Source organism: Mesorhizobium sp. ZC-5 (assembly GCF_025753855.1).
Classification (GTDB): domain Bacteria; phylum Pseudomonadota; class Alphaproteobacteria; order Rhizobiales; family Rhizobiaceae; genus Neomesorhizobium.
The window spans coordinates 1-54965 of the sequence record NZ_JAOWPT010000018.1 but is presented as its reverse complement, the minus strand read 5'-3'; the positions used below and the strand labels follow the sequence as shown (position 1 = coordinate 54965).

58 protein-coding genes and 1 riboswitch are annotated in these 54965 nt (G+C 62.1%); of the genes, 34 read left to right on the top strand and 24 right to left on the bottom strand.

Translation table 11 applies throughout. The features are described 5' to 3' along the window. Positions 1-2 precede the first annotated feature (2 nt). Positions 3-190: riboswitch (cobalamin riboswitch) on the bottom strand. A gap of 118 nt (positions 191-308) precedes the next feature. From OHD58_RS28245 to OHD58_RS28205, 9 genes are all read left to right on the top strand, one after another. Next, positions 309-1235, top strand: coding sequence for a histone deacetylase family protein (locus OHD58_RS28245; protein ID WP_263806943.1), 927 nt, complete (start codon positions 309-311; stop codon positions 1233-1235). A gap of 3 nt (positions 1236-1238) precedes the next feature. After that, a complete protein-coding gene (locus OHD58_RS28240; RefSeq protein ID WP_263806942.1) occupies positions 1239-1490 on the top strand; it encodes an exodeoxyribonuclease VII small subunit in 252 nt (83 codons plus the stop codon). Between the two features lie 69 nt (positions 1491-1559). Next, a complete protein-coding gene (locus OHD58_RS28235) occupies positions 1560-1832 on the top strand; it encodes a DUF2277 domain-containing protein (protein WP_263806941.1) in 273 nt (90 codons plus the stop codon). Positions 1833-1875: 43 nt separating this feature from the next. Continuing rightward, on the top strand, positions 1876-2796 hold the full coding sequence (locus OHD58_RS28230) for a pirin family protein (RefSeq protein ID WP_263806940.1): 921 nt from the start codon (positions 1876-1878) through the stop codon (positions 2794-2796). A 103-nt stretch (positions 2797-2899) separates the two neighbouring features. Then, on the top strand, positions 2900-4813 hold the full coding sequence (dxs, locus tag OHD58_RS28225) for a 1-deoxy-D-xylulose-5-phosphate synthase (protein WP_263806988.1): 1914 nt from the start codon (positions 2900-2902) through the stop codon (positions 4811-4813). 18 nt (positions 4814-4831) lie between these two features. After that, entirely contained in the window at positions 4832-5326 is a 495-nt protein-coding gene (locus OHD58_RS28220; protein ID WP_263806939.1) for a GNAT family N-acetyltransferase, read from the top strand. A 135-nt stretch (positions 5327-5461) separates the two neighbouring features. Then, on the top strand, positions 5462-5755 hold the full coding sequence (locus OHD58_RS28215; RefSeq protein ID WP_263806938.1) for a hypothetical protein: 294 nt from the start codon (positions 5462-5464) through the stop codon (positions 5753-5755). 42 nt (positions 5756-5797) lie between these two features. Further along, the gene (locus OHD58_RS28210; RefSeq protein WP_263806937.1) at positions 5798-6562 is read left to right on the top strand and encodes a TlyA family RNA methyltransferase; all 765 of its coding nucleotides are present in this window, start codon (positions 5798-5800) and stop codon (positions 6560-6562) included. Continuing rightward, complete coding sequence (locus tag OHD58_RS28205) at positions 6559-7800, top strand: class I SAM-dependent RNA methyltransferase (protein ID WP_263806936.1); 1242 nt, start codon at positions 6559-6561, stop codon at positions 7798-7800. The genes OHD58_RS28210 and OHD58_RS28205 overlap by 4 nt, the downstream gene beginning before the upstream one ends. Positions 7801-7806: 6 nt before the next feature. Here OHD58_RS28205 and OHD58_RS28200 read toward each other — a convergent pair whose 3' ends face one another. The 4 genes from OHD58_RS28200 to OHD58_RS28185 all read right to left on the bottom strand — a co-directional run bounded on the left by OHD58_RS28200 (position 7807) and on the right by OHD58_RS28185 (position 11021). Continuing rightward, positions 7807-8514: an NAD-dependent deacylase gene (locus tag OHD58_RS28200; protein WP_263806935.1), complete on the bottom strand. Its 708-nt coding sequence runs from the start codon at positions 8512-8514 to the stop codon at positions 7807-7809. Next, complete coding sequence (locus OHD58_RS28195; RefSeq protein WP_263806934.1) at positions 8511-8900, bottom strand: hypothetical protein; 390 nt, start codon at positions 8898-8900, stop codon at positions 8511-8513. The genes OHD58_RS28200 and OHD58_RS28195 overlap by 4 nt, the downstream gene beginning before the upstream one ends. A gap of 33 nt (positions 8901-8933) precedes the next feature. Next, complete coding sequence (gene tldD, locus OHD58_RS28190) at positions 8934-10349, bottom strand: metalloprotease TldD (RefSeq protein WP_263806933.1); 1416 nt, start codon at positions 10347-10349, stop codon at positions 8934-8936. 195 nt (positions 10350-10544) lie between these two features. Beyond that, positions 10545-11021 (bottom strand): hypothetical protein, encoded by a 477-nt coding sequence (locus OHD58_RS28185; RefSeq protein WP_263806932.1) that lies wholly within the window; start codon positions 11019-11021, stop codon positions 10545-10547. 141 nt (positions 11022-11162) lie between these two features. Here OHD58_RS28185 and OHD58_RS28180 point away from each other — a divergent pair, with 141 nt between their 5' ends. From OHD58_RS28180 to OHD58_RS28170, 3 genes are all read left to right on the top strand, one after another. Continuing rightward, a complete protein-coding gene (locus OHD58_RS28180) occupies positions 11163-12119 on the top strand; it encodes an IS1595 family transposase (protein ID WP_263806931.1) in 957 nt (318 codons plus the stop codon). Positions 12120-12194: 75 nt separating this feature from the next. Continuing rightward, positions 12195-12455 carry a hypothetical protein gene (locus OHD58_RS28175; protein WP_263806930.1) on the top strand — a complete coding sequence of 87 codons (261 nt, stop codon included), beginning with the start codon at positions 12195-12197 and terminating at the stop codon, positions 12453-12455. 334 nt (positions 12456-12789) lie between these two features. Beyond that, complete coding sequence (locus OHD58_RS28170) at positions 12790-13290, top strand: hypothetical protein (protein WP_263806929.1); 501 nt, start codon at positions 12790-12792, stop codon at positions 13288-13290. On the opposite strand, the gene OHD58_RS28165 is transcribed toward OHD58_RS28170, so the two are convergent. The 4 genes from OHD58_RS28165 to OHD58_RS28150 form a co-directional block, all read right to left on the bottom strand. Beyond that, positions 13287-13436 (bottom strand): hypothetical protein, encoded by a 150-nt coding sequence (locus OHD58_RS28165; protein WP_263806928.1) that lies wholly within the window; start codon positions 13434-13436, stop codon positions 13287-13289. The two genes, OHD58_RS28170 and OHD58_RS28165, sit on opposite strands and share 4 nt — an antisense overlap. A gap of 904 nt (positions 13437-14340) precedes the next feature. After that, positions 14341-14871, bottom strand: coding sequence for a hypothetical protein (locus OHD58_RS28160; RefSeq protein WP_263806987.1), 531 nt, complete (start codon positions 14869-14871; stop codon positions 14341-14343). Between the two features lie 526 nt (positions 14872-15397). Then, positions 15398-15937, bottom strand: a complete 540-nt coding sequence (gene fae / locus OHD58_RS28155; RefSeq protein WP_263806927.1) for a formaldehyde-activating enzyme — start codon at positions 15935-15937, stop codon at positions 15398-15400. Positions 15938-16014: 77 nt separating this feature from the next. After that, entirely contained in the window at positions 16015-16533 is a 519-nt protein-coding gene (locus OHD58_RS28150; RefSeq protein ID WP_263806926.1) for an invasion associated locus B family protein, read from the bottom strand. Positions 16534-16910: 377 nt separating this feature from the next. Between OHD58_RS28150 and coxB the strand changes: the two genes are divergently transcribed. The 9 genes from coxB (at position 16911) to OHD58_RS28105 (ending at position 23905) form a co-directional block, all read left to right on the top strand. Then, on the top strand, positions 16911-17777 hold the full coding sequence (coxB, locus tag OHD58_RS28145) for a cytochrome c oxidase subunit II (protein WP_263806925.1): 867 nt from the start codon (positions 16911-16913) through the stop codon (positions 17775-17777). Positions 17778-17815: 38 nt separating this feature from the next. Then, positions 17816-19468 carry a cytochrome c oxidase subunit I gene (gene ctaD, locus OHD58_RS28140; protein ID WP_263806924.1) on the top strand — a complete coding sequence of 551 codons (1653 nt, stop codon included), beginning with the start codon at positions 17816-17818 and terminating at the stop codon, positions 19466-19468. A gap of 77 nt (positions 19469-19545) precedes the next feature. Beyond that, complete coding sequence (locus tag OHD58_RS28135) at positions 19546-20490, top strand: heme o synthase (protein ID WP_263806923.1); 945 nt, start codon at positions 19546-19548, stop codon at positions 20488-20490. Between the two features lie 18 nt (positions 20491-20508). Next, positions 20509-20652 carry a hypothetical protein gene (locus OHD58_RS28130; protein ID WP_263806922.1) on the top strand — a complete coding sequence of 48 codons (144 nt, stop codon included), beginning with the start codon at positions 20509-20511 and terminating at the stop codon, positions 20650-20652. An 8-nt stretch (positions 20653-20660) separates the two neighbouring features. After that, the gene (locus tag OHD58_RS28125; protein WP_263806921.1) at positions 20661-21284 is read left to right on the top strand and encodes a cytochrome c oxidase assembly protein; all 624 of its coding nucleotides are present in this window, start codon (positions 20661-20663) and stop codon (positions 21282-21284) included. Between the two features lies 1 nt (position 21285). Then, on the top strand, positions 21286-22170 hold the full coding sequence (locus tag OHD58_RS28120; RefSeq protein ID WP_263806920.1) for a cytochrome c oxidase subunit 3: 885 nt from the start codon (positions 21286-21288) through the stop codon (positions 22168-22170). 67 nt (positions 22171-22237) lie between these two features. After that, positions 22238-22753: a L,D-transpeptidase family protein gene (locus tag OHD58_RS28115; RefSeq protein WP_263806919.1), complete on the top strand. Its 516-nt coding sequence runs from the start codon at positions 22238-22240 to the stop codon at positions 22751-22753. Between the two features lie 16 nt (positions 22754-22769). After that, positions 22770-23156: a DUF983 domain-containing protein gene (locus OHD58_RS28110; RefSeq protein ID WP_263806918.1), complete on the top strand. Its 387-nt coding sequence runs from the start codon at positions 22770-22772 to the stop codon at positions 23154-23156. A 5-nt stretch (positions 23157-23161) separates the two neighbouring features. Then, entirely contained in the window at positions 23162-23905 is a 744-nt protein-coding gene (locus OHD58_RS28105; protein WP_263806986.1) for an SURF1 family protein, read from the top strand. A 35-nt stretch (positions 23906-23940) separates the two neighbouring features. On the opposite strand, the gene OHD58_RS28100 is transcribed toward OHD58_RS28105, so the two are convergent. Continuing rightward, on the bottom strand, positions 23941-25905 hold the full coding sequence (locus OHD58_RS28100) for an oleate hydratase (protein WP_263806917.1): 1965 nt from the start codon (positions 25903-25905) through the stop codon (positions 23941-23943). A gap of 293 nt (positions 25906-26198) precedes the next feature. On the opposite strand from OHD58_RS28100, the gene ispH reads away from it, so the two are divergent. From ispH to rnhA, 3 genes are read left to right on the top strand one after another with little or no spacing between them, the layout of a single operon-like run. Then, positions 26199-27209, top strand: a complete 1011-nt coding sequence (ispH, locus tag OHD58_RS28095) for a 4-hydroxy-3-methylbut-2-enyl diphosphate reductase (protein ID WP_263806916.1) — start codon at positions 26199-26201, stop codon at positions 27207-27209. A gap of 2 nt (positions 27210-27211) precedes the next feature. Then, positions 27212-28192 carry a homoserine kinase gene (locus OHD58_RS28090; RefSeq protein WP_263806915.1) on the top strand — a complete coding sequence of 327 codons (981 nt, stop codon included), beginning with the start codon at positions 27212-27214 and terminating at the stop codon, positions 28190-28192. Continuing rightward, positions 28189-28722 carry a ribonuclease HI gene (rnhA, locus tag OHD58_RS28085; protein WP_263806914.1) on the top strand — a complete coding sequence of 178 codons (534 nt, stop codon included), beginning with the start codon at positions 28189-28191 and terminating at the stop codon, positions 28720-28722. The genes OHD58_RS28090 and rnhA overlap by 4 nt, the downstream gene beginning before the upstream one ends. Positions 28723-28738: 16 nt before the next feature. Here the strand turns inward: rnhA and OHD58_RS28080 are convergent, their stop codons facing one another. From OHD58_RS28080 to OHD58_RS28070, 3 genes are all read right to left on the bottom strand, one after another. Then, positions 28739-29218 carry a DUF2938 domain-containing protein gene (locus tag OHD58_RS28080; protein ID WP_263806913.1) on the bottom strand — a complete coding sequence of 160 codons (480 nt, stop codon included), beginning with the start codon at positions 29216-29218 and terminating at the stop codon, positions 28739-28741. Between the two features lie 87 nt (positions 29219-29305). After that, on the bottom strand, positions 29306-29791 hold the full coding sequence (locus OHD58_RS28075; RefSeq protein WP_263806912.1) for a peroxiredoxin: 486 nt from the start codon (positions 29789-29791) through the stop codon (positions 29306-29308). 85 nt (positions 29792-29876) lie between these two features. Then, a complete protein-coding gene (locus OHD58_RS28070; protein WP_263806985.1) occupies positions 29877-30683 on the bottom strand; it encodes a protein-disulfide reductase DsbD domain-containing protein in 807 nt (268 codons plus the stop codon). A gap of 145 nt (positions 30684-30828) precedes the next feature. On the opposite strand from OHD58_RS28070, the gene OHD58_RS28065 reads away from it, so the two are divergent. Next, positions 30829-31434 carry a YqgE/AlgH family protein gene (locus OHD58_RS28065; protein WP_263806911.1) on the top strand — a complete coding sequence of 202 codons (606 nt, stop codon included), beginning with the start codon at positions 30829-30831 and terminating at the stop codon, positions 31432-31434. Here OHD58_RS28065 and OHD58_RS28060 read toward each other — a convergent pair. Genes OHD58_RS28060 through thrC form a run of 4 tightly spaced genes read right to left on the bottom strand, consistent with a single transcriptional unit; the run spans position 31425 to position 37631 of the window. Beyond that, positions 31425-34286: an EAL domain-containing protein gene (locus OHD58_RS28060; RefSeq protein WP_263806910.1), complete on the bottom strand. Its 2862-nt coding sequence runs from the start codon at positions 34284-34286 to the stop codon at positions 31425-31427. The genes OHD58_RS28065 and OHD58_RS28060 overlap by 10 nt on opposite strands. A 30-nt stretch (positions 34287-34316) precedes the next feature. Beyond that, complete coding sequence (locus OHD58_RS28055) at positions 34317-34910, bottom strand: GNAT family N-acetyltransferase (protein ID WP_263806909.1); 594 nt, start codon at positions 34908-34910, stop codon at positions 34317-34319. Between the two features lie 16 nt (positions 34911-34926). Then, the gene (locus OHD58_RS28050) at positions 34927-36219 is read right to left on the bottom strand and encodes a M16 family metallopeptidase (protein WP_263806908.1); all 1293 of its coding nucleotides are present in this window, start codon (positions 36217-36219) and stop codon (positions 34927-34929) included. 14 nt (positions 36220-36233) lie between these two features. After that, the gene (gene thrC / locus OHD58_RS28045) at positions 36234-37631 is read right to left on the bottom strand and encodes a threonine synthase (protein ID WP_263806907.1); all 1398 of its coding nucleotides are present in this window, start codon (positions 37629-37631) and stop codon (positions 36234-36236) included. A gap of 121 nt (positions 37632-37752) precedes the next feature. On the opposite strand from thrC, the gene OHD58_RS28040 reads away from it, so the two are divergent. Continuing rightward, on the top strand, positions 37753-38316 hold the full coding sequence (locus tag OHD58_RS28040) for a hypothetical protein (RefSeq protein ID WP_263806906.1): 564 nt from the start codon (positions 37753-37755) through the stop codon (positions 38314-38316). 12 nt (positions 38317-38328) lie between these two features. Here the strand turns inward: OHD58_RS28040 and OHD58_RS28035 are convergent, their stop codons facing one another. After that, positions 38329-39024 carry an FMN-dependent NADH-azoreductase gene (locus tag OHD58_RS28035; RefSeq protein ID WP_263806905.1) on the bottom strand — a complete coding sequence of 232 codons (696 nt, stop codon included), beginning with the start codon at positions 39022-39024 and terminating at the stop codon, positions 38329-38331. Positions 39025-39164: 140 nt separating this feature from the next. Here OHD58_RS28035 and gcvA point away from each other — a divergent pair, with 140 nt between their 5' ends. Next, positions 39165-40040 carry a transcriptional regulator GcvA gene (gcvA, locus tag OHD58_RS28030; protein WP_263806904.1) on the top strand — a complete coding sequence of 292 codons (876 nt, stop codon included), beginning with the start codon at positions 39165-39167 and terminating at the stop codon, positions 40038-40040. 72 nt (positions 40041-40112) lie between these two features. Here the strand turns inward: gcvA and OHD58_RS28025 are convergent, their stop codons facing one another. Both OHD58_RS28025 and OHD58_RS28020 read right to left on the bottom strand, forming a co-directional pair. Continuing rightward, positions 40113-40802, bottom strand: coding sequence for an HAD-IA family hydrolase (locus OHD58_RS28025; protein WP_263806903.1), 690 nt, complete (start codon positions 40800-40802; stop codon positions 40113-40115). 107 nt (positions 40803-40909) lie between these two features. Continuing rightward, positions 40910-41419, bottom strand: coding sequence for a methyltransferase family protein (locus OHD58_RS28020; protein WP_263806902.1), 510 nt, complete (start codon positions 41417-41419; stop codon positions 40910-40912). Between the two features lie 107 nt (positions 41420-41526). Here OHD58_RS28020 and OHD58_RS28015 point away from each other — a divergent pair, with 107 nt between their 5' ends. Continuing rightward, positions 41527-42660: a site-specific DNA-methyltransferase gene (locus OHD58_RS28015; RefSeq protein WP_318528301.1), complete on the top strand. Its 1134-nt coding sequence runs from the start codon at positions 41527-41529 to the stop codon at positions 42658-42660. A 53-nt stretch (positions 42661-42713) separates the two neighbouring features. On the opposite strand, the gene OHD58_RS28010 is transcribed toward OHD58_RS28015, so the two are convergent. Both OHD58_RS28010 and mutY read right to left on the bottom strand, forming a co-directional pair. Then, positions 42714-43325 (bottom strand): HAD family hydrolase, encoded by a 612-nt coding sequence (locus OHD58_RS28010; protein WP_263806901.1) that lies wholly within the window; start codon positions 43323-43325, stop codon positions 42714-42716. Beyond that, positions 43322-44425, bottom strand: coding sequence for an A/G-specific adenine glycosylase (gene mutY / locus OHD58_RS28005; protein WP_263806900.1), 1104 nt, complete (start codon positions 44423-44425; stop codon positions 43322-43324). The genes OHD58_RS28010 and mutY overlap by 4 nt, the downstream gene beginning before the upstream one ends. A gap of 85 nt (positions 44426-44510) precedes the next feature. On the opposite strand from mutY, the gene OHD58_RS28000 reads away from it, so the two are divergent. The 3 genes from OHD58_RS28000 to OHD58_RS27990 all read left to right on the top strand — a co-directional run bounded on the left by OHD58_RS28000 (position 44511) and on the right by OHD58_RS27990 (position 49384). Next, positions 44511-45014 carry a DUF721 domain-containing protein gene (locus OHD58_RS28000; protein ID WP_263806899.1) on the top strand — a complete coding sequence of 168 codons (504 nt, stop codon included), beginning with the start codon at positions 44511-44513 and terminating at the stop codon, positions 45012-45014. A gap of 137 nt (positions 45015-45151) precedes the next feature. After that, positions 45152-45865 carry a DsbA family protein gene (locus OHD58_RS27995; RefSeq protein WP_263806898.1) on the top strand — a complete coding sequence of 238 codons (714 nt, stop codon included), beginning with the start codon at positions 45152-45154 and terminating at the stop codon, positions 45863-45865. Positions 45866-45925: 60 nt separating this feature from the next. Then, entirely contained in the window at positions 45926-49384 is a 3459-nt protein-coding gene (locus tag OHD58_RS27990; RefSeq protein ID WP_263806897.1) for a chromosome segregation SMC family protein, read from the top strand. 46 nt (positions 49385-49430) lie between these two features. Here the strand turns inward: OHD58_RS27990 and OHD58_RS27985 are convergent, their stop codons facing one another. The 3 genes from OHD58_RS27985 to OHD58_RS27975 all read right to left on the bottom strand — a co-directional run bounded on the left by OHD58_RS27985 (position 49431) and on the right by OHD58_RS27975 (position 51984). Then, on the bottom strand, positions 49431-49826 hold the full coding sequence (locus OHD58_RS27985; protein ID WP_263806896.1) for a pyrimidine dimer DNA glycosylase/endonuclease V: 396 nt from the start codon (positions 49824-49826) through the stop codon (positions 49431-49433). Then, a complete protein-coding gene (locus OHD58_RS27980) occupies positions 49823-50776 on the bottom strand; it encodes a glycosyltransferase (protein WP_263806895.1) in 954 nt (317 codons plus the stop codon). Before OHD58_RS27980 ends, OHD58_RS27985 begins: the two co-directional genes overlap by 4 nt. A gap of 140 nt (positions 50777-50916) precedes the next feature. Continuing rightward, entirely contained in the window at positions 50917-51984 is a 1068-nt protein-coding gene (locus tag OHD58_RS27975) for an AraC family transcriptional regulator (protein WP_263806894.1), read from the bottom strand. Between the two features lie 124 nt (positions 51985-52108). On the opposite strand from OHD58_RS27975, the gene OHD58_RS27970 reads away from it, so the two are divergent. The 3 genes from OHD58_RS27970 to OHD58_RS27960 form a co-directional block, all read left to right on the top strand. Next, the gene (locus OHD58_RS27970; protein WP_263806893.1) at positions 52109-53533 is read left to right on the top strand and encodes a DUF3300 domain-containing protein; all 1425 of its coding nucleotides are present in this window, start codon (positions 52109-52111) and stop codon (positions 53531-53533) included. A gap of 46 nt (positions 53534-53579) precedes the next feature. After that, positions 53580-54530, top strand: coding sequence for a DUF2950 domain-containing protein (locus OHD58_RS27965; protein WP_263806892.1), 951 nt, complete (start codon positions 53580-53582; stop codon positions 54528-54530). Position 54531: 1 nt separating this feature from the next. Continuing rightward, positions 54532-54965 (top strand): formylglycine-generating enzyme family protein (locus OHD58_RS27960; protein WP_263806891.1); only part of this gene is annotated, 434 nt, incomplete at its 3' end.

Below are 54965 nucleotides of genomic sequence, written 5' to 3'. Positions count from 1 at the left end.
GCGGATGACAAGGCTTGCCGGGCCGGTCTTCTGGCTCGAGATCGTCCTGCGGCCGGCGTCTTCCCGCTTCTCCAGGAAGCAGTGACGTATGCCGGCGCAGTCCCTCCTACAGCGTTGGGCACGCCACGGATTTTCACCGTGTTCCCGATTCTCCCGCGTTGCCGCGGGCACCTAGCAACGCCACCCTACGGCCTGCGGCGGCGAAAGCCACTCCATATGCGACCGCTCAGGCTTCCCGGACGACGATTTCCCCAGCCATCGGGCCGGCTGGCGTGGCTTAAGCCGCCATAGCTGTTTAGACTGGTGGAATGACGACACGGCTCTATTCGCATCCGATCTATCTCGAACATTTGACGCCGCCCGGCCATCCCGAGCGGCCGGACCGCTTGCGGGCCGTTGCCCGTGTACTCGAGGACGAGGCTTTCGCGAAGCTCGACCGCATCGAGGCGCCGCTGGGCGACGAGGCGACGATCCTCTACGCGCATCCCGAGGAATTCGTCGAAAAGGTGCGCAGGTCGATCCCCGAGGAAGGCATTGTCAGCGTCGACGCGGATACGTCGGTCAGTCCGAAAAGCTGGGAAGCCGCGCTCACGGCGATCGGTGCCGCCAACGCTGCCGTCGACGACGTTTTTTCGGGGGCAGCGGACAACGTTTTCGTCGCCTCGCGTCCGCCGGGACATCACGCGGAAAAGACAACCGCGATGGGCTTCTGCCTGTTCAACAACGCGGCCATCGCGGCGCGTTATGCGCAACGGCGTCATGGCGCGGAGCGGGTGGCGGTCGTCGACTGGGACGTGCATCACGGCAACGGCACGCAGGACATTTTCTGGGACGATCCGTCGGTGCTCTACTGCTCGACGCACCAGATGCCGCTTTATCCCGGAACCGGTGCGAAGAACGAGACCGGCGCCGGCAACATCGTCAACGCGCCGCTGGCACCGCGGACCGGCAGCGACACTTTCCGCGACGCGTTTCTGTCGCGCGTGCTGCCGGCGATCGACAATTTCCGGCCCGACCTGGTCATCATTTCGGCCGGCTTCGACGCGCATCACCGCGACCCGCTCGCCGAGATCAATCTGACCGAAGAGGATTTCGACTGGGCGACGGGGCAATTGATGGGCCGCGCGACGCAGTTTTCGAACAACCGGGTGGTCAGCCTGCTGGAAGGCGGCTACGACCTGCAGGGCCTGGCTTTCTCGGTCGGTGCCCACGTCAAAAGACTGATGAAAGGATAGGCGATGGCCGATGAATTGAACGAGGACATCAAGGCCATGAGCTTCGAGCAGGCGCTTGCCGCGCTGGAAGCGATCGTCGATGATCTCGAGCGCGGCGACGTGCCGCTCGACCAGTCGATACGTATCTACGAGCGCGGCGAGGCGCTGAAGGCGCATTGCGACCGCCTGCTGAAGGCGGCGGAGGACAAGGTGGAGAAGATCAGGCTGTCGCGCGACGGCAAGCCTGTCGCGACGGAGCCGCTGGACGGCGAATAACTTGACCTTGCGACACTTTCTGCCCAGTTAAGAGGCCAGCAAACGGTAACGGAAACCCGGGAGCAGCCAATGTGCCGTAACATCAAGACACTGTTCAATTTCGATCCGCCGGCAACGCATGACGAAATCCGCGACGCCGCGCTGCAGTTTGTCCGCAAGCTGAGCGGCACGACCAGGCCGTCGAAAAAGAACGAGGAAGCCTTCTACCGCGCCGTCGACCAGATCGCCGAAACGGCGCACGAACTGCTGCATTCGATGGAAACGCACCAGCACCCGCGCAACCGCGAGGAAGAAGCCGCCAAGGCCAAGGCGCGTTCGGCGCTGCGGTTCGCCAGCGCCTAACGCAATTGATGACAGAGGCGCTCATATCGCTTTAGGATGCGACATGAGCTTCTTTCCCGCACGTGATCCCGAACCCGGCGACGCCTTTTCTTGCGATGCCATCGAGCTGATGGTGATCGCCAACGCGAAGGACATCGGCGGCTTCGAGGTACGGCGCGCGTTGCCGACCGCGAAGCGGCGCCTTGTCGGCCCGTTCATCTTCTTCGATCGCATGGGACCGGCGATCCTGCGGGCTGGCCAGGCGCTGGATGTCCGTCCGCACCCGCATATCGGGCTGGCGACGGTGACATATCTGTTCGACGGCAAGATCAGGCACCGCGATTCGCTTGGTACCGAGATGGTGATCGAGCCCGGCGACGTGAACCTGATGACAGCGGGCCGCGGCATCGTGCATTCCGAGCGCTCGCCGGAGGAGTTGCGCGGCAACCCTCTGTCGATTTCCGGGCTGCAGACCTGGCTGGCTCTGCCCGACGACAAGGAAGAGGTCGCGCCGGTGTTCGAGAACACCGGTCACTCGGCGCTACCCAAGCTCGATGCGGATGGGGTCTCGGGCCGCGTCGTGATCGGACAGTTCGATGGGGTGCGTTCGCCGGTCACCACCGCCAGCGACACGCTTTACGCCGATATCGCGTTGGCGCCGGGCTCGCGTGTCCGGATTCCAGCCGATGCCGAGGAGCGCGCGATCTATATCCTCGAGGGCGCGGTGACGATTTCAGGCGACCGCTTCCATCCAGACCGGCTGCTGGTGTTCCGCCCCGGTGACGAAATCGTCGTCTCGTCTGAAAACGGTGCCCATTTCATGCTCTTCGGAGGTGCTTCGCTTGGTTCCAAACGGTATATCTGGTGGAATTTCGTGTCTTCGTCGAAGGAACGCATCGAACAGGCCAAGGAGGAATGGAAGACCGGCCGCTTCGACATCGTTCCGGGCGACGAGGAGGAATTCATTCCACTGCCCGAATATTGACGCCTTTGGCGCCGATTGGGGCGCGTCACCAGTGCACATTTACTTTCCGGAGGGGAGGTTCTATCCCGGAAAGGATTTGGCCGAGCAAGCAGGCTTCTTTATTGTGAATCAGCCTTCGAAAACACCGCTTCTGGACAAGATCCACATTCCGGCGGACCTGCGCAAACTGCCAGAGAGCGATCTGCCGCAGCTCGCCAGTGAACTGCGGGCCGATCTGATCGATATCGTTTCGAATACCGGCGGCCATCTCGGCGCCGGGCTGGGCGTCATCGAACTGACGGTCGCGCTACACCACGTGTTCAACACGCCGGACGACCGGCTGATCTGGGATGTCGGCCACCAGGCCTATCCGCACAAGATTTTGACCGGGCGCCGCGACCGCATGCGCACGCTGCGCCAGGAAGACGGCCTTTCCGGCTTCACCAAGCGGGCCGAGAGCGAATACGACCCATTCGGTGCGGCGCATTCCTCGACATCGATTTCGGCCGGCCTCGGCATGGCGGTCGCCCGCGACCTTTCCGGCGGCAAGAACAATGTGATCGCGGTGATCGGCGACGGTGCCATGTCTGCCGGCATGGCCTACGAGGCGATGAACAATGCCGGCGCGCTCGATGCGCGGCTGATCGTCATCCTCAACGACAACGACATGTCGATCGCACCGCCTGCCGGCGCCATGAGCGCCTATCTGGCTCGGCTGGTTTCCGGCAAGACCTACCGTTCGCTGCGCGAAACGGCCAAGCAACTGGCCAAGCGGCTGCCGAAATTCTTGGAGGAAAAGGCCCGCCGTTCGGAAGAGTTCGCGCGCGGTTTCTGGACCGGCGGCACGCTGTTCGAGGAACTCGGCTTTTATTATGTCGGCCCGATCGACGGCCACAATCTGGAGCACCTGCTGCCGGTGCTGAAGAATGTGCGCGACACGATCGACGGACCGGTGCTGATCCATGTCGTGACGCAGAAAGGCAAGGGTTACGGCCCGGCCGAGGCTTCGGCCGACAAGTACCACGGCGTCAACAAGTTCGACGTTATCACCGGTGCGCAGGCCAAGGCGCCGGCGAATGCACCGAGCTACACCAAGGTTTTCGCCGACAGCCTGATCCAGGAAGCACGCGAGGACGACAGGATCGTGGCAATCACCGCCGCGATGCCCTCGGGTACCGGGCTCGATTTCTTCGGCGAGGCGTTTCCGGAACGCACCTTCGATGTCGGTATTGCCGAACAACACGCGGTGACTTTCGCCGCGGGACTGGCGACCGAAGGCTACAAGCCGTTCGCCGCGATCTATTCGACCTTCCTGCAGCGCGCCTACGACCAGGTCGTCCACGACGTGGCGATCCAGAAGCTGCCGGTGCGTTTCCCGATCGACCGCGCCGGTTTCGTCGGGGCAGACGGGCCGACCCATTGCGGGGCCTTCGACACCACCTACCTCGCCTCGCTGCCCGGTTTCGTAGTGATGGCGGCGGCCGACGAGGCCGAACTCCGCCATATGGTTCGTACCGCTAGCGCCTATGACGACGGCCCGATCGCCTTCCGCTACCCGCGCGGCAACGGCGTCGGCGTCGAGATGCCGGAACGCGGCTCGGTGCTCGAGATCGGCAAGGGCCGCATCGTCAAGGAAGGCACCAAGGTCGCGCTCCTGTCCTTCGGCACGCGACTGCAGGATTGCTTGATCGCGGCCGAGGAACTCGATGCTGCCGGGCTTTCCGCGACAGTTGCCGATGCCCGCTTCGCCAAGCCGCTGGACGAGGACCTGATCCGCCGGCTGGCGCGGTCGCATGAGGTGCTGGTCACCGTCGAGGAAGGCTCCGTCGGCGGTTTTGCCAGCCATGTGCTGCAATTCCTGGCGACGGAGGGCCTGCTCGACAGTGGCCTGAAGGTGCGGCCGCTGGTATTGCCGGACGCCTTCACCGACCATGCCAAGCCCGAAAAGATGTATGCCGATGCCGGGCTCGACGCCGCCGGCATCGTGCGCTCGGTATTTGCCGCGCTCGGCAGTTCGGCACAGGCCGTCAGGGCGTAATTTCGCGAGACCCCCACCATGGCAGCCGATTCCAGCCTCGAGCTCTTCAGGGCGACTGAGGTCGAACTGCCGTTCGTCATGGCGACGGAGCGGCTGGAGGGCTATGAGGAACTGGTGGGACGCTGGGATGAAGCGCGTCACCGGGCGGCCTTGTCGGATGGACGTCACGCCTATTTCATCGCGAGGATTGCGGATCAGCCCGTAGGATTCGCCATTGTTCGTGATTGGGCGTCACCGGAGAAAATGACGCTCATCAAACGCGTTGCCGTGTGCGATCCGAACCGTGGTCATGGTCGGGCGCTGCTTGGCGCACTGGTAGAAGCCGTCTTCAACGGAACGGATGCCTATCGCCTGTGGCTTGGCGTGTTTCCAGAAAACGTTCGCGGTCGCCGCGCCTATGAAGCCGCTGGCTTCGGGGCTGAAGGCGTGGCTCGCGGCAGCGCCTATTTTGGCGGCCGCCACCGCGACGAACTGATCATGTCCATCCTCCGTTCGGAGTGGGCTGCAGGTTAAGCCTATGGATTGCTCCAAGTTGTCGGTTCTAAAACTTTGTTTACGCTGAATTTTGGCGGTTTGCTTACCGTTTCTCTTGGTCGTTCCTTAGCTGGCGGTACGTAATAGTGCTTCCGGGCAAGGGAGCACTGCGGCATGAGAAAACCGGCGATGTTCGCGCTGATCGCGTCTTGCGCGGCCACGCCGGTGTTGGCTGGTGAAATGCCGCGCAGGAAGATCGATATTTTCGAGCGTCCATCCTACGACCGCAAGCTGGAGCAGGCGGTTATGCGCATCGTTGCGGGCAGGATCGGCGATATCAGGGGGCCGTTGAAGGCGGATGTCGGCCCGCTGCTGGTTGCCCTGGATAATGAACGTGCCTGGAATGCCGCGGCAAGCAGCCTGATGACGGCACCCCTGCCGCTGCGGCTGGCCGCAAGCACTTACTGAGGGCTTCTTGCATTCGCCGCCGGCTTTCTTCAATGAAGGCCGATGAAAGCCGGCCAATCCACTAACCAGCGCCTGAGACTTGACGAATTGCTCGTAAGCCGTGGCCTCTTCGCCAGCCGGTCTCGCGCCCGCGACGCGGTTGAGCGCGGCACCGTCACGGTCGACGGCCGTGCCGCCGCCAAGCCGGGACAGGCGGTCGCGGCGACGGCTGCGATTGCCGTTGATGACCCGGCGCAAGGCTATGTGTCGCGCGCCGCGCTGAAGCTGATCGCCGGGCTCGATCATTTCGGTTTCGATCCTGCCGGCTGCCGTGCGCTTGACATCGGCGCCTCCACTGGAGGGTTCACGCAGGTTTTGCTGGAGCGCGACGCCGCGTATGTCGTAGCGCTCGACGTCGGCCACGGTCAGTTGGATGCGGCGTTGAAGGCAGATCCCCGCGTCACCTGTATCGAAGGCCTGAACGCCCGCGACTTGAGCTTGGATCATCTTGTTGGCCGACGGCCGGACTTGCTGGTTTCCGATGTCAGCTTCATCTCGCTGACGCTGGCATTGCCGCCAGCGCTCGACCTCGCCGCACAAGGTGCGCGCGGGATCTTCCTGGTCAAGCCGCAGTTCGAGGCCGGGCGTGACGCCATCGGCAAGGGAGGGCTGCTGCGCGATCCCGCCGAGGGCCCAAGAATCGCGGAGGAACGGCGACAGTGGCTCGATGCGTTTCCGGGCTGGCGTGCGCTTGGCATTAGTTCGTCGCCGATCGAAGGCGGCGACGGCAACCGCGAATTCCTCCTTGCCGGGATCAAGGACCGATGAGCAGCCGTTTCACCATCGACCGCTTCGGCGCGCAGGGTGACGGTATCGCCAACACCGAAACCGGTCCGGTCTTCGTGCCGTTCACGCTGCCGGGCGAAGTGGTGACCGCGGCGCGCGAGAAGGATCGCGCCACGCTGATGGCCGTGCTGGAGCCGTCGCCGCTGCGGGTCGAGCCGGCCTGCCGTCATTTCGGCGAATGCGGTGGCTGTGCGGTTCAGCACCTGGAAGCGGGCGCGTACAATGACTGGAAACGCGACAAGGTCGTCGAAGCGCTCAAGCGCGAGCGGATCGAGGCGGATGTCGCCGCGACGATCCCATGCCCGCCGGCGTCGCGGCGGCGTGTCACTCTTTCGGCGCGCCGCACCGAGACCGGCATGCAACTCGGTTACAACCGTGCCCATTCTCATACGATCACCGACATCGAGGAGTGCCCGATCGCCGTGCCGGAGATCGTCGCCGCACTCGGGACGCTGAAGGCGCTGGGCGGGCTGATCTGCAAGACGGCGAAGCCGTTCCATCTGTCGGTGACGCAGACAGCGTCCGGCCTCGATATCGCCGCAACGGATTCGGGCGAGCTTGTCGGCGCTGCCCGCATAATGGCGTCGGATTTCGTCGCGCGCGAAGGTCTGGCCAGGCTCTCGGTCGATGGCGAGATCATCGTCGAACCGAGGAAGCCGGCGGTCTTTTTCGGGGACGTATCGGTTTCGCCGCCGCCGGGCGGGTTCCTGCAGGCGGTCGCGGCTGCGGAAAACGCGATGGTGGAACTTGTCGCCGGCCATCTCGCCAAAGCCAAAAAGATCGCCGACCTGTTTGCCGGTTCCGGCGCCTTTGCGCTGCGGCTGGCGAAAAAGGCGGAGGTGCACGCGGTGGAGGGCGATGGCGCCGCCCTTGCCGCGCTCGATCGCGGTTTCCGCTTTGGAACGGGTCTGAAACGCGTGATCGCCGAGCGGCGTGATCTGTTCCGCCGGCCGCTGACCTTCAAGGAACTGAACGCCTTCGACGGGCTGGTGTTCGATCCGCCGCGTGCCGGCGCCGAAGACCAGTCGAAACAGATCGCCCGCTCGGATATTCCCCTGGTGGCGGCGGTTTCGTGCAACCCGGCAACGCTGGCCCGGGACCTCGCTATCCTGATCGGCGGCGGTTACCGGCTCAAAAGCGTGACGCCGGTCGACCAGTTCTTGTGGTCGCCGCATGTCGAGGCCGTGGCGCTGCTGGAGAAACCGCGGAAAAGACGCTGAGCGTTTCTATCCCGATCCGAGCAGTTGTTTTGCGAAAGCCGGGACGATCTCGGTTGCGCGGCCATGGATCGCCTCGGCGAACAGGTTGCGCCCTCCGGAAGGTTCGAGGTTGAGTTCGACGGTGTAGGCGCCGGCGCTGCGTGCCTCCTCGACGAAGCCCGCAGCCGGATAGACGTTGCCGCTGGTGCCGATCGAGACGAACAGGTCGCAAGTACCGAGAGCAGCCTCGATCTCGTCCATTTGATAGGGGAACTCGCCGAACCAGACGACATCGGGGCGCATCAGGCCGGTGTGGTGGCAGGCCGGGCAGGGCACCGAAGTCGAAAGGTCGTCGCGCCATTCATGGCGGCTGCCGCAATTCATGCACAGCGCCTTGGCCAGTTCGCCGTGCATGTGGATGAGTTGGCGCGAGCCGGCGCGTTCGTGCAGATCGTCGATGTTCTGCGTGACCAGCAGGAAATGCGCATGAAACTCTCGCTCCAGCTCTGCCAGGGCGAAGTGGGCGGCGTTCGGCTCGACGCCGGCCATGCCGCGTCTTCGCTGATTGTAGAAATCGTGCACCAGGCCGGGGTTTCGCTCGAAACCTTGTGGTGTCGCCACGTCGCGATAGTCGATCTTCGACCAGATGCCGTCTTTGTCGCGGAACGTATCGACGCCCGATTCGGCCGAAATGCCGGCACCGGTGAGCACGACAATCCGTTCGAACCGCCTCAAACCCGCTTGCCCGCGATCAACCGGATGGAGCAGGCGATGAACAGGAAAGGCATGACCCCGAAAAGCATCAGCGCGTTCAAGTTGGAAGACGTCGCCGGCAGGTGGAAGACGATCAGATAGAAGATGAAGCCGGCGACCAGCCCCACCGCGGCGCAGGTCAGCCAGTTGTCGAGCCGGAACTGCCTGAGCAGCAGGAAAGCCGGCAAAAGCATGAGCAGGCTGGCGGCGTAGCCATAGGCGAGCGACGTCGCCAGGTAGAACCAGAACCCCTCCGAACCGCTACCCGCGAAGACGCCGACGATCGCCGCATAGAGAAAGGCGCCGAGCAGCGGGCCAAGTAAAAAACCGGCGACAAAACGCTGGTCGATCAAGGGCGAAGCGGTCATCTCTAAGCTCCCGGTGAATCACCGAAAGGGTATCTAGGCCCGCGTGCCGCCGACTGTCATCTGATTCATGCGCAGATGCGGCTGGCCGACTCCAACCGGCACGCCCTGTCCGGCCTTGCCGCACATGCCGATGCCGGTGTCGAGCTTCATGTCGTTGCCGATCATCGAGACACGGTGCATGGCATCAGGTCCGTTGCCGATCAGCATGGCCCCCTTGATCGGCTGCGTGACCTTGCCGTTCTCGATCATGTAGGCCTCGGTGCAGCCGAAGACGAATTTGCCCGAAGTGATGTCGACCTGACCACCGCCGAAGGAAACCGCGTAGATGCCTTTCTGCACCGACGCGATGATTTCTTCGGGCGTCTTGTCGCCGGAGGTCATGTAGGTGTTGGTCATCCGCGGCATCGGCTGGTGCGCATAGGATTCGCGGCGGCCGTTGCCGGTCGGGTCCATGCCCATCAGCCGGGCGTTCTGGCGGTCCTGCATGTAACCGACGAGCTTGCCGTCGTCGATCAGCACGGTGCGATTGGTCGGCGTGCCCTCGTCGTCGATGGTGAGCGAGCCGCGCCGCTCGTTGATGGTCCCGTCGTCGACGACCGTCACGCCCTTCGATGCGACCTGTTGGCCGAGCAGTCCGGCGAAGGCGGAGGTCTTTTTGCGGTTGAAGTCGCCCTCCAGCCCGTGTCCGACCGCCTCGTGCAGCATGACGCCGGGCCAGCCTGCCGACAGAACGATGTCGAACGTGCCGGCGGGGGCGGGGATGGCCTCGAGATTGACCAGCGCCTGACGCAACGCCTCGTCGGCGGCGAATTTCCAGGAATCCTCGGCGACGAACTCGCCGAAACCCTTGCGTCCGCCCATGCCGTGGGAGCCGGTCTCCTGGCGGTCGCCGTCGCCGACGACCACTGCGACATTCATGCGCACCAACGGACGCACGTCGCGCACCACCTGTCCGTCGGCGCGCAGGATCTCGATGTGCTGCCATGATGAAGCGAGCGAGGCGGTAACCTGGCGGACGCGCGGATCCTTGCCGCGCAGGAAGGCGTCGATTTCCTGCAAAAGCCTGGCTTTTTCCTCGAAGGACGGTGAACCGATCGGGTTTTCCTCGCCATAGAGATGGCGGTTGGTGCGTGCGGGGGCCGCGGCAAGCGTTCCCGAATAGCCGCCCTTGACGGCGGAAACCGCGTCCGAAGCGCGCAACAATGCGGCTTCCGACAATTCGCTCGAATGCGCATAACCGGTGGCCTCGCCGGCCACCGCCCGCAGTCCAAACCCCTGGTCCGTATTGAAGTTCGCGGTTTTCAGGCGACCGTTGTCGAACATCAGCGACTCGCTCTGGCTGGATTCCAGATAGAGTTCGCCATCGTCGGCACCGTTGATCGTGTCGGCAACGATACGGCGGATGCGGTCGTCGGAAATATCGAATTGGGCGGTGAGGGAAGGGGTCATCCGGCTCTCATGTTTGTGGAAGCCAGTAATCTATGTCCCATTCTCTTCCGCTTCCAGATCGGCGGCGCAAAATCTCGAAATTAAGCCGTATTGCATTGGACAGGATGTGGGTGAGTCGGCCGCCCATGCGCCAACGCGCGCCGACACGGCTGTGCGGAGCGGATTTGGAGGCGACCTTTCGGAATCCGGCCTCGATCAGGACGTGTCGAGGCGTTCCGGCATCGGCGGCCCAGGTGCGGAAGGGTAGCGCGACAGCCCGGCTGTTGCCGGGGCGAGGTTGCGGAGCGGACGATCGCGGCCGGCGAAGCGGCGGCCGAACGAAGCTCCGAATAAAGCCGCGCAGCCGCGGCGCATGGCGCCGGCCCCGCACCTGTCCAGTGCCTCGATTTCGCGCTTCACCGCACGCGCCGCCGCCCGGAAGCAGCGGGAAAGCCGCCTGGCCTCGGCGAGACTGTCGCCGCGCTGCCACAGCAGGGCCAAAGGCGCCGGCCCGGCCTCGGCGATGCGCTCCAGCGCGGCGGCTTCGGCCGGTCGCAAAATCCACAGGACAAGGCGCCGCGCCGGACGCGACCGGGTGCAGATGCGGTCGCACAGGGCGGCGAGGGCGCAGAACAGTGCGACGATGCGCTTCAGCACCTGCCTTTCCCTCTCGATCGCCGCGCTCCAGTCCATCTCCGCCTCGCTCCGGTTACATGGCGTTTATTATGAGGGAGGCCGAGAGGGGGTGGATTGATTTGAGGAAATTATTCCCAATTATATACTTGACAAAGTACGCCCGAATGTCCGATAAAAAGGACAACGGAGCGAACTTCAATGAACCTCGACCACGCAATCTTTCAGGACGCAGACGCAGCCCGCATTCATCTTGAAGCGCAGCGTTGGCCGCATGGCCCTAACTGCCCGCATTGCGGCAACGCCGACGCAACCCGCATCACTAAGATGGAAGGCAAGGCTCATCGCCCCGGCCTGTACAACTGCATGGAGTGCCGTGAACAGTTCACCGTTACCGTTGGCACCGTGTTCGAGCGTTCCAAGATTGCCTTGAACAAGTGGTTGCTGGCGACATTCCTGCTTTCCTCGTCAAAGAAAGGCATGTCCTCGCACCAGCTCCACCGCATGTTGGGCGTCACCTACAAAACCGCTTGGTTCATGGCTCATCGCATCCGCGAAGCCATGAAGGAGGACGTGAAGTCAGCCGGTCCTTTGGGTGGCGAAGGCAAAACCGTCGAAGCCGACGAAACCTATTTCGGACCCAAGGATACGGTTAAGAAACGAACCATTCGCGGCAAGCCTTCCAACTCTTCCAAGCGCTCAATCGTGGCTCTGGTTGAGCGTGGCGGCAAAGCCCGTATGTTCCATGTCGACCGCGCTACCACGGCGTCTGTTCGCGATGTTCTGGTGCGCAACGCCGACCGCAAATCCACGCTCTTCACCGATGAGTCCAATTTCTACACCTTCACCGGCAAAGAGTTCGCGGACCACGCCACCGTCAAGCACACTGGCGGCGAATACGTTCGCTACGAGGCAGACCGCGTTGTCCATACCAATACGATTGAAGGCGTGTTTTCAGTTTTCAAGCGTGGCATGATCGGCGTTTATCAGCATTGCGGCGAAGCACATTTGCATCGCTACCTTGCCGAGTTCGATTTCCGCTACAATCGCCGCACGGCTCTCAAAGTGTCAGACAACGAGCGCCACGACCAGTTGCTTGCCATGATCGAAGGAAAGCGTTTGACCTATCGGCGGATTGGTGAAGCCGATCACGCCTAAACAAAAAGCACGCCGACTCCTAAGGCTGCGAAAAAAGAGCTAGTGTCCCTTCGAAAAACTGGAGGGGACTGTTTTATGACCGGCCAAACAACTGATCTACATCGTGCAAAGAGGGGGGTGGCAATCCTCGCTGCTTGCGTCGTTCAAACTCTAAATGAATCAGATCCATCCTTTGAAGAGCGTTTTTTAGAACGGCTACGCCGGGCATATTCTGAGCTTCGCGACAACACCGAGGGGGACGTGATTCAAGAATTGGAGTTGCTATCTTGGACAAGGGAATACCTCACCGGATTCAGTAAATTTACGGGTCAAGGAAAGCCATTTTTGTCTGACTGACCCAAAGACAATTCACGCTAAATTCACGAATCGGAACCTATAGTGTTGACATCCGTTAACAGTCGTACCATTTTGGTGACGGTCGAATGAGTGCCCGCCCCAAGCATCCTAATAAGGAAATTGAGGCCGCTGTATCTCATCTTGAAAGCCTTGGATGGTCATGGAAAAAGCCCGGCAAAAGTGCCCATGCGTGGGGTCGAATGCTGTGTGCACAACACGATCGATCCGGTTGCCAGGTATCGGTTTGGTCTACACCCAAAATGCCGGAAGACCATGCAAAGCAATTGATTGGCCACGGGAAACGATGCGCTCACGTTAAGGAAGGAGGCGAAGAATGAAGACGTTTGAATTTTCGATTGTAGCCTCGGGACTAGACCATGAGGCGGACGATTTCGAAGACCGGTTTTTCGAAGCCGGTTGTGATGATGCGACCATCGCTTTTGCGCGAGGCGCCATCATTCTCCAGTTTGCGCGCCAAGCGGAAACGCTAGTGGATGCTGTAAACTCGGCTGTGGAGAACGTTAAGGCTGCCGGAGCATCTGTGGAACGTGTCGAGCCAGACTATCTCGTTAGCCTTTCCGAGATAGCCGAGCGGGCCGGACTGACGCGCGCTGCAATTACGCAGTACGCTAAGGGCGAAAGGGGCAAGGACTTTCCCCTGCCCATAGCGCGAGTGACGACAGACAGTCCTCTTTGGGATTGGACCAACGTTGCTAAATGGTTGCGTGGGCGAAAACAAATCTCGGATGAGGTTGTTCGTCAGGCCGAAATCCTTCGCGACACAAATGCCGCTTTGGAGGATGAACATCACAAAGAAGCGCGGTTATGCGCTTAGCCTTGAAGCCCGCCACGTGCGGGCTTCTTCTTTTTCGGTGTAGCTTTTCCCTTTTTTGATTTTGCGCCTTCAGCGTGCGGCGTCGGCGGCGTCTTAAGCATCCGCTTTAGCGTCTCGTTGAACTTCTTTTCGTCGGATTCCGGCATGTTCTACCCGTTATCCACATTAGTGACACACAAGATATTGGGGTCACGTTTCTTACCAGAAACGAATCCTTGACGCACCAAAACGAGTCGCCTTTGGTTGTTAGGCCAGCGCGATGGAGGGGTGCGATCACTTCCTACGGCGCACACACCCGCCCAATCGGCTCGCTGGCTGGCGTACCCGGCAACTTTGCGGGTGCCTTCTGCCCCGATCCATCGCGGGGCAGTCGTATTGGGGACGGTATGGTTACGGGCGGCTAGATTTCCGACCTTGCTCCCGTGGGTTCGATCCCCACCGTCTCCATTCTTTCCACAATATGCGAGTCCGCAAATTTGTGAACCGCCAATTAGGCGAAAACGCATACTCCAATTCCAAAAACCCGGCCTGTCACGCAAATGCCACTCTAACCGAATCACCCATACTTTGTCACGTATATAATTAGGAAATTATTCCTGACGGGATGCCGACATATCGAGCCGGTCTGCTTGCTATGACCCCTCTCCGACCCTTCGGGCCACCTCGCCCCAAAGGGCGAGAAACTCCAGTTCTGAAACGCAAGCGCTGGTCCAACCTGGGTTCCTCGCCCCTTGGTCAGGAATTTACCCCCACCCCTAACCCCTCCCCTCAAGGGGGAGCGGGACTTGGCGGGCTGTCCTTACACCGCCAACCTTGGAGGTTTCCGATCGAAACGGCGGTTAACAGTCCCCCTCCCCCTTGAGGGGAGGGGTGGGGGTATGAAGCCGACCGCGAGCTTCAAGTTTCCCGCCATTAGGTAGCAGCCGCTACCAGGTCTGCATCACGGTCAGCCAATGGCCGCAATGGGGTGGATTCCTGCTGGGCTGCTTCTAAGCGCCTAAGTTGGGGAAGCGGCCATTCAGTTAACGACCAGATCGAACATACCGGAAGCTACAAGGCTGATCTGCCCCAATTGAAGGCCGCTAACACCTGGCCGAACGTCATCACGCTGGGGACAAGAAGCAACAAGATGCCGAGGCTATAGGATAGGAGTACGGCCCGCCTGCTTTTCGGATGCGAGACATTGAGGAGCCGGTATAGCTCTCCCATTGGATCCGCCAAGCTATTCGGATCGATATCCCGTCTTGCGCCGTCGTAGCTAAATTCCGGCGCGTCGTTAGCAAGCGGCTCGGTCTCAGTTCCTAATTTGATTAGTTTTAGCAGATAGTCGTGGTTTCGAGGTTGGCTGAAATAGGCTTTCTCAGCGTCAAAAAACGCGGCGGCCGAATCGTACTTTTTAATGAGTGACGGACATCTCAGGCCGTACAGCGCCGCACCTATCGCGATCGAACAGGCGCCGAGATAGAGCAACAGAAGCCGCAGCGATGGAGCACAATTGGCCGCCCGGCAAAAATCAGTATGTAGGCTAAGATATTTTACGATTTCCGCGTTGAAGAGCAGGAGGTAACCTACCAAGGGCACCGCAATAGTCGCCGTAGCAACGGGCGAGTTTCCTAATCGCCGCAGGACACTCCACCTCGATCGATGATCTAGCATACACATGTACTCACTCCGCGCGACCCTTTCCCAGATGTACTCTCACTTCCGCAAATATGGCCAGCCGTAGCTCGTACTCAAACAACGGATTTTCGAATGGCTGATTTCAAGTTCAGGCGCGTACCAGGGCAATTCTGCCAGGACGCAATCCCTGGTCATGATGCCCGTGTAGCTCCGTTCCGATCGCCCATATTGAGTTGCGGCTATGCTGGATGCGGGTGATTGGTGCAGCTGGGTGAACGACAACAATGAGGTCGAATGCGGCCTTGGTGGCTGTTGCTACTGAATAGCGAAGTTTCCATATGCGATTGCACTGCCCCTCTGGGGAGAGGTGTCGAGCCCAGCGGCAAAGCCGCCGTCAGCGAGACGGAGAGGGGTTAAATGGAGAGGTTCGAAACAGGGCGTGGTTCAGGCCGCCGCTCTGAACTTCCGAGCAAAAATGCCGGGCGTCTCAATAGTCGATCACGCCGTCCAGAGCGTAATGCTTCACCGTCTTGCGGTTGGCGATCAGTTCATCGACGGTCGGCTCACCCTTCATGGCGCGGGAAATGGCGAGCTTCGTGGCATCGTAATTGGTCCGGTAGAGATCCTTCCGGTCGAGGTTTTCGTCGTCGGCGCAGCGCGGATCGAGCCAGACGGTGATGATCATGCACAGCTCGTCCGTCTGATCGCGCGGCAGGATGCCTTCCGCCAGGCAGTCGACGATCGCGTCGCCCATGGCTGCCTGCACAACGCCTCCGAGCAGTTCGGCATAGGCCATGTTCTTGATGGTGACCTTGGTGGTCATCATCGTCGCCGGCTTGACCGCCTGATTGAGGTCGCGCACGACGAACATGCGCGTGTGGCCCTTCACCTGGCCCATCATCGAGGCAAACGCCTGGCCGACCGGCCCGCGGATCGAGCCGATCACGACCTCGGGCATGGCATCGGTGGCCTGGCCCTCGGCAGCCAGTACGGTCGCTTCGCCGGTGCGCAGCCAGATGTCAGTCATCAGATATCTCCGTGATCTTGAGATGGGATGCGAGCCGTCGAAACCGGAATTCCCGGTTGCCGCGATGGGGCAACTGCTTACGGCAGCGCTTCGAAACCTGGGCCGAAACCGTTGAGGTCGACGGGGATGCCGACGCCTTCCTCGGGCGTCTGGAAGACGATGAAGGTGGCGGCCTTGCCGGTCTTCAGCGTGTCGAGCAGCGGTTTCTCGAGGATGACCTCGGCGTAGCAGCCGTCGGCAAAGCAGCGCACGAAATAGGCGCGGCCGATGTCCTTGCCGTCAACGTTCAGGCCAAGTCCGTTGGGCAAAAGCACGCCGAGCGGCGCCAGCACGCGCAGGATTTCCGCCTTGTTGTCGGCTGTACGCAGGACGACGACCGACAGGCCGATTTCGGGACGGTCCTCGGCGACCACATTCTGCATCATCGCGCATTGCTCGGCTGTCGCTCCGGCCGGCGTGTCGCAGATGATCGACCACGCTCCATGCGTGGACTTTACCGTGCCGGTCTGCTGCTGCGCATGGGCGGGAAACGCCAGCGCGGTGGTTGCGGCAAGGAGAACGGCTGCTGCCGACGATCTAAAAAGCCTGAATTTCATGGTGGCTCCGTGCGAATCACGGCACTCTAGACCGCGACCATGGCAAGTGAAAGAACAGGCAATCGACAGAAGCCTGTGCAAATGGCGAGTTTCCACGACATTCGTCACGAAAATCCGCCTGAATTGCGGCCAAATCCAGCGGCTCGGCGCCACGACGGCGGCATGCCTGCCCGCCGCGGCAGAGATGGGCGCCCTCGTGCTTTCGTCAAGCGACGGCCTCGCGCGCAAAAATGCCGCATGGTTTCCGCCGCTCCTTTCTTGCGGTCGGAAAGAGAGTATGGTTTGAACGCCGCAACAGGCTCCGGGATTCCCGTTCCGGTGTCATTCCACGTTCGCGGGTACGTTTCGCCGCGTTGAATTGGGAGATGAAGAGGGCGATGAAGAAAATCTTTGCTGGCGCCACTGCTCTAGCCGCGTTCTTCACGACCGCTGTTGCCTTTGCCGACCAGCCGAGGCCATGGCAGTGGCGTTTCCAGGAGGCCGCCACCGGCATCATGGAACAGATCGAGTGGTTCGAGCGCTACACGCTCTGGTTCATCATTCCGATCACGCTACTGGTGCTGGCGCTGCTTGGCTGGTGCATTTTCAGGTTTCGCGCGAGCGTCAATCCCGTCCCCTCCCGGACCAGCCACAACACCCTGATCGAGGTGATCTGGACGGTCGGACCGGTGGTCATCCTGCTGTTCCTCGCCATTCCGTCCTTCCAGCTGCTGACCGCGCAGTACACGCCGCCGGAAGAGCCCAAGCTGACGATCAAGGCGACCGGCAACCAGTGGAACTGGGACTACGAATACCAGGTCGAGGAGCCGCTTTCCTTCAATTCGGCGCTGCTTGCTGACGACGCTCGCGCCGCTGCCGGAAAGGAAGACCTCGGTGTCTTTCCACGGCTGCTGGCCGTCGACAACGAAGTCGTCGTGCCGGTCGACACGACCGTGCGCGTTCTGGTGACAGCGGCCGACGTGATGCATGCGTTCGCGATGCCCGCCTTCGGCGTGAAGACCGATGCGGTGCCGGGCCGCGTCAACGAAATCTGGTTCAAGGCTAAGAAGGAAGGCCTCTATTACGGCCAGTGCTCCGAGCTGTGCGGCAAGGACCACGCTTATATGCCGATCGCGATCCGGGTCGTTTCGGATGCGCAGTACAATACCTGGTTCACCGCGGCCAAGACCGATCTCAACGGCGCCAACAAGGCGCTGATGGCGGCAGTCGACGGCAACCGGAACGTGGCGGCCGCCGGCAATTGATGCGGCGGACCGGACAGGAATAAGGAACGGAGCGGAACATGGCAGGCGCGGCAGCTCACGACGACCACGACCACAAGCCGTATCACGGCTGGGTTCGCTGGGTTTATTCCACGAACCACAAGGATATCGGCACGCTCTACCTGATCTTCGCAATCATTGCGGGCATCATTGGCGCCGCCTTGTCGGTCGTCATGCGCATGGAACTGCAGGAGCCGGGCATCCAGATCTTCACCGGTCTGGCGCAGATGGTCTATGGGCTGAACGGCGATGCCGCCATCGACGGCGGCAAGTCGATGTACAACGCCTTCACCACCGCGCATGCGCTCATCATGATCTTCTTCATGGTGATGCCGGCGCTGATCGGCGGCTTCGCCAACTGGATGGTGCCGATTATGATCGGCGCGCCGGACATGGCATTCCCGCGCATGAACAACATCTCGTTCTGGCTGCTGCCGCCGGCTTTCTTCCTGCTCATCCTGTCGGCTTTCATGCCGAGCGCTCCCGGTGCCTATGGTGTCGGCGGCGGCTGGACGATCTATCCGCCGCTTTCGACATCAGGCCAGCCCGGTCCGGCGATGGACCTGGCGATCCTGTCGCTGCATATCGCCGGCGCGTCGTCGATCCTCGGCGCCATCAACTTCATCACCACCATCTTCAACATGCGTGCGCCGGGCATGACCCTGCACAAGATGCCGCTGTTTGCCTGGTCGGTGCTGATCACCGCCTTCCTGCTGCTGTTGTCGCTGCCCGTGCTGGCTGGCGGCATCACCATGCTTTTGACCGACCGCAATTTCGGCACGACCTTCTTCGCGCCGGAAGGCGGCGGTGATCCGATCCTGTTCCAGCACCTGTTCTGGTTCTTCGGCCACCCGGAAGTCTACATCCTGATCCTGCCCGGGTTCGGCATCGTCAGCCACATCGTGTCGACCTTCTCGAAGAAGCCGATCTTCGGATATCTCGGCATGGCCTATGCGATGGTCGCCATCGGCGCGGTCGGCTTCGTGGTGTGGGCGCACCACATGTACACGACCGGCCTGTCGCTCGACACGCAGCGCTACTTCGTGTTCGCCACGATGGTGATCGCGGTGCCGACCGGCGTGAAGATCTTCTCCTGGATCGCCACCATGTGGGGCGGCTCGATCACGATGCGCACGCCGATGCTGTGGGCGATCGGCTTCATCTTCCTGTTCACCGTCGGCGGCGTCACCGGCGTCCAGCTTGCCAATGCCGGTCTCGACCGTTCGCTGCACGACACCTATTACGTGGTGGCCCACTTCCACTACGTGCTGTCGCTCGGCGCGGTGTTCGCCATCTTCGCCGCCTGGTACTACTGGTTCCCGAAGATGACCGGCTACATGTATTCGCCGTTCATCGCCCGCACCCATTTCTGGGTGACGTTCGTCGGCGTGAACCTGGTCTTCTTCCCGCAGCATTTCCTCGGCCTTGCCGGCATGCCGCGCCGCTACATCGACTATCCGGATGCCTTCGCCGGCTGGAACATGGTTTCGTCCTACGGATCGTACCTGTCCTTCTTCGGCATGATCATCTTCCTGGTCGGTGTCTTCGAGGCATTCCAGAAGAAGCGTGTCGCCGGCGCCAACCCGTGGGGCGAGGGCGCAACCACGCTGGAATGGCAGTTGCCTTCGCCGCCGCCGTTCCATCAGTGGGAACAGTTGCCGAAGATCAAGTAATAGCGGCATATTAGCAGCAGGATCGTCGGCGAACGGCTGGCGGTCCTGGCCAAACGGAGAGACTGGAACTCGTACGCATGGCCGTGGTTCACCACAACCGACTGGACGATTCCGGCATTCGCATGTCGGAAGCGACGGCGGGCGATTTCTTCGCCCTGCTGAAGCCGCGCGTCATGTCTCTGGTTGTCTTCACGGCCTTTGTCGGACTTGCCGCCACGCCGGGCGCCGTCAACCCGCTCATCGCGATCATCGCCATCCTGGCCATCGCCGTTGGGGCGGGTGCGTCGGGTGCGCTGAACATGTGGTATGACGCCGACATCGACGCCTTGATGACGCGGACCTCGTCGCGGCCGGTCCCGGCCGGCCGCGTTCAGCCCGGTGAGGCGCTGGCTTTCGGTCTTGTGCTTTCTTTCCTGTCGGTGATGACGCTCGGCGTGCTGGTCAACTGGCTGGCGGCGGCGCTGCTTGCCTTCACCATCTTCTTCTACGCTGTCATCTACACGATGTGGCTGAAGCGCGCGACGCCGCAGAACATTGTCATCGGCGGCGCTGCCGGAGCCTTCCCGCCGATGATCGGCTGGGCCGCGGTGACGGGCGCAGTCAGCCTCGAAAGCGTCATTCTCTTCCTGATCATCTTCCTCTGGACGCCGCCGCACTTCTGGGCATTGGCGCTGTTCAAGTCGGACGACTACGGCCGCGCCGGCATTCCGATGATGCCGAACGTCGCCGGACATGCATCGACGCGCCGCCAGATATTTGCCTACGCGCTTCTCGTGGCGCCGGTTGGCGTGCTGCCGTGGTTCCTTGGTTATACAAGCACGGCTTATGGCATTGCCGCGGCCGTACTCGGCGCAGGCTTCGTCTGGTACGCCTGGAAAGTGCTGACGATGCCGGCAGACGACGCGAAGATGCGGCCGGCCAAGGCGCTGTTCGCCTACTCGCTGCTCTACCTCTTCGGTATTTTCGCCGCCTATCTCGCCGACAGCCTCGTGGCGCGTTGGATCGTGCTGGCGGGAACCTGAACGGTGCGAGATGAAGACATGGTGACGTTGACCGACAGTCAGAAGAGAGCACGTCGCAGCCGCTCGATCGCGATCGCGCTCGCGCTCGCCGCGTTCGTGGTTATCGTCTACCTCGGCAGCATCGCGAAGTTCGGCCCGGCGCTACTTGATCGGGCGATGTGAGTGACATGATGAGCGGCCAGCCTACGTCCAAGGTTCCCGGGAAAGAGCGCAGCAACCGCGTCGTGGCCGCGGCGTGCCTGGCGTTCTTCGCCAGCATGATCGGCATGGCCTATGCCGCCGTGCCGCTCTACGCCATGTTCTGCCAGATCACCGGCTACGGCGGCACCACGCAGCGGGTCGAGCAGTATTCCGACAGGGTGCTCGACCGCACCATCACCGTGCGTTTCGACGCAAATGTCTCGGGCGGGCTTCCGTGGGATTTCCAGCCGCTGCAGCGCGACGTCACCATGAAGATCGGCGAAACGACGCAGATCGGCTACAAGGCGCGTAACCTGTTCGACACGCCGACCAACGGCCGCGCCTCTTTCAACGTCACGCCGGAAATGGCGGGCGCCTATTTCAACAAGGTTGAGTGTTTCTGCTTCACCGACACCACGCTGAAGCCGGGCGAGACGCTCGACATGCCGGTCGTCTTCTATGTCGATCCAGACATCGCCGACGTGCCGGAACTGAAGGACTTGAAGACGATCACGCTCTCCTACACCTTCTTCCCGATCGAGGGGGAAAAGCCGGTGGCGGTTGCGCCAGGGGCGGAAGACGGGAAAGCAACAGCGAACTCCACCGGGGGCTGACATGGCTGACGCACACGCAAAACCGAACCACGACTACCACATCATCGACCCAAGCCCGTGGCCGTTCATCGGCTCGGTCGGCGCACTGGTCATGGCGCTCGGCGGCGTCGCCTGGATGCAGTATCTGAAGAGTGGCGATTTCCCGGTCTTCGGCCTCAACCTTGCTAATCCCTGGCTGTTCTTCATCGGCCTCGCGATCGTGCTCTACACCATGTACTCGTGGTGGTCGGACACCATCAAGGAAGCCCACGAAGGTCATCACACCAGGGTCGTGTCGCTGCATCTGCGCTACGGCATGATCATGTTCATCGCCTCGGAGGTGATGTTCTTCGTTGCCTGGTTCTGGGCATTTTTCGATGCCAGCCTGTTCCCCGATGAAGTGCATCAGGTGATGCGCACGGAATTCACCGGCGGCGTCTGGCCGCCGAAGGGCGTCGAGGTTCTCGATCCCTTCCACCTGCCGCTCTACAACACGATCATCCTGCTCCTGTCCGGCACTACGGTGACCTGGGCACACCATGCGCTGCTGCATGACGACCGCAAGGGTCTCATTTGGGGCCTCGTGCTCACTGTGGCGCTCGGCGTGCTGTTCTCGATGGTGCAGGCCTATGAGTACATTCACGCGCCGTTTGGCTTCAAGGATTCCATCTACGGCGCCACCTTCTTCATGGCGACGGGCTTCCACGGCTTCCACGTCTTCATCGGAACGATCTTCCTGCTGGTCTGCCTGCTTCGGGCAATGCGCGGCGACTTCACGCCGAAGCAGCATTTCGGCTTCGAGGCGGCTGCCTGGTATTGGCACTTCGTCGACGTGGTGTGGCTGTTCCTGTTTGCCTCGATCTACGTCTGGGCATCGTCGGGCGCCACCATCGCGCACGGCCATTGAGGCCAGTGGATTGGAAATGCCAGGCGGCCGTGGCAACACGGCCGCCTTCTCTTTTTTGGCGCAATGGATGCGTAAAGTTCCCGCGATGTCGGGCAATCGGATACGCGCCCTCGGGGCCTTGGTTTTTTCGCTGTTCTTCGCCGGCGAGGCGACAGCCGGGAAAGCCGATCTGGTCCGCCTCGACAAGTCCGAGCGTCGCCTGGAACTGCTTGCGAATGGCGTGGTGCTCAGGACCTATAATGTCGCGCTCGGCGCCAATCCGGCCGGGCACAAGCAAAGGGAAGGCGATGAGCGCACGCCGGAGGGTCGCTACATTCTCGACTGGCGGAACTCGAAAAGCGCCTTCACCAAATCGATCCACGTCTCCTATCCGGACAAGGCCGACAAGGCACGAGCACGCAGGGCCGGAGTTTCGCCGGGCGGCGACATCATGATCCACGGCCAGCCGAAGGGATATAGCTGGTGGGCCTGGCTGACCCAGTTGTTTGACTGGACAAACGGCTGCATCGCTGTCACCGACGACGAGATGAAAGAGATCTGGGACATGGTCGCCGACGGCACGCCGATCGAGATCAGCCCATGACCACGAGGGGTTTGCGATGAGCGACGACAACACGCCCGTGCCGGCCGTCGAACCTATCGTGGCAGGCCTCAAGGGGCGCTGTCCGCGCTGTGGCCAAGGCAAGCTGTTTGCCGGGTTTTTGACGGTCGGCGAGGAATGCGAGGTCTGTGGGCTCGACTATTCCTTCGCCGACGCCGCCGATGGTCCGGCGATCTTCGTCATGCTGATCATCGGCTTCATCGTCGTCGGCTTGGCGTTGTGGATGGAGGTTTCGATCAACCCGCCGCTCTGGGTGCATTTCCTCCTCTGGATACCGCTTACCCTGGTGCTCTGCCTTCCCGCGTTGAGACTGATCAAGGGCGTACTGATCACGCTTCAATACGCGAACAAGGCACAAGAGGGCCGCTGGGACAGGCCGCAGTGAGCGTCATGGCCGAAGACACCACCCCTGCCGCAAGGCATTTCCCCTGGGTTACGCTCATCCTGGGTGGCATCGTCTTCATGATCCTGATCGGTCTCGGCACCTGGCAGGTGGAGCGCCTGCAGTGGAAGCAGGATCTGCTGGCAACGATTGCGGCGCGAACCCACGCGGAGCCGCTGTCGCTCAACGAGGTCGAGTTGCAGTACGGGAGAACTGGCGACGTCGACTACACGCCGGTGACTGCCACCGGCGAATTCATGCACGATGCCGAGCGCCATTTCTTCGCGACATGGCAAGGGGCGTCCGGCTACTACGTCTATACGCCGCTGCGGCTGGAGACGGGCCGCGTCGTCTTTGTCAATCGCGGCTTCGTGCCCTTCGACCAGAAGGATCCCAAGACACGCCAGCAGGGACAGGTCAGTGGACCTCAGACGATTACCGGGCTTGCCCGCAATCCGCTGCCCGGAAAGCCGTCGATGATGGTGCCCGACAACGATCCCGACAAGAACATCTTCTACTGGAAGGATTTGCGGGCGATGGCGATCCTGTCCGATCTCGACGTCGACCGGGGTGTCCTGCCGTTCTTAATCGACGCGGATGCGCGGCCCAACCCCGGCGGGTTGCCTCGGGGCGGGGTGACGATGATCAACCTGCCCAACAGCCACCTGCAATACGCCATCACCTGGTACGGGCTTGCCGCCGCGCTGGCGGGCGTTATGGGCGTCATGCTCTACCGCCGCCGCGCTGTGTAAATCGGCGCATCAGACGCAGTTGAACCAGGCGTGCCTCAACTCTTGTGCGCTCTGATGCTTTCGCGAACCTGCTCCAGCCAGCCGAGCACAGTGCCGAGCGCCTGATTGCCTTTGCCCACAAGCAGCGTCAGTTCGCCTTCGGCCGTTTCGCGCTTGTCGGACTCCGGTTCAGGCAGCGGCGGCAGGATGTGGGCATAGTAGGTCTTGTCCAGCAGCCGGTGCAGCAGCCGCTCGCCCGGGAAGGGCTCCCCATTGTTAAGTGCGCGTGCGGCCTTGAGGAGCGAGCGGATGTCGTACTGCGTCGGGCTGATATCCGGGACCTGCTTGCGCAGGCCGAGCAGCGTGTAAACGGCAATCCGTGCGGTGCGGATCGAACTGTCCATCGTGAAGATAATGTCGTTTGACGTCTCGACGAACTGTCCCATCAGGCCGAGGTTGGTGCAGCCCGCGGGCACCACATGCGGCCGGTCCCCTGCCGCGCGCGGCATGAACATCGCGGTGATGTAAGGCATCAGCGCAAGGCGTACCTTCGTGTTTGCCGCCACCTCATCAAGCTGGTCCTCAATGCCGAGATGGTAGCAAAGCTCGGCCAGGATTTCGCGCCCGGTGCAAGCCGGCATCGGCTTCTTTACGTGGTTGCCCTCCTTGTCCATCAGCAGGGCATAGACCCAGATCACCAGCACGTCCTTCGGCTGTGTCGGGAAGTGCGGCTGGCGGTTGCAGGTAAAGCTCATCACCCAGTTCGAGTCGGTGAAGGTGATGATGCCGCCGGTCACCGTCTTGCCCGAATAGGGATCGTTGACGGAAAGCTCCTTCAGCTTCTCCACGAAGGGCGACGGCTTGCAGGTGAGTGTCACCGATTCCCACATCGAGCCGTCGATATCGCCGTAGAATTTTTCCGGCTTGCCGAAGATGGGCGATTTCTTCGCCAGGTTCTTCCACAGTGCCCAGTCGCTGGCATCGCCCGGATCATGCTTGCCGCGCTCCAGGACCGGGGCATTGTCCATATCGCCGTAGGCGGTGCCCTCGGTCATCGACCCGGTCAGCGCGAAAACCACGTCCTTCGGGCCGACGGCAATGGTTTTATCCTTGCCTTCCACCTTGGCGCGGATTGCGGTCACTGTGCGTGCATCGCCTTCGACCGTCATGTCGAGATCATAGGCGCGCGTGTCGAACTGCACCTTCACGCCGCGGTCGCGCAGATGGTTCACCAGGGGACGGACGAAGCTGTCGTACTGGTTGTACTTTGGGAACACGAGGGCGGACAGGTCGGTCAGTCCGTCGATCGCGTCGAGGAACCGGTGCATGTAGAGCTTCATCTCGAGCAGGCTCTGCCAGTTCTCGAATGCGAACATCGAGCGCCAGAGATACCAGAAGTTGGTTTCGAGGAAGCCGGCGCTGAAATATTGCTCGATGGTGATGTCGTCGAGATCCTCCTTGCGCTTCAGCATCAGCCGGATCAGTTCCCACTGCTGGGACCTGGAAAGGCCCAGCGTCGAGAAATCGCGGATCTCGCCTTGCTTGTGCATGAGCCGCGCCTTGGAGAAGTTCGAATCGTTGTCGTTGACCAGCCGGTATTCGTCGAGGAGGCTGTAGCCCTCTGGCAATTCGAGCGCCTGCACGTCCTGGAACATGTCCCACAGATTGTCATAGTTCCAGTTCATCTCGCGGCCGCCGCGGATGATGTAGCCTTCTTCGGGATCGCCGGCGCCGTCGAGCGAGCCGCCCTCGATCCGCATCGTGTCCAGGATGATGATGTCCTCGCCCGCCATGCCGCCGTCGCGTATCATGTAGAACGCCGCGGCAAGGCCCGCGATGCCGCTGCCGATGATCCACGCCTTGCGACCCTCGACCGGTGCGCCCAGGATGGGTCGATTGCGCATGTACGCACCCATCATATCGGGAGGCGGCAGAGTATTTTCGGGGCTGTGGTGCCAGTAGGCGGCGGTGGTGTCTGCCTCGACCCTGAATGTCTTGCCGGTCTTGGATGTATCGGTCATGGCGGCTTCCTTCCGGATCGTATTGTTCAGCCAGATCGCGTTGTGGATAAATCTGAGGTTGCAGGATATCCGTACCTAAAATCCTGACGAGCCGTTGCTGCTCCGTCAAGTCGCGGTTCCCGGCGCCGCGACATCATCGCGTTTTGAGGTTAGGGGCAGCTTCGGGTATTCACTAAAAACGCAATCGGTGCCGTAGGCGCATTGCGCGATTGGCACCTGCCGAGGCGAGGCGCGCCCTTGACAGAAGGGGTCGCCACACCTCATTTCCGCAAGGCCTTGGAGCACCGGAGAGAATGGACGCAACAACCACCAGAATGCCGCTGACGATCAGGCTCTGCCAACCGCGCGGCTTTTGCGCCGGCGTCGACAGGGCGATCCAGATCGTCGTTCTGGCGCTGAAGAAGTATGGCGCGCCGGTCTATGTCCGCCATGAGATCGTGCACAACCGCTACGTGGTCGAAGGGCTGCAGAACCTCGGCGCCGTCTTCATCGAGGAACTCTCCGAAATCCCGCCGGAGCATCGTGCATCGCCGGTGGTGTTTTCCGCGCACGGGGTACCGAAGTCTGTGCCGCAGGATGCGCGGGAGCGCGATCTCTTCTATCTGGACGCGACCTGCCCGCTGGTCTCCAAGGTGCACAAGCAGGCGATGCGGCACCAGCGGCTGGGCCGGCATGTGCTATTGATCGGCCATGCGGGGCATCCGGAAGTGATCGGCACGATGGGCCAGTTGGCCGAGGGTGCGGCGACCCTGATCGAGACCGAGGCGGATGTGGCAGAGTTCGAGCCGGCCGATCCGTCGGCGCTTGGCTTCGTTACGCAGACGACCCTGTCGGTCGAGGACACCGCCGGCCTGCTTAAGGCGCTTCAGGAGCGTTTCCCCGAGATGCAGGCGCCGGCCGCCGAATCGATCTGCTACGCCACCACGAACAGGCAGGAGGCTGTGAAGGAGACAGCACCCGGCGCAGACCTCTTTCTGATCGTCGGCGCGCCGAATTCTTCCAACTCGCGGCGGCTTGTCGAGGTTGCGGAACGCGCGGGCGCAAAAATGTCGCTGCTGGTGCAGCGCGCCTCGGAAATTCCATGGGACGAGATCGCCAATATCTCGACGCTCGGCCTCTCGGCGGGAGCTTCCGCGCCGGAGATCATCGTCGATGAGATCATCAATGCGTTTCGCGCTCGCTTCGATGTGACCGTCGAACTGGCGGTGACGGCGACCGAGACGGAGGATTTCCCGGTCATGCGGGTTCTGCGCGATGTCGAACTGACGGCCGCCGACATGGCCTTCGTCAACGGAATGGCCTGACGGTGGCGGTCTACACTGATATTTCCGAGATCGAGCTCGGCGCTTTCCTCAAGAATTACGACATCGGCGAATTGCTCTCCTACAAGGGCATCGCCGAGGGGGTCGAGAACTCCAATTTCCTGCTTCATGCGTCGAGCGGCGCCTACATCCTGACCCTCTACGAGAAGCGTGTGAATCGCGAAGACCTGCCTTTCTTCGTGAATCTGATGGAGCATCTCCGGAAAAAGGGCGTCAATTGCCCGCTTCCCGTCAAGCAGAGGAACGGCAGCGCGATCGGCGAACTCGCCGGACGTCCGGCGGCGATCGTGACATTCCTGGAGGGCATGTGGATGCGCCGGCCGACGGTCGAGCATTGCCGCGCCGTCGGTGCCGCGCTGGCGGGCATGCATCTTGCCGGGGAAGACTTTTCGATGGTTCGCCGCAATGCCTTGTCGGTCGACGGCTGGCGGCCGCTCTGGAACGGCGCGCGCGACCGCGCCGACGAGATCGAACCCGGGCTGGCTGCCGAAACGGAAACGGACCTGGCGTTTCTCGAGGCGAACTGGCCGTCGCAGCTTCCGCACGGCGTCATCCACGCCGACCTTTTTCCCGACAACGTCTTTTTCCTCGGCAACCGGCTTTCCGGCCTCATCGATTTCTATTTCGCCTGCACCGACCTGCTCGCCTACGACGTTGCGGTGTGTCTCAACGCCTGGTGTTTCGAGAAGGACAACGCCTTCAACCTGACGAAGGGCATGGCCATGCTTAACGGCTACACCTCGGTACGGCCGCTGTCGCGGCAGGAAGCCGACGCACTGCCGGTGCTGGCGCGGGGGGCGGCGCTCCGTTTCATGCTGACCCGCCTTTACGACTGGCTGACGGTGCCGCCTGGCAGCCTGGTCGTGAAGAAGGATCCCCTGGAATATCTGCGCCGCATGCGTTTCCACCGGCAGGTCAAATCCGCCTTCGAATACGGGCTTGTCGTGGAAGGTATCGACGCATGAAGTCCGTGGAGATTTTCACCGACGGTGCCTGTTCGGGCAATCCCGGCCCGGGGGGCTGGGGCACGATCCTGCGCTTCAACGGCACCACCAGGGAACTTTCGGGCGGCGAGGCGGTCACCACCAACAACCGCATGGAACTGATGGCGGCGATTTCCGGGCTGAACGCGCTGAAGGAGCCGTGTACGGTCGATCTCTACACCGACAGCAAATACGTCATGGACGGGATCTCGAAATGGATCCACGGCTGGAAGAAAAACGGCTGGAAGACGGCGGACAAGAAACCGGTCAAGAACGGCGAGCTCTGGCAGGGATTGGACGAGGCCAACAGGCGCCACAAGGTGACGTGGCACTGGGTGAAGGGTCACGCCGGCCACGTGGAGAACGAGCGTGCCGACGAACTGGCGCGGCTCGGCATGGCGCCGTTCAAGCCGCAGAAGAAGAGCCCCGCCAAACCAGCGGCGCCGCTGTCAGACGCGTCGGCCAGCAAGCCCGCGCCGAAGAAGGTGCGCCGCTCGAACCAGAGCTACTGAAAACTGCGGCGTCAACCTAACCGATCAGTACCGCGGTGCCGTAAAGCCCGAACGCGAAGATCGTGTGCGAGGCAAGATTGAGCAGTCTTGCACGGGGCGGGTTCGGCGTATTCGAAGCCGCCCAGCCGGCACCCATGCCGGGCGCCAGCAGAAACCATCCAGCACCGATCGTCACGATGCCGAGGATGAAAGCTGGAAGAAATGTCGGCGCGGCGAGCCAGTTCGCTCCGGCCAGAAACACAAGGATTGCGCCATAGAGAATGCCGACGAGGTAGTGAAAGGCCCAGCCAAGCGTCCGCTCGTACCCGTAAGGGCTGGCCTGGCCGATGTCGTCGTGAAATACCTTGCCGTCCTGGAGACGCCAGACCCATCGGCCGACCATGCCCCAGTTGGGCCTGGGCAGGCCAAAGATCCGGTTCAGCGCGATGGCCCACAGATCCATGAGCACCGTCGCCCCGATGCCGATCGCGATCGTGCGCCAGACAATGTCGAACATCGGTTGAAACTCTGGATAGGATAGGACAGCGAAGTCGGCGGCGGCTTGGCGTCAGGTCGGCGCCTGACGCTTTCTCGCAAGCGGATTTTATAGCTGTTCGAGCAGCTTCGCCGCGCCGGATTCGACCGCCTGGCCAGGAGAATCCTCGATGTTCAGCGCGGTGACCTTGCCGTCGTCGACAATCATCGAAAAGCGCTTCGAGCGGAGTCCGAGGCCGCCGCCGCTCAGATCGATGTCAAGGCCCAGCGCCTTGACGAAGTCGCCATTGCCGTCGGCCAGGAATTCGATCTTGCCTTCGCCGCCAGTGAAACGTGACCATGCCGTCATCACATGATGGTCGTTGACGGCGATGACGGCGATCTTGTCGACACCGCGCGCCAGGATGGCGTCCCGGTTCTCCAGATAACCCGGCAGGTGGTTGTTGCTGCAGGTCGGCGTGAAGGCGCCGGGAACGCCGAACAGGACGACCTTCTTGCCGGAGAAGAACTCGGCGGTGGTGACGTTCTTCGCGCCGTCGGCGGTCAGCGTCTTGAGGGTGGCTTCGGGAAGTTTCTGGCCAACGGCAATAGTCATGTGCTCACCTTTTGATTGATCGTTTGCGTCCTGAGGATGCCTACCGGCTTCCGGGGCGATGGGCAACCGCGGATACGCGACGAATTCACGGATAGGGCAGGGTTCCCTCGACAGCACCGGCCGTGGTGGACAGGGTGTAGTGAAGCGCTCCGCCGGAAGGTTTTTCCGCAGGTCGGTCGAGGATGGGCACGGCGAAGACGACCTTGCCGTCCTTGTCGGCGCGCTCCGGCGTGCCGAACATGTAGCCCTGGTCGGCAGCGACGAAAAATTCCGCTGCTTCCGCGCCGGATGGCAATGCGGCTTCGACAAGCAGATGCTTGCCGTCGCCGGGCAGGCCGGTGGCGCCGAAGCCGGGATGTGCAGGGGCAGGGAGAGCTTCGACAGCGGCGGCGACGATTGCCTGGTCGTCTGCGTTGTCGGGATCGCTCGCGGGATCGAGGGTGAATTTGCCCTGCACCGGGATGCAGATCGTTTCGCAGATGCCGAGAAACACATCGGCTTCAATCGTTGCCGGTTCGCCGGGTGACTTCAGGCTGAAGGTGACCGGGAATACGACCGAGTGCTTGTAGCCTGCCCATTTCGAATAGCCATCGTCAAAGCGTTCGGGAGGCGGAAAGCGAAGTTCGGCCGAGGCGACGTTGAGGCTCTTCGAGACGTCGATCTGCGGCGGTACGCCGGCGTCGCCTGGATCGCGCCAGTAGGTCTTCCAGCCGGGCTTCAGGTCGATTTCCAATGCACCCTGCAAGGCACCACTGGCATCGGCCGCGCCGGCGGTCACCAGCCTGACGCGGCCACCCTGTACCTCGACCCAGTCGCTGACAGTGGCAAGCGACGCGGTCTGGGAGGCCACGAGAAACGACAGGCCAAGGACGGCTGCGGACATCATCTGCATGGCCGACATTTGAGCGTCGCCAAAAGTTTTCGCAACCGTCGGCCGGATGGTTTCCATCATATTCGCGTGAGTTTACGCTTCCGGTGCAGATTCGTCTGTCGAAAGTCGCCTTTCAAGAAAGCCTGAAAAAGGTTACCTTCGCACCATGGACCTTTTGCGGCAGAAGAAGACCGCAACGCGCGGCTTCCTCGACGACCAGTTCCTGATTGCCATGCCCGGCATGAAGGACGATCGTTTTGCGCGCTCCGTGATCTATGTCTGCGCCCACAGCGACGAAGGTGCCATGGGCCTGATCATCAACCAGACCCAGCCGCTGCGCTTTCCCGATCTCCTGGTGCAACTCGGCATCATGAACGAACAGGAGGCGATCAGGCTGCCACCACCGACCCGCGACTTTGTCGTGCGCAATGGCGGCCCGGTCGATCGCAGCCGTGGTTTCGTCCTCCATTCGGACGACTATATGGTGGAATCCTCGCTGCCCGTTTCGGAAGAAATCTGCCTGACGGCGACGATCGACATTCTGCGCGCGATATCGTCCGGCCGCGGGCCGCGCAAGGCGCTGATGGCGCTGGGTTATGCCGGATGGGGCGCGGGACAGCTCGAGCACGAGATCGCCGAGAACGGCTGGCTGACCTGTCCGGCCAGCACCGACCTGCTGTTCGATTCCGACATCGACCGGAAGTACGACCGCATCCTTGCCTCGATCGGCATCGATCTGGCCCGTCTCAGCCACACGGCCGGTCACGCCTGAGCGAGCGGGTACTGCTCTTTCAACAGCTTGAGAACCGCGTCGCCGGCCATCGGTGCGCCGAACATGAAGCTCTGCACGTATTCGCAACCCATCTGGCGAAGCTGTAGTGCGTCGCTTTCATCCGACACCCCTTCCGCCACGACCGACATGCCGAGGTCGTGCGCCATGTTGACCATGGACTTGAGCAGGACTTCGCGTTTCGGCGTGGTGTCGTCGACGAAGCTCTTGTCGATCTTGATGGTGTCGAACGGGAAACGCGTCAGGTAGGAGAGCGATGAATAGCCGGTGCCGAAATCGTCGAGCGACAGGCCAATACCGAGCTTCTTCAATTTCGAGAGCACATGGTTGGACTGTTCCGGATTGTCCATCACCAGCGATTCGGTGAGTTCCAGCCGGAAACAGCGCGGCTTCAGGTTGGCGCGCGCGATGACCGAGCGGACATCGGTGACCAGGTCGCGGCGGATCAATTGCCGACTGGAAAGATTGACCGATACCGACAGCGGTGCGTCGCTGATCAGCTTCTGCCACATGGCAAGGTCGTCGGCGGCCTTCTGCATGGCGAACAGGCCCAACTGCACGATCAGTCCGCAGCTTTCCGCGACCGGGATGAAGTCCGACGGCGGAATGGCGCCTCGTCGCGGGTGCTCCCAGCGAAGCAGCGCTTCGAAGCCGGCAACGGAACGGTCCTCGAGACGGACGATCGGCTGATAGGCGAGCGTGAATTCCTTGCGGTCGATGGCGCGGCGGAGATCGGATTCGAGCTGCAGCCTGTCGGTGCCGACGGAACGGAAGGCTGGCCGGAAGGGTTCGATGCGGTCGCCGCCGAAGCGCTTGGCCTGGTGCATGGCGAGTTCGGCATCCTTGACCATATCCTCGGCCGAAGCCTGGGCCTGGGTCCAGGTGATGAGGCCGACCGAGGCGGTGAGGACGATTTCTCGCTTGGCGAAGGTGATCGGTGCGCGGATCGCCTGTTTGATGGCGTCCGCCACGTTGGCGATGCGCGCCGGATCCTGCTCGGACAGAAGCATCAGCGCGAACTGGTCTCCGGCAAATCGCGACAGCGTGTCCCGCGGCTTGAGCAGGCGGTGAAGCCGCCGTGCGATGGTCAGGAGGATGGTGTCGCCGGCGGAGATGCCGAGCCCGTCATTAACCTGCTTGAAGCGGTCGATGTCGATGACGAAGACGGTCGGGCGGATTGTCTCTTCAGCCTTGGCGATGGAGATGATGCCGTCGAGCCGGTTGAGGAAGAGTTCGCGGCTGGGCAGGCCGGTGAGGTTGTCGTGCACCGCGTCGTGCAGCAGGCGTTCCTCGGCCTTCTTCTGCTCGGTGACGTCGACCAGGGTGCCGACGCAGCGGATGACCTCGCCGTCGGAACCTATGACCGGCCGGGCACGCAGTGCGAACCAATGATAGTGGCCATCGGCGCCGCGCAGCCGGAAATTCTGCGAGACACGTCCGCGCCGATGCTCAAGCACCACGTCGAGGGTGGTGCGGAAGGTGTCGCGATCGTCGGAATGCAGCACCGGAAGCCAGTTGCGCGCCGGTCCGGTAAGGCTGTTCGGGGCGAGGCCGAGCTGGTTGCTGACGTCGGGCCTGGTCACCACGCGATCGCGCAGCACGTCCCAGTCCCACACCGTGTCGCCGGCGCCGGTTACGGCCAGCGCCTGACGCTCCATGTCGCTGAACAGGCCTTGATAGAGACCGCCGCCCGCGAAGGCGTGCTGCATGACGGTGAAGCCGATCAAAAGGATGATGAGGATCAAGGCACCGCCGAGCGCGGGCTGTACGACGTCGTTGTCCAGCATGCCGGTGATCGCCATCCAGGATCCGGCCATCCAGACCAGCACCATCAGCCAGCTCGGCACCAGCATGATGGCGCGGTCGTAACCCTGGATGCCCAGATAGACGATTAGACCAATGCCGACGATCGCCGTTGCGGCGAAGGAAACGCGGGCAATGCCGGCCGCGATCGCCGGATCGACGACGGCTACGCCGGCGATCAGCACCAGCCCGAAGACCCAGACTAGCGCTCCGTAACTGAAATGGCCGTGCCATCGGTTAAGGTTGAGATAGGTGAACAGGAAGACCACGAAGGTCGCAGCCAGCGCCACCTCGGTGCCGGCTCGCCAGATCTGCTCGTTTCCGGGCGAGATTTCGATGACCCGGTTGAGGAAGCCGAAATCGACGCAGATATAGGCGAGCACCGACCAGGAGAGGGCTGCGGTGGCCGGGAACATGGAAGTTCCCTTGACCACGAAGAGAATGGTCAGGAACAGCGCCAGAAGACCGGAGATGCCGATAACGATGCCGCGATAGAGCGTGTAGGAGTTCACCGTGTCCTTGTAGGGCTCGGGATCCCAGAGATAGACCTGCGGCAGCTTCGGGGAGGCGAGTTCGGCAATGAAGGTGACCACCGAGCCAGGATTGAGGGTGACGCGGAATACGTCGGCGTCCGGGCTTGCCTGGCGATCGAGCGCGAAGCCTTCGCTGGGCGTGATGGCGGCAATGCGGCTCGAGCCGAGATCGGGCCAGAACAGGCCGGAATTCACGAGCCGGAAATGCGGCGCGACGATCAGTCGGTCGAGCTGCTCGTCCGTGGTGTTGGCAAGCGCGAACACCGCCCAGTCGCCGGTCGAGCGCGCGTCGTTCGCCTCGACCTCGATACGCCGGACGATGCCATCCGGGCCGGGGGCGGTCGAAACCTGGAAATTCTCGCCCTGGTCGCGATAGATTTCGACAGCGCCGGACAAGTCCAGCGCGACGTCGTCGCGAGCAATCTTGATCGGCTCGATGGCCAATGCCGATGAAACGGCGCAGAAGGTGACGATTGCCGCGAGGGCAAGCGCCAGCAAGTTTCCGCTCCTGAAGAATCGTACCAAAAATCAGCCTCGTGCCTTGCCGCCCCAATCGTCGCAAATGAGGGCGTAGAGATAGTGGTCCTGCCAGCTGCCGTTGATCCTGAGATAGGACCGCAAGAGGCCTTCGCGCTGAAATCCGGCTTTTTCAAGCACACGTACGGAACGCGCGTTGTCCGGAATACAGGCAGCCTCGATCCGGTGCAACCTCAGCGTCTCGAAGGCGAAGTTTATGACCAGCCTGACGGCCTCGAGCATGAAGCCCTGGCCGGCGTATCGCTCTCCGATCCAGTAGCCGATCTGGCCGGATTGCGAAACGCCATGTCTTATATTGCCGACGGTGATTCCACCGACCAGCCGTCCGGAACGGTTCTCGAAGATGAAGAAGGCGACCGCCAGGCCCTGCTCGAAATCCTCGCGGTAGCGTCGGATGCGCTGGCGCCAGGCACTGCGTTCGAGCTCATCCGGCGACCAGCGCGGCTCCCACGGTTCCAGGAAAGCGCGGCTTGTCTGGCGCAGCGACGCCCATTCGCGATGATCGCTTGGTTCGGGCAGGCGCAAGTTGATGCGCGATCCCTTCAGCGCCGGAAGTTCTCGGCGGAAAAAGGGCAGCGGAAACATGGCCTTGTGTCCGGTGTTAGACGGCTAGTCTGCGCGGCGTGACGCCTGCGGCGGGCAAGGCGTCGCGTATCGTCTCATATGGCGCAAGCGTGCCGACGGGGCCGACAGCCGTGACCGTCGGCTTGGTCGAGAAGAGCCGCGCCGACAGGTCGGTGAGGCGCTCGATGGTGAGGTTGGACAGGCGCTCGACGAGTTCGTCCATGCCGATCGGGCGGCCGAAAAGCAGCAGTTGCCGCGCGATCTGCGAGGCGCGGCTGGCGGAACTCTCGGCCGACATCATGAGGCCTGCGCGGTATTGCGCGCGTGCCCGGTTGAGTTCTTCCTGCAGGATGGCGTCGCCCGCCTTCTGCAGTTCGCTGACGATAACCGGCACAAGTTCGGCGATGTCGCTCTGGCCGGTGGCGGCATGAATGCCGAATATGCCGGTGTCGGAAAAACCCCAATGGAACGCGTAGACTGAGTAGCAAAGGCCGCGTTTCTCGCGCACTTCCTGGAAAAGCCGCGACGACATGCCGCCGCCGAGAATCATCGACAGGACCTGCGAGGCGTAGAAATCGCGCACGTGATAGGCACGGCCCTCGAAGCCGAGCACGATCTGCGCGTCCATCAGGTCGCGGTTCTCGCGGTAGTCGCCGCCGACGTAATGAGCGTATTGCGGCAGCGCGCTTTCCGCCTTGGTACGGAACGAGCCGAGATGCCGCTCGACCTCGCGCACGAATTCGTCGTGCTTGATCGCACCCGCCGCGACCACGACCATGCGTTCGGCGCCGTACTGACGCTCCATGAAGTCGTGCAACTGCCTGGAGGTGAACGACTTCACCGTTTCCGGCGTGCCGAGGATGGAGCGGCCGATGGTCTGATGGCGGAAGGCCGTCTCGGTGAAACGGTCGAACACGATATCGTCGGGCGTGTCGTGCGCGGCGCCGATCTCCTGGAGGATCACATGCTGCTCGCGCTCGAGTTCGTGCTCGTCGAATTTCGAATCGGTCAGAATGTCGGAAAGGATGTCGATGGCCAGCGGCACGTCGTCGCGCAGCACGCGGGCATAGAAGGATGTCGTCTCGACGCTGGTCGCGGCATTTATCTCGCCGCCGACATCTTCGATGTCCGAAGCGATCTTCCAGGCGCTGCGCTTGTTGGTGCCCTTGAACGCCATGTGCTCGAGCAGATGGGCCATGCCATGCTCGTCCTCGCGTTCGTTCCTGGCGCCGGACTTTACCCAGACACCCAGGGCTACGGATTCGACTTGAGGAAGGGTTTCGGTGGCGACTGTCAGGCCGTTCGACAGACGGCTTACCTCAACACCCATGTACGGCTTACTCCCTAACGCGCCGCCCGCGCACGGCGGCTGATGTGATCTTCCACCATTTTCAGCTCGGATGGAAGAACCACGTATTTCTCTTCGCGCTGCATCATCCCATCAAGCCACGCCGGGAGGTTTGGCGCAACCCCCGACGCTTTTTCGACCGCCGCGGGGAATTTTGCCGGGTGCGCGGTGGCGAGCACGATCATCGGCGTCGACGCTGTCGTGTACGCCTTGGCGACATGGACCGCGGTTGCGGTATGCGGATCGAGCAGATAGCCGGTCGAGGCGAGCGTGGAGCGGATTGTCTCGGCGGTCTCCGTCATATCGGAACGGCCTGCCGAAAATTCACCGCGGATGCGCTCGAGCTGCGTCTTTTCGATGGTGAAGGCGCCTGACTGCTTCAGCCCTGCCATGTAGCGCCTGACTGTCGCGGCGTCGCGGCCGGCGGATTCGAACAACAGCCGCTCGAAGTTCGACGACACCTGGATGTCCATCGACGGCGAGGTGGTGGCGACGACGCCAAGCGTCCGGTATTCGCCGGCTTCCATCGTCCGGGCAAGGATGTCGTTGTCGTTGGTCGCGATGACGAGTTTTTCGATCGGCAGCCCCATGCGCTTGGCCGCGTAGCCGGCGAAGATGTCGCCGAAATTGCCGGTCGGAACGGTGAAGGAGACCGGCCGGTCGGGACTGCCGAGCGATAGAGCGGAGGAAAAATAGTAGACGATCTGCGCCATGATGCGGGCCCAGTTGATCGAATTCACGCCTGACAGCGCAACGCGGTCGCGGAAAGCATGATCGTTGAACATGTCCTTCACCAGCGCCTGGCAGTCGTCGAAATTGCCCTCTATGGCGAGCGCGTGGACGTTGGCGGCCGTCGAGGTCGTCATCTGCCTTTGCTGCACGGGCGAAACGCGGCCGTGAGGGAACAAGATGAAGATATCGGTGCGGTCGCGGCCGGCAAAAGCATCAATCGCCGCGCCGCCGGTATCGCCCGACGTCGCCCCGGCGATCGTCGCATGCTGGCCGCGTTCGGCGAGCACATGGTCCATCAGGCGCGCCAGGAGTTGCATTGCCACGTCCTTGAAGGCGAGCGTCGGACCGTGGAAAAGCTCAAGTATGAAGCTGTTCGGCCCGCTCTGCACCAGCGGACATACGGCATCGTGCCGGAATGTCGAATAGGCCTCGCGCACCAGCCTTTCAAATACGGGAGCGGTTATTTCTCCGCCGAGGAACGGCGTCAGGATGCGGGTCGCCAGGTCGGGATAGGACAGGCCGCGCATGGCGCGGATTTCATCGCTGCTGAATTGCGGCCAGTCGCGCGGCAGATAGAGCCCTCCATCGCGGGCCAGGCCGGTAAGGATGGCGTCCGAAAATCCGAGTTCGGGCGCTTCCCCGCGGGTGCTGATGTATCGCATGGTCACCTGTCCGTTGCGGCGTCGATGCCTCAGGTTGCAGACTTTGGAAAACTGCGTTCCGCCGTCGCATTTTTGCCGCCGGGTTGCTATAGACGGCCCGTTTGCGAGAGGGAAGTGCAGTATGGCGTGGAACGACAGTCGCTTTTTCAAGGGTTTCGCAGTGGCTGGCTTTATGCTCGCCGTCGCCGGCTGCCAGTCCGGCGACAAGAACGCTCTCGCCGTTGGCGATGATGCGAAACCGCCGGAAGGCAAAGTCCTCGAAAGCGAACTCCGCGCCTATTGTCCAAGTGTCACGCTGCGTGAAGGCACGGCCTTCTTCAACACCTATGAAAAGGGCGCACAGGACGATCCGGCCAAGGTCATCTACCAGGCGTCGATTTCCGACGTGACGCGCAGTTGTTCGCGCACCGACGGAAATTTGACGATGAACGTCGCCGTCGCCGGCAAAGTCGTCCCGGGTCCGGTAGGCAAGGCCGGCAATGTGACAATGCCGCTCCGCATCGTTGTGGTGCGCGGTGAAGAGGTTCTCTATTCGGAACTGCACAAGCACAATGTCGCTGTCGGCAGCGAATCAACGCAATGGGTATTCAACAACCCGAATGTGACCATCCCGATTCCGGCGACGCAGGACATCCAGATATTTGCCGGATACGACGAAGGCCCGCCGAAGAAGTCGGCTGAATAGCCGCCTCGCATATCAAGCCGCTTCTCGCTCCCGGCGTTCCTTCAGCAGCACCTCGACGAGCGTATCGACCTTTGCTTCCGCTTCCCTGATCGACGCCTGAAGACGCTCGTCCGCGAATTCGTCGAACTCGATGGCGACGGATCGGATGTCGGTGACTCCGATATAGTTGAACGCCGTTGCGATCGATTTTTCGACGTGGTTCAGCGCCTCGATCCGGCCGTCGCGGCCATAGCCATGGTCGCCGCGCGACGACAGGATGACGAGCGTCTTTTCGGCATGCGACATTAGCGGCCAATACGGGTCGCCGGCGCGCGAGCGGTCGAAGCCGAAGGTGCGGCCGACGCGGACCACATTGTCGATCCAGGCCTTGAATTGCGCCGGCGGCGCGAAATTGTACATCGGTACGCCGGCAACGATGATGTCGGCGGCGAGCACCTCGTCGACGAGCTCATCGCTCTCCGCAAGCGTCTCCGCCATCCAGGGCAGGCGCATCTCCGGCTTGGTGAAGGCGGCGTGGATCCATTGGCCGGTTACCGGTCGCGGAGGATTCTGCCCGACATCGCGGTAGACGATCCTTTCGACCCCGGTCGCAGCCTCACGCCATTTGCGGACGAAACGCCCGGTCAGCCGGCGGCTGTGCGACCCGTACGGACTTTCTGCGGAGGAGAAGGCGCGCGCACTGGCATCGATATGCAAGATGTTGGTCATTGCCCTGACTTTCATGAAGTATTCTGTTTCATCTAAAAGCGCACAAAACTTTCGGTTTCTGATCGCTTTCCGTCAGAAATTAGAGGATGCTAGGCTGGGTGGCGAAATCGAATTCGTCATCCGATGGATGAGATGAAATCATGCGTCGCCAATTGCCGCCTCTTGCAACGCTGCGCGCTTTTGAGGCGGCCGCGCGGCATCAAAGCTTCAAGCAGGCCGCCGAGGAGCTTGGCGTCACGCCGACTGCTATCAGCCACCAGATCAGGCTTCTGGAGGAAACGCTTGCCTTGCGGCTTTTCGAGAGACGCACCCGGCAGGTCGTGCTGACTCGAGAAGGGAGCGAGTTGTATCCCGTTCTCCGGGACGGGTTCGATGCCTTTGCAGCGGCGCTGGAACGAGTATCGGAAAAACGCCGCGGCGTGGTTACGCTGTCGGCGACAACCTCATTCACCGCACGCTGGCTGGTGCCGCGCGTGGCGTCGTTTCGCAAGCGATATCCCTCAGTCGATCTCAACCTGCACGCGTCGGACGACCCTGTCGATTTTGGGTCGGGCATTGCCGATGCGGCGGTCCGGTACGGGCGTGGCCCCTATCCGGATCTCATGTCGACACGGCTGATGGCGAACCGCTTCGCACCGGTCTGCAGCGCCCGCCTTGGATTGAAGTCGCCTGCGGATCTCCAACACGCGACGCTGTTGCATTCCAGGTGGCGGCACCCGAATGCCGACACACCGACCTGGCGGCGTTGGCTGGACGCCGCAAAAATTGACACTGTCGATGCGGAGGCCGGCATCAGCTTCAACGATGACGGCCATGCCGTGCAGGCGGCCATAGCCGGCCAGGGGGTTGCGCTGCTGAGCCTTGTGCTCGTCGCCGATGATCTGGCGTCCGGGCTGCTGGTCCAGCCATTCGGCCCCATGATCGATGGTTACGACTTCCACCTGGTGCATCCAAAAACGGCGCGGTCCGAGGTGCGGATGCTGAGCGAGTGGCTGCTCGACGCTTTGCAGCGTTGACACTGAAAGGCAAGTCCCGGCGATTTCACGAAGGGCCCGTCAATGATGTCCTGGTGCCGCTGCACGGGTGTCTCAGGCGTCTTCGGACCAGACAGCCAGCGCCGCCAGCGTGCCCTTCAGGTCCGACCAGCGGCGGATGACGGTTTCGGCGCCGGCATCCGTCAATACATCTGCATGGCCGGGATAGGTGTGGGATGCACCGGTGAAGCCGATTACCCGCATGCCGGCAGCCCTCGCACCGGCGATACCGTGTACCGAAGCCTCGATGACGAAGGTTTTTGCCGGATTGGCCTCCATTGCCTCTGCGGCATGCAGGAAAACATCGGGCGCCGGCTTCGGCTTGCCGGTCGGCGTTTCCAGCGACGAAAAGATGTGGCCTTCGAAGAGCGGCTTCAGCCGTGTCCGGGTCAGCATCGCGTCGAGGCGTTCGGTGCGCGAGTTCGAGCAGATGCACCTTTTCGCGGTGACCGCGGCGGCCGCCTCATGGGCGCCCTCGATCGCACGCACGTCGCTGGCGAGGCGGCGGTCAACCAGCACTTCGGCCTGATCGATCAACGACGCCTGGAACGGAATCTTCGATTTCTCCTCGATCCTCAGCATGATGTCCTTGAAGGTCAGGCCGGCATAGGTTTCCGAAAGCTCCTCGGCCGAAATCTCGAAGCCGGCGGCGGTCAGAAGCTCGGCTTCGACGCGCGAGGCGATGATCTCGGAATCGACGAGCACGCCGTCGCAATCGAAAATGACAAGTTCTGGCTGGGTCATTGGAAATTCCTGGAGTGCGGCTCGGACCGCAGGGAAGGCGGCGCTATAGACGCTCGCGGATATGGTGGCAACCACCAGTCATTGCCAGTCCGCGCATCCGGATTTGGCTATTTCTGGCTCATCCCGCTGCCGGCCCAGGGTGTCAGCCGCGGCAGCCATCCCGGCACCGCCTGGCGGTAGGTTTCGTATTCGGCGCCATAACGCTTCAGGAGCGTAGGCTCTTCATAGAGCAGGACAAAGGACACCACCGCCAGGCCAACGACTGCCGCATAGCCGATCAGCACCGGTTGGCCGAACAGCAGCGCCTGCCCGAGGATCGCTGCCAACACCGACAGATACATCGGATTGCGCACGTAACGGTAGATTCCGCCAACGACCAGGTGTTCCGTTGGGGCGACCGGTGCCGGCGTGCCACGGCCTTCGCTGACGAAACGCGCAAAGGCGCTGAGCAGAAACGCGGCACCGGCGACCGTCAGCAAGGCGCCGGCAAGTCGCAGCGGAAACCACGCTGGCGCCATCCGCCACCCCGTCAACCACCAGGGTATGAGACAGGCGACGATGCCGGGCGCCACGGCAAAGAAAACCGCACTGCCGAACGCCGCGTCTGTTTTACGCATGACCATCCTCCCCCTCGACGAATTCGATACCGTGTTTCACTAAATATTTACGCAAAACAGTAACCATAACGGCGAGTAAACAGTAACGCGTAATGCCGGGTACATCCATGTCAGCCATGCGTCAGCTTGACGATCTTTCGGCCCTGCCAGTCCAGTCGGAATGGCTCAACACGATCCTGAAGGGCGACTGCGTGGCCGCTCTCGAAAAACTACCCGAAAAGTCGGTGGATGTCGTCTTCGCCGACCCGCCCTACAATCTTCAGCTCGATGGTGATCTGCACCGCCCCGACCAGTCCAAGGTCGACGCGGTCGACAACGACTGGGACCAGTTCGAGAGCTTCGGGGCCTATGACGCCTTCACCCGCGCCTGGCTGCTCGCGGTGCGCCGCGTCCTCAAGCCGAATGGCACGATCTGGGTGATCGGCTCCTATCACAACATCTTCCGCGTCGGCGCGACGATGCAGGATCTGGGATTCTGGATCCTCAACGATGTCGTCTGGCGCAAGACCAATCCGATGCCGAATTTTCGCGGTCGCCGCTTCCAGAACGCGCATGAAACGCTGATCTGGGCGTCGCGTGATCAAAAAGGCAAAGGTTACACCTTCAACTATGAGGCTCTGAAAGCGTCGAACGACGACATCCAGATGCGCTCCGACTGGCTGTTTCCGATCTGCACCGGCGGCGAGCGACTGAAGGATGGCAACGGCAACAAGCTGCACCCGACGCAGAAGCCGGAAGCGCTGCTTGCCCGCATCATGATGGCCTCCACCAAGCCTGGTGACGTGGTTCTCGACCCGTTTTTCGGTTCAGGCACGACCGGTGCGGTGGCCAAGCGTCTCGGCCGCAACTTTGTCGGCGTGGAGCGCGAGCAGGCCTATATCGACGCGGCGCAAGAGCGCATCGCCATGGTGACGCCGCTTGACGATGCCGACCTCGGCACGATGACCAGCAAACGTGCCGAACCGCGCGTCGCTTTCGTCAGCCTCATCGATACCGGCATGATGAAGCCGGGCACCATTCTCTATGATTCCCGCAAGCGCTGGGCAGCCAAGGTGCGCGCCGACGGCACGCTCTCGATCGGCGACAAGGCTGGCTCGATCCATCGCATCGGCGCCGAAGTGCAAGGCCTCGACGCCTGCAACGGCTGGACCTTCTGGCACTACGAGCGCAATGGCGGTCTCACCCAGATCGATGAATTGCGGCGCATCGTTCGCGTCGGCATGGAGTGCGCCGGCGCCTGACGGCGCGGCATTTCAGCTCACGGAAACTGTGTAACCGGTCTGCCGTTTTCCAGTCACGGCATGATCCCGAAACGCTCGAGGTCATCCTCGAGCGTTTTGGCGTTCTGGAACAACACCGCATGCCAGCCGGCAGCCTTGGCGCCATCGACGTTCTTCTGGCTGTCGTCGATGAACAGCGACGCAGAGGGTTCAAGGTCGAAGGCGGCGGCGTGATGGTCGTAGATGCCGCGCTCCGGCTTGATCATGCCGATCTCTCCGGAAACCGTGATGCCCCGCGGCCGTTCGAGAAACGGGAACCGCCCCCTGGCTTCCGTGAAGGTGTCGCGCGCCCAGTTGGTCAGCAGCGTCACGTCATGGCCGCCGTCGATCAGCCGGTTCATCAGCGACACGCTGTCGTCGTAGGCATGCGGCACCATCTCGTGCCAGTGGAGGCGGAAATTGCGGATGTTCTCGGCATGCTCCGGGTGCTTGCCAATCAGCAGGGCCTCGGCCTCTTCCCAGGTGCGCCCGCGATCCTGCTCGATGTTCCAGTCGGACGTGCAGATGTTGTCGAAGAACGATTTTCGTTCGTTGGCGTCGGGAATGAGCCGGCTGAACGGCAGGTCTGGATCGTAATGGATCAGCACCTTGCCGATGTCGAAGACGATGTGTCGGATCTCGGTCAATTCATGCCTCTTGGATGACGTGGTTTTTGCGTGGCGCCGGGTATCGCGGCTTCGATGGCCTTTTTCATGACGGTCGGCAGCGCTTCGCCATGCAGGTCGGCGGCAGGCGACCACCAGTGGCCCGGCGGCGGTGGAAAATTCACGAGATCAGCCCTGAAAATCGTCAGTTCCAACGCAAAATGCGTGAAAACATGCGAAATGCTGCCGGTCTTTCGCCAGTTTGCCGGAAAGGGAGCGCCTTCGACCGTGGCAATTCCATCCGTCCGGGCCGTCCAGGCGGTGGTCGGAATTTCGGTCATGCCGCCAAGCAGGCCGCTCTCGATGCGCTTGCGCAGCAGCACCGCACCGTCGTCCCCGACCGCGACAAAGGCAGCGCCAAGCCGTTGCGGCTTCTCGCTTTTCGGCGCCTTGACGGGAAACCGTTCCGGATCGCCTTCATCGCCGGCCCGGCAATCGTCGCGCAGCGGGCAGGGCAGGCAGGCCGGCTGGCGCGGGGTGCAGATCGTGGCGCCGAGATCCATCATCGCCTGCGCGAAATCGCCCGGCCGGTCTGCAGGCAGCAGTTCCCCGACGACCGCGCGGATTTCCGTTTTGGCAGCGGGGAGGGGCGTTTCGATGGCGCGCAGCCGCGTCACCACGCGCTCGACATTGCCGTCGACCACGGCGGCGGGCCGGTTGAAGGCGATCGCCGCGATGGCCGCCGCGGTGTAGCCGCCGATGCCCGGCAGCGCGCGCAAGTCGTCTTCGGTGTCGGGAAAGCGTCCGCCATATTCGGTTGCCAGAAGATCCGCGCACTTCTTCAGGTTGCGGGCACGCGAATAGTAGCCAAGCCCGGCCCAGGCTTTCATGACATCTTCCGTCTCGGCGGCGGCGAGCGCGCCTGCATCGGGCCATTTGGCCAGAAAAGCCCGGAAATAGGGCTTTACCGCCTCCACAGTGGTCTGTTGCAGCATGATCTCCGACAGCCAGACATGGTATGGGTCGGGACGCCTTCCCGCAGCAATCGCGCCGGGCGGCGTTCGCCACGGCAGATCGCGGTGATGGCGGTCGTACCAGGCGAGCAGGCGGGCCGCGACGCGGTTATCGTCTTGCTCTCCCATTTTAACGCGTGACGGTTTTAATGATGCCATTGGTAAACGGCTGCGATAGACTCTAAGGGTCACGTTGATTGCAGGAGCGAGGTTCATGGCAGGGAAAGGCGGATACGGCAATCCTGTCGCCGTCAGCGACCTTGCGACGGAAATCCTCGATCCGGTCTTGCGCAAGCGGGCCGGCATTTCGATCGGCCTCGTCCAGTCCTGGGAAGAGATCGTCGGCGGGCGGCTCGCGACCCGGACACGGCCGGAAAAGATCGTCTGGCCGCGTCGCATGCATGAAGACGACCCGTTCGAGCCGGCGACGCTGATCATCGCCTGCGAGGGCTCGGCGGCTTTGCACCTTCAACACGAGACGGGCGAAATCATCGGCCGCGTCAACGCGTTCCTGGGGTTCAGGGCGGTTGGACGCATCAAGATCGTCCAGAAGCCGGTGAACTTGGCCGAACAGCGCCGGAAACCGCAATTGCGGCCGCTGACCGAGCCGGAGAAGTCGGGTATCGCCAAGACGGTCGGCCTGATCGAGGATGACGGTCTGCGGGTCTCGCTCGAGCGGCTGGGCGCCACGATCCTTGGCTCACGAAAGCCGAAGTAGTAAGCTTTCTCGCGAATTCGTGATCGGGCTTTGCGCTTTTCTTAATTGGTTTGGGGAAAGGGATGCCTTAATTCGCGCCAACTCTCGCTTTCTGGTGCTTCGGCATTGCAAGATCCAACCGATTTCAGGTGATTCGTATGCTTCGTTCGCTTCCGCGCAGAACAGTTCTTTCGTCGCTCCTCGCCGTCCCGGCGGCCCTTGTGCTTGCAGCCTGTAGCGATGACGGCGATGCGGTCGCGCAGGATGCAACGCCGGCCGTACCTGCCGAACCTGCCAAGCCCGCGGTCGAGGCGCCGAAGCCGCAAGGAACTGTCGACGCCGCCAAGCTGCTGGAAGCCGGTCCGCTGCCGGAAAAGGTGCTCGGCAAGGATGACGCTCCGGTGACCATCGTCGAATACGCGTCGATGACCTGTCCGCATTGCGCGCATTTCCACGAGACCACGCTTCCCGAACTGAAGACGAAGTACATCGATACCGGCAAGGCGCGGCTGATCTTCCGTGAATTTCCGTTCGATCCCCGCGCCGAGGCCGGTTTCATGCTCGCCCGCTGCTCGAACGACAACTATTTCGCCATGGTCGACGTGCTGTTCAAGCAGCAGGAGAGCTGGGCCGGCGTCCAGGACGCCAAGGCGGCACTGCTCCAGATCTCCAAACTCGCCGGTTTTTCACAGGAGTCGTTCGAGGCCTGCTTGACTGACCAGAAGCTTCTGGAGGATGTGAGGGCGGTACGCGAGCGCGGATCGAATGATTTCGGTGTGGATTCCACTCCCACCTTCTTCATAAACGGGAACAGATACCCAGGAGCCCTGTCGATTGACGAAATGTCGGCGATCATCGACGGCATGCTCTGACGCTTCGGCCAAGCCGCAGCGTCCGCGCGGGCATGTGCCCGTGTGCGCGGGACCGCGCGGATGAAATTCTCCCGCCTCCGCCTTCTTGGTTTCAAGTCTTTCGTCGAACCCGGTGAGTTCGTCATCGAACGCGGCCTGACAGGCGTCGTTGGCCCGAACGGCTGCGGCAAATCCAATCTGGTCGAAGCCCTGCGCTGGGTGATGGGCGAAAGCTCGTACAAGAACATGCGCGCTTCGGGCATGGAGGACGTGATCTTCTCGGGTTCGGCGACCCGTCCGGCGCGCAACACGGCGGAAGTGACGCTGTTCCTCGACAATCTTGACCGCACGGCGCCGGCGGCATTCAACGATGCCGACGAGCTGCAGGTGTCGCGCCGCATCGAGCGCGAGGCAGGCTCGGTTTACCGCATCAACGGCAAGGAAGCGCGCGCCAAGGACGTGCAGCTTCTCTTTGCCGACCAATCGACCGGCGCACGCTCGCCCTCGATGGTGGGGCAGGGCCGCATCGGCGAACTCATCCAGGCCAAGCCGCAGGCGCGCCGTGCACTCCTTGAAGAAGCAGCCGGCATTTCGGGCCTGCACACGCGCCGCCACGAAGCCGAGCTTCGCTTGCGCGCCGCCGAACAGAACCTCGAACGTCTCGACGACGTGGTCGGCGAACTCGAAGGACAGATCGACAGCCTGAAACGCCAGGCGCGCCAGGCATCGCGTTTCAAGAACCTTTCAGCCGATATCCGCAAGGCGGAAGCGACGCTGCTGCATTTGCGCTGGACCTTGGCCAAGGCGCAGGAAGCTGACGCCAAATCGGCGCTTGCCGCCGCGACAGCAATTGTCGGCGAACGCGCCAGCGAGCAGATGAATGCGGCCAAGGAACAGGCGATCGGCGCGCACCGCCTGCCGGAACTGCGCGATGCCGAAGCCCAGTCGGCTGCTGCCTTCCAGCGCCTTTCCATCGCCCGCGCGCAGATCGAGGAAGAAGCCGGCCGCATCCGCGCCCGCCAGGCGGAGATCGAAAAGCGGCTTGCCCAGTTCGACGCCGACATCGCCCGCGAAGAGCAGATGGTGCGCGACAATGCCGATACGCTGCAGCGGCTGGCGTCGGAAGAAGGTGCGCTGAACGCCGACAATGCCGGCGCCGCCGAGCGCGAAATTACCGCGCGTGCCGCCTTCGAGGAGGCCTCCGCCAAGTTGGCCTTGAGCGAAGCAGCACTTTCTGCACTGACCGCCGAGCGCGCGGAGGCTTCCGCCGCCCGCAGCCAGGCCGAGCGCGCCATGCGCGACACTGCCGAACGGCGCGACCGCCTGGTTCGCCAATTGTCCGATATCGACCGCGAAGCAGCCGAGATCGCCTCGAAGATCAGCGGCCTGGCCGATCCCGCCGAGAAGCGTATCGTCGTCGAGCAGGCGACAGCCGCTGCGGAAGCCGCTGAAGCCAGTGCCGTCGCGGCGGAGAAGACGATCACCGAAGCCCGCCAGCGCGAGGGGGCGCTGCGCTCGCCGCTGCAGGAGGCCAAGGCCGAACTGGCGCGCATTGAAACCGAAGCGCGCACCCTGGCGAAGATCCTGAACGCCACCTCGGGTGGGTTGTTTCCAGCCGTTCTGGAGCAGATAAAGGTCGACCGCGGCTTCGAAACTGCGCTCGGAGCCGCACTTGGCGAAGATCTCGACATCCCGCTCGACCGCAGCGCACCGGCGCATTGGGGCGACACTGCCCCTGAAGCCGGCGATCCGGCTCTGCCCGCCGGCGCGCGGCCTTTGATTGAAGTCGTGCATGCACCGCGTCAACTAGCGCGGCGGCTGCAACAGGTGGGTGTCGTCGAAGCGACGGATGGTGCGCGCCTGCAGGCTTTGCTGAAACCCGGCCAGCGGCTGGTCAGCCGCGATGGCGCGCTGTGGCGCTGGGATGGTTTTACAGCGAGTGCCGACGCGCCGACGCCGGCCGCGCAACGCCTCGCCCAGAAGAACAGACTGGCTGAACTCGACGCCGATGCGGTCGCCGCGACCTTGAAGGTGCGGCAGGCCGAGGAAAAGCTGGCAGCGGCTGAAAGTGCAGTCAAGCAGGCGACCGAAGCAGAGCGGCTGGCGCGTCAGGCCTGGCGCGACGCGCAGCATCTGGTCGGCGAAGCACGCGATGCGCTGGCCCGCGCCGAAAAGGCGTCTGGCGAGCTTTCGAGCCGTCGCGCCGCGCTCCAGGAAGCGCGCACCCGCGTCGACGAAAGCCACACGGAGGCGAGCGCTGCCTTCGAGGTGGCCGAGAGGCAATTTGCCTCCGCACCCGATCTTGGCGACTTGCAGTCGCGTCTCGACCGCATGTCGGGCGACGTTTCGCGCGACCGCGCCATGCTGGCAGACGCGCGGGCCGCCCATGAAGGTTTGAAGCGCGAGGCGGAAGCGCGGGCGCGCCGGCTCGAGGCCATTGCCGCCGAGCGCAAGAGCTGGACGGTGCGTGCCGAGAATGCCGACAGGCAGATCGCATCGCTTGCCGAACGGCGGGACGAGGCGGCGCGTGAACAGGCGGCACTGGTCGATGCGCCCGAAGAGATCGAGACGCGCCGCCGGGCCTTGCTGTCGCAGCTTTCCGAGGCAGAAGCGCTGCGCAAGGCGGCTGCCGATCGCCTGCAGGAGGCCGAAAACCGGCAGGCGGTGCTTGACAAGGCCGCGACCGCCGCGATCCAGACACTTGCCGAATCCCGCGAAGGCCGTGTTCGATCCGAAGAGCGGCTGACCGCCGCCGACGAGCGGCGCAGGGAAGTCGAGGCCCGCATCCAGGAAACGCTGAATACCCCGCCGCATCTGGTCATTCGCCACACAGGCCTCGAAGCCGACAGCCCGCTGCCGGACATGGGCGAAATAGAGCGACAGCTTGAAAAGCTGAAGGTCGAGCGCGAGCGGCTTGGCGCGGTCAATCTGCGTGCCGAAGAGGAGCAGAAGGAACTCTCCGAACGGCTCGAGACGATCGTTTCCGAGCGCGAGGACATCATCGAGGCCATTCGCAAGCTCCGCCAGGCGATCCAGAGCCTGAACCGCGAGGGGCGCGAGCGGCTTTTGGCGGCCTTCGATGTGGTCAACGGTCACTTCCAGCGGCTGTTCACACATCTCTTCGGCGGCGGCACCGCCGAATTGCAACTGGTCGAATCGGAGGATCCGCTCGAAGCCGGGCTTGAAATCCTCGCCCGCCCGCCGGGCAAGAAGCCGCAGACCATGACGCTGCTCTCAGGCGGCGAGCAGGCGCTGACCGCCATGGCTCTGATCTTCGCGGTGTTCCTGACCAACCCGGCACCGATCTGCGTGCTTGACGAGGTCGACGCGCCTCTCGACGACCATAATGTCGAGCGCTTCTGCAATCTCATGGACGAAATGGCCAAGACAACCGAAACGCGGTTCGTCATCATCACCCACAATCCGATCACCATGGCGCGCATGAACCGGCTGTTCGGCGTCACCATGGCGGAGCAGGGTGTCAGCCAGCTGGTGTCGGTCGATCTCCAGGAAGCCGAACAGTTGCGGGAAGCGAGCTGAAGGCAGCAGGTCACAGCCGGCCGCTCAATCGAGATCCACGGATTCGTCAATCTTGCGGGGGTTGCTGCCGGAAAAGGCGTTCGGCAATGCGTGCCCGGTTTGCGGCGATGGCTTCCGCGGTGGGCTCCCAGTCGCCGCACCATTCAACGGGGATGCCTTCCATGAGTTGGGCGGTCTCGGCAAAGCTCGGTCGGTAGCCGCGCGCCAGCATCTCCCGCACCAGGCTCGCCTGCCGTTTCGCGAGGTAGCCGAGGCGGCAGTAGAAAAAGCGGATATGCCCGGGGCCGAGCGTGTAGCAGGTCGGATTGCGGGGATCGGCGGGGTTTTCGCCGCGGAGGACGGCGGCTCGGACCAGTGCGAAGACCCGAGGCAGTTCCCGGTATTCCGCCACCAGATGTGGCCCGCTGAGTTCCGCGGGCGGAATGCAGTTGATGCGGGTCACCGCTGGCCGCCTTGGTCGGCCGCGCCGAAGATCGCCCGCGCACGCTCGTGAAAATTGCGGTCGATCGCCTGAAAGCGGTCGCGCGCCGCCTGACCGATCGTCGCTTTCTCCTCGTCAGGCATCGAAATCAGCCGATCGATCGACTGCTTCAGTGCTGCCCGGTCGACAAAATAATTGGTACCGAGATGCCGGGGTTCCTCTCGGGTCGCGGCAACCAGAACGCCGCACTGAGCATCGAGATGCTCGTTCATCGGTGCGGCGTCGGTGACGACGGCCACGCAAGCCGCCGACATCGCTTCCAGGATGTGGTGGCCCCAGCCTTCCGACCGTGACGGGCAAAGGTGAATGCCGCACTCGTTCTGCAACCGGCGCAGTTGGGCATCGTCGATGAACCCCGAAATCAGCGTGACATTTTCCGGAACCTGCGTGGGAGCGTTCGCTTTTTTCTGGACCAACACGAGTTCGGGCCATTCGGGATGAGCCTGCCATAGCGCCAGCACGTCCTCGGTGCCTTTCAGCGTGCTGCCGCCCGCCAAATGGAAGAAACGGCTCCAGTTCTTTTCGACGGTCTCGTCGAAGCGGTCCTCCGAGGTGAAGCCGAGATAGGAAACCGGCGGGCCGAGGGCGGCGAATATCTCTTCGGCATGCCGTGTCTTGGCAAGCACCCGGTCGATCCGACGCAACCGCTTGAGGTGGCGATGCGGGAAACGCTCCTGGTTGGGAATGAGCCAGTTCTGCCCGGCGGCCGAAAACCAGCGTGGAAACACACGCTCAATGTGCAGGATATGTGCGGCACGCTTGCGGCGGAAAAGCTGCTCCAGGAGACCGCGCTGGCGCGTTTCGGAAAACGCGCTGGTGCGGCCGGAAGCGGCGATTGCCTCGGCGAGAATTTCCGCGTCGCGCGTCAGCCCGTAATTGTTGGACCGGGCAACCAGCAGCCAGTCGATCACTGTTTCCATTCCGTCGTTGATGCAAAGACTTCGGTCATCGCGTGGCAATGGCCGGACAATGCAGGGATTCACGCATCGCTTTTGACGGAAATCCGGCCGAGGCGCCAGAGTGGTAGTCCGGTTGCCCCCAAGGCGGACGTTTATGATACAGCGGCTCGCCTGCGGAATTGAGACGGGCTTTCCTGGAACATCTGTCGGAAATAGCCCGAAAATCGTCCAAGGTCGGCAAAGCCGTGATCGATCGCGATCTGTGTGATGTTCACGTCTTTCGGGTCGAGGGTCATCAGGGCGTGATGGACTGCCGACAGCCGTCGAAACCTCAAATATGCGACAGGCCCGATACCCATCGCATCGTGAAAGGCACGATGGAGCGAACGGCGCGACACGTTCAACGTCGAGCACAATTCTGAGATGTGCAGGGGCCGGTCCGAACTCAATCCGTCCGCGTAATCTTCCACCTTTCGGATCAGTTTGGCGCTGTTGTAATGCGCTTCCCCGGATTCCTGGCTGGTTTCATCGACGATGCCGGAGCAGAAGGCTTCAATCAGCGCCCGCCGGAAAAATTCCATTCCAGCGGCTGACTGCGGGGCGGCACCACAGCGCAACTGGGCTATCCTCTCCGCAATCGCGCGACGGCTCGAATTGCGACGGGACGGCAGCGTGCGGAACCTGTCGATTTTTGTCCAGAAACGCGGATCCTGCAGTTCACCTTCCCCGGTCATATGTTCAGCAAGGTCCTCCTCGCTCAGCGTAATCGTCGCATAGCTGGAGTAACCGGTAAAACGCCCTTCCTGCTCCACTGACTTGGGAAACACGACGATGTCGCCGGGCACCACGTCATAATCCCATTGGGCGACCTCGCCGCCGCTCTCCAGCATCATGCCGATAGTCACCATTTCGGGGCTCATCACTCCGCGTGCCCGGATTGCCGAGCCGAAGTCGCCCGTGCTCAGGACAAGGTTGCCAACTTGCGCGTGAAGCAGATGCCCGTGCAACTTGCCGGGCGTCAGTTGGACGATGGACAGATTCGCCCCGCGCACCGCCTCTCTAAGGTCATCGACACCTCGAATCTCGCGCGATTGGATATTCAGGCCGGCCTGGCGTGTCGAGTTGTTCGGCCGACTTGGTTCTGGACTGCAGAATCTCGATTCTGGCCATTTCTTTTCTTGGGATGGGTGCCGGATAGTTTGGGTCACGACAGAACTCATCGGGCCAACTCTGCGGACTTCATCTTAGTAAGGTTGGCACAGACTGCATAGTCGTATGTTCGACGAGCAATTAACGTTCCCTGAACGTCGCATTCAGTGTGCCTAGCCTGTCAGGGAGAGAGAGATGTCCAGGATGAAGAACGGGATGGCCTTCTCTCCATTGGTCCTTCCCGGCGAGAGCCATCGCGGCCTGAAAACCATCCTGTTCGTTACGGCCGCCATGGCGGTGTTTGCCGTACTGCTCGCGGCAAGCCCTCCAGCCTATGCCCAGACGCCCACTCCGCGGCCAACGGCGGATGCCGAGGAAGCTGCGCCCCTCACCCTCGATGAGCTCAAAATCCTGACGGCGCGCATCGCGCTCTATCCGGACGATCTTGTCGCCCTTGTCGTCTCAGCGTCGCTCTACCCGCTGCAGGTCGTTCAGGCGGAACGGTTTCTCGAACAGAAAAAGACGTCCGCCGATCTTGAGCCAAGCGACAAGTGGGACGGCAGCGTCATTTCGCTGCTCAACTATCCCTCCGTCGTGAAGATGATGAACGACGATCTCGAATGGACGCAGCAGTTGGGCGACGCTGCGGCCAATCAGCAGAAGGATCTGCTTGTGGCGATCCAGCAGTTGCGAGACGAAGCCTCTGCAAAAGGCGTGCTGAAGTCCGACGACAAGGTTCAGGTGGTCAACGAAGGCGACAATGTCGTGATCAGGTCGGCCGATCCGCAGACCGTCTACGTCCCCACTTATCCGCCGGAAATGCTCTATGAACCCGGTTACGTGGTTTCGGGACCTCCTATCGTCTACGAGCCTTTTCCCTCTTATTACTATCCGACAGCGCCCTATTGGGCGGGCTTCGTCACCGGAGCGGCATTCGGGGCGGTGGTCGACTGGGATCGATGGGGCACCTGGGGAGGCGACGTCGACATAGATGTCGATATCGGCGACCGCGTTGATTTCGATTTCAACAAGATCGATGTGAACAACATCGACATTAACAAGCTGAACAACCTCGATTTCAAGAACATAGACCGCTCGAAGATCGACCTGCGCAACACGAATTTCGACCACGACAAGCTCAAGCAGAACCTCCAGAGCAAGGATTTCAACAACATTGCCCGCAAGGCCAAGGATCGGACGCCGGGGAACCGCACTGAATCGGCCAAGCTCCAGGCTCGTGCCCACGACCTCAAGGGTAAGGACGTCCGCAAAAACGTTGCCGAAGGACTGAAGAACAACCCGCAAGCCAAGCTGCCGAAGCCGGGAACGCGGCAGGCCGACGCCAAGCAGATCGGCCAGCAACTCAAGAAGGCCAAACCGGCCGTCAGCAAGCCTGCCGCCCAGAGGGTCGCCCAAAAGAGGGTGGACCGTCCGCGGCCGGCTGCACGTGCTGACAACAGGCCTAGAACCCCGTCGGCGATAGGCAACCCCCGTCCGGGCCGGGTTGCTGCCAACCATTCAAACCGCGGCGCATACAGCCGGGGCGGTGGACAGCGCCAGGTGAACCGGGGTGGAGGCGGGCGCCAGATGCATCGAGGTGGGGGCGGACGGCGCCGATAACACGCGAGGCATCGCCGCTCCTTGTGCACCTTGCAGGAACACCAACATGAAACAGCACCTCATCACAGCAACTCTCGCCCTATTGCTCGGTGTTCCCGCGCTTTCGGCCGGAAGCACGCAGGAAACAGAACCCAGCACGGTGAAGGATTTCGATTCCTTTGTCGGCGAGGCGCCGCCCACTTTCGCAACGGTCGAGGAACTCACCGAAACCTTTCGCAAAAACCTCGCCGCGGATGACAAGGCGGCGGTGGCATCGCTTCTGGGCCTTGCCCCTGCCGAGATCATGAAATCCAAGGAGATCGAAGAGAGCTTCGCCAGAATCAAGGAAGCCGCAACAGAGTCGATTGTGGTCAAGGAAACCTATCCTGATCTCAGGACACTAGTCCTCGGCGATGAGCTTTGGCCGTTTCCGTTTCCAGCCGTGAATGTAGACGGCAAATGGAGTTTTGATACGATCGCCGGGCTTGAAGAAGTCATCAACCGGCGCATAGGCGAGAATGAGTTGGCCGCGGTTGCCAACATGCGCGGCTATGTCGATGCCCAGGAGCAATATCGGGAGACCGACTGGGACGAAGACGGCGTCGGAGAGTATGCGCAAAAGCTGATCAGTTCGCCCGAAGCCTATGACGGGCTGTATTGGGAAGCCGGTGACGGGGTTCCGGAAAGTCCGGTCGGATCGCTCATCAGCCAGGCCGAACTGTCCACGGCGGCGGAGGACGGGTATTTCGGCTATCGATACCGGCCGTTGATGGGGCAGGGCGAGAATGTAGCGGGCGGCAAGTACGACTACGTCATCAACGGCAATATGATCGGCGGCTTCGGACTGATCGCCACGCCAGCCAAATACGACCGTACCGGCATCATGACCTTCATGGTGAACCAGTACGGCACCGTTTACGAAAAGGACCTGGGCGCGGACTCGGCTGAACTCGCGGCAAAGATAAACAGTTTCGATCCCGACGACGGCTGGATCGTCGTCAACGATCCGGGCGAATGAGATGAATGTCGCCGAAACCCGAGCTGAAACGACAACTGCCTGTCCTCCCGGCATGCTGTTCGTTCCGGGTGGAACCTTCCGCATGGGCTCCGACGATCACTACAAGGAAGAAGCTCCCGCCCACAGCGTGAAGGTCGACGGGTTCTTCATCGACAGGACGCCGGTCACCAATCGCCAGTTCAAGGCGTTCGTCAAGGCGACCGGCTATGTGACGGTCGCCGAGCGGGTGCCGGATGCGAAGGATTATCCTGGCGCGCTTCCGCATATGCTCTTTGCCGGCTCGCTGGTCTTCCAGAAGGCTTCCGGCCCCGTCGATCTCAGGAACCCGACCGAATGGTGGGACTTCGTCCAGGGGGCAAGCTGGAAGCACCCGCTTGGCGCCGGGAGCGGCCTGTTCAAGAAGGAGAACCACCCGGTCGTGCATGTCGCCTATGA

Excerpts from the sequence above, each read along its gene's own strand:
- OHD58_RS28245 (WP_263806943.1), top strand. The coding sequence starts at position 309 with ATGACGACACGGCTCTATTCGCATCCGATCTATCTCGAACATTTGACG.
- OHD58_RS28240 (WP_263806942.1), top strand. The coding sequence starts at position 1,239 with ATGGCCGATGAATTGAACGAGGACATCAAGGCCATGAGCTTCGAGCAG.
- OHD58_RS28235 (WP_263806941.1), top strand. The coding sequence starts at position 1,560 with ATGTGCCGTAACATCAAGACACTGTTCAATTTCGATCCGCCGGCAACG.
- OHD58_RS28230 (WP_263806940.1), top strand. The coding sequence starts at position 1,876 with ATGAGCTTCTTTCCCGCACGTGATCCCGAACCCGGCGACGCCTTTTCT.
- OHD58_RS28220 (WP_263806939.1), top strand. The coding sequence starts at position 4,832 with ATGGCAGCCGATTCCAGCCTCGAGCTCTTCAGGGCGACTGAGGTCGAA.
- OHD58_RS28215 (WP_263806938.1), top strand. The coding sequence starts at position 5,462 with ATGAGAAAACCGGCGATGTTCGCGCTGATCGCGTCTTGCGCGGCCACG.
- OHD58_RS28210 (WP_263806937.1), top strand. The coding sequence starts at position 5,798 with ATGAAAGCCGGCCAATCCACTAACCAGCGCCTGAGACTTGACGAATTG.
- OHD58_RS28205 (WP_263806936.1), top strand. The coding sequence starts at position 6,559 with ATGAGCAGCCGTTTCACCATCGACCGCTTCGGCGCGCAGGGTGACGGT.
- OHD58_RS28195 (WP_263806934.1), bottom strand. The coding sequence starts at position 8,900 with ATGACCGCTTCGCCCTTGATCGACCAGCGTTTTGTCGCCGGTTTTTTA.
- tldD (WP_263806933.1), bottom strand. The coding sequence starts at position 10,349 with ATGACCCCTTCCCTCACCGCCCAATTCGATATTTCCGACGACCGCATC.
- OHD58_RS28185 (WP_263806932.1), bottom strand. The coding sequence starts at position 11,021 with ATGGACTGGAGCGCGGCGATCGAGAGGGAAAGGCAGGTGCTGAAGCGC.
- OHD58_RS28180 (WP_263806931.1), top strand. The coding sequence starts at position 11,163 with ATGAACCTCGACCACGCAATCTTTCAGGACGCAGACGCAGCCCGCATT.
- OHD58_RS28175 (WP_263806930.1), top strand. The coding sequence starts at position 12,195 with ATGACCGGCCAAACAACTGATCTACATCGTGCAAAGAGGGGGGTGGCA.
- OHD58_RS28170 (WP_263806929.1), top strand. The coding sequence starts at position 12,790 with ATGAAGACGTTTGAATTTTCGATTGTAGCCTCGGGACTAGACCATGAG.
- OHD58_RS28165 (WP_263806928.1), bottom strand. The coding sequence starts at position 13,436 with ATGCCGGAATCCGACGAAAAGAAGTTCAACGAGACGCTAAAGCGGATG.
- fae (WP_263806927.1), bottom strand. The coding sequence starts at position 15,937 with ATGACTGACATCTGGCTGCGCACCGGCGAAGCGACCGTACTGGCTGCC.
- OHD58_RS28150 (WP_263806926.1), bottom strand. The coding sequence starts at position 16,533 with ATGAAATTCAGGCTTTTTAGATCGTCGGCAGCAGCCGTTCTCCTTGCC.
- coxB (WP_263806925.1), top strand. The coding sequence starts at position 16,911 with ATGAAGAAAATCTTTGCTGGCGCCACTGCTCTAGCCGCGTTCTTCACG.
- ctaD (WP_263806924.1), top strand. The coding sequence starts at position 17,816 with ATGGCAGGCGCGGCAGCTCACGACGACCACGACCACAAGCCGTATCAC.
- OHD58_RS28135 (WP_263806923.1), top strand. The coding sequence starts at position 19,546 with ATGGCCGTGGTTCACCACAACCGACTGGACGATTCCGGCATTCGCATG.
- OHD58_RS28130 (WP_263806922.1), top strand. The coding sequence starts at position 20,509 with ATGGTGACGTTGACCGACAGTCAGAAGAGAGCACGTCGCAGCCGCTCG.
- OHD58_RS28125 (WP_263806921.1), top strand. The coding sequence starts at position 20,661 with ATGAGCGGCCAGCCTACGTCCAAGGTTCCCGGGAAAGAGCGCAGCAAC.
- OHD58_RS28120 (WP_263806920.1), top strand. The coding sequence starts at position 21,286 with ATGGCTGACGCACACGCAAAACCGAACCACGACTACCACATCATCGAC.
- OHD58_RS28115 (WP_263806919.1), top strand. The coding sequence starts at position 22,238 with ATGCGTAAAGTTCCCGCGATGTCGGGCAATCGGATACGCGCCCTCGGG.
- OHD58_RS28110 (WP_263806918.1), top strand. The coding sequence starts at position 22,770 with ATGAGCGACGACAACACGCCCGTGCCGGCCGTCGAACCTATCGTGGCA.
- OHD58_RS28105 (WP_263806986.1), top strand. The coding sequence starts at position 23,162 with ATGGCCGAAGACACCACCCCTGCCGCAAGGCATTTCCCCTGGGTTACG.
- OHD58_RS28100 (WP_263806917.1), bottom strand. The coding sequence starts at position 25,905 with ATGACCGATACATCCAAGACCGGCAAGACATTCAGGGTCGAGGCAGAC.
- ispH (WP_263806916.1), top strand. The coding sequence starts at position 26,199 with ATGGACGCAACAACCACCAGAATGCCGCTGACGATCAGGCTCTGCCAA.
- rnhA (WP_263806914.1), top strand. The coding sequence starts at position 28,189 with ATGAAGTCCGTGGAGATTTTCACCGACGGTGCCTGTTCGGGCAATCCC.
- OHD58_RS28080 (WP_263806913.1), bottom strand. The coding sequence starts at position 29,218 with ATGTTCGACATTGTCTGGCGCACGATCGCGATCGGCATCGGGGCGACG.
- OHD58_RS28075 (WP_263806912.1), bottom strand. The coding sequence starts at position 29,791 with ATGACTATTGCCGTTGGCCAGAAACTTCCCGAAGCCACCCTCAAGACG.
- OHD58_RS28070 (WP_263806985.1), bottom strand. The coding sequence starts at position 30,683 with ATGCAGATGATGTCCGCAGCCGTCCTTGGCCTGTCGTTTCTCGTGGCC.
- OHD58_RS28065 (WP_263806911.1), top strand. The coding sequence starts at position 30,829 with ATGGACCTTTTGCGGCAGAAGAAGACCGCAACGCGCGGCTTCCTCGAC.
- OHD58_RS28055 (WP_263806909.1), bottom strand. The coding sequence starts at position 34,910 with ATGTTTCCGCTGCCCTTTTTCCGCCGAGAACTTCCGGCGCTGAAGGGA.
- OHD58_RS28050 (WP_263806908.1), bottom strand. The coding sequence starts at position 36,219 with ATGGGTGTTGAGGTAAGCCGTCTGTCGAACGGCCTGACAGTCGCCACC.
- thrC (WP_263806907.1), bottom strand. The coding sequence starts at position 37,631 with ATGCGATACATCAGCACCCGCGGGGAAGCGCCCGAACTCGGATTTTCG.
- OHD58_RS28040 (WP_263806906.1), top strand. The coding sequence starts at position 37,753 with ATGGCGTGGAACGACAGTCGCTTTTTCAAGGGTTTCGCAGTGGCTGGC.
- OHD58_RS28035 (WP_263806905.1), bottom strand. The coding sequence starts at position 39,024 with ATGACCAACATCTTGCATATCGATGCCAGTGCGCGCGCCTTCTCCTCC.
- gcvA (WP_263806904.1), top strand. The coding sequence starts at position 39,165 with ATGCGTCGCCAATTGCCGCCTCTTGCAACGCTGCGCGCTTTTGAGGCG.
- OHD58_RS28025 (WP_263806903.1), bottom strand. The coding sequence starts at position 40,802 with ATGACCCAGCCAGAACTTGTCATTTTCGATTGCGACGGCGTGCTCGTC.
- OHD58_RS28020 (WP_263806902.1), bottom strand. The coding sequence starts at position 41,419 with ATGCGTAAAACAGACGCGGCGTTCGGCAGTGCGGTTTTCTTTGCCGTG.
- OHD58_RS28015 (WP_318528301.1), top strand. The coding sequence starts at position 41,527 with ATGTCAGCCATGCGTCAGCTTGACGATCTTTCGGCCCTGCCAGTCCAG.
- mutY (WP_263806900.1), bottom strand. The coding sequence starts at position 44,425 with ATGGGAGAGCAAGACGATAACCGCGTCGCGGCCCGCCTGCTCGCCTGG.
- OHD58_RS28000 (WP_263806899.1), top strand. The coding sequence starts at position 44,511 with ATGGCAGGGAAAGGCGGATACGGCAATCCTGTCGCCGTCAGCGACCTT.
- OHD58_RS27995 (WP_263806898.1), top strand. The coding sequence starts at position 45,152 with ATGCTTCGTTCGCTTCCGCGCAGAACAGTTCTTTCGTCGCTCCTCGCC.
- OHD58_RS27990 (WP_263806897.1), top strand. The coding sequence starts at position 45,926 with ATGAAATTCTCCCGCCTCCGCCTTCTTGGTTTCAAGTCTTTCGTCGAA.
- OHD58_RS27975 (WP_263806894.1), bottom strand. The coding sequence starts at position 51,984 with ATGAGTTCTGTCGTGACCCAAACTATCCGGCACCCATCCCAAGAAAAG.
- OHD58_RS27970 (WP_263806893.1), top strand. The coding sequence starts at position 52,109 with ATGTCCAGGATGAAGAACGGGATGGCCTTCTCTCCATTGGTCCTTCCC.
- OHD58_RS27965 (WP_263806892.1), top strand. The coding sequence starts at position 53,580 with ATGAAACAGCACCTCATCACAGCAACTCTCGCCCTATTGCTCGGTGTT.